Source organism: Armatimonadota bacterium (assembly GCA_031081585.1).
GTDB classification, from domain to species: domain Bacteria; phylum Sysuimicrobiota; class Sysuimicrobiia; order Sysuimicrobiales; family Humicultoraceae; genus Geohabitans; species Geohabitans tengchongensis.
In genome coordinates, this window is the sequence record JAVHLY010000024.1 from 1 (window position 1) to 47,447 (window position 47,447).

46 protein-coding genes are annotated in these 47,447 nt (G+C 73.3%); 32 read left to right on the forward strand and 14 right to left on the reverse strand.

Going from position 1 to position 47,447, the window contains the following annotated elements:
• The coding region (locus RB146_10110; protein MDQ7829327.1) for an MFS transporter at nt 1–743 on the forward strand (743 nt) is incomplete at its 5' end.
• 78 nt (nt 744–821) lie between these two features.
• On the opposite strand, the gene RB146_10115 is transcribed toward RB146_10110, so the two are convergent.
• Entirely contained in the window at nt 822–1,721 is a 900-nt protein-coding gene (locus RB146_10115; GenBank protein MDQ7829328.1) for an SPFH domain-containing protein, read from the reverse strand.
• Nucleotides 1,722–1,836: 115 nt separating this feature from the next.
• On the opposite strand from RB146_10115, the gene RB146_10120 reads away from it, so the two are divergent.
• The 8 genes from RB146_10120 (at nt 1,837) to RB146_10155 (ending at nt 11,823) form a co-directional block, all read left to right on the forward strand.
• On the forward strand, nt 1,837–2,811 hold the full coding sequence (locus RB146_10120; protein MDQ7829329.1) for an ROK family protein: 975 nt from the start codon (nt 1,837–1,839) through the stop codon (nt 2,809–2,811).
• A gap of 154 nt (nt 2,812–2,965) precedes the next feature.
• Nucleotides 2,966–3,733: a hypothetical protein gene (locus RB146_10125; GenBank protein ID MDQ7829330.1), complete on the forward strand. Its 768-nt coding sequence runs from the start codon at nt 2,966–2,968 to the stop codon at nt 3,731–3,733.
• A 114-nt stretch (nt 3,734–3,847) separates the two neighbouring features.
• A complete protein-coding gene (locus RB146_10130) occupies nt 3,848–4,987 on the forward strand; it encodes a Xaa-Pro peptidase family protein (GenBank protein MDQ7829331.1) in 1,140 nt (379 codons plus the stop codon).
• Nucleotides 4,988–5,012: 25 nt separating this feature from the next.
• Nucleotides 5,013–5,906 carry an ABC transporter permease gene (locus tag RB146_10135; GenBank protein ID MDQ7829332.1) on the forward strand — a complete coding sequence of 298 codons (894 nt, stop codon included), beginning with the start codon at nt 5,013–5,015 and terminating at the stop codon, nt 5,904–5,906.
• A gap of 31 nt (nt 5,907–5,937) precedes the next feature.
• Nucleotides 5,938–7,566 carry an ABC transporter substrate-binding protein gene (locus RB146_10140; protein MDQ7829333.1) on the forward strand — a complete coding sequence of 543 codons (1,629 nt, stop codon included), beginning with the start codon at nt 5,938–5,940 and terminating at the stop codon, nt 7,564–7,566.
• Between the two features lie 30 nt (nt 7,567–7,596).
• Complete coding sequence (locus RB146_10145; GenBank protein MDQ7829334.1) at nt 7,597–8,523, forward strand: ABC transporter permease; 927 nt, start codon at nt 7,597–7,599, stop codon at nt 8,521–8,523.
• Complete coding sequence (locus RB146_10150; protein ID MDQ7829335.1) at nt 8,523–9,842, forward strand: hypothetical protein; 1,320 nt, start codon at nt 8,523–8,525, stop codon at nt 9,840–9,842. Before RB146_10145 ends, RB146_10150 begins: the two co-directional genes overlap by 1 nt.
• A 46-nt stretch (nt 9,843–9,888) precedes the next feature.
• Nucleotides 9,889–11,823, forward strand: a complete 1,935-nt coding sequence (locus RB146_10155; protein ID MDQ7829336.1) for a S9 family peptidase — start codon at nt 9,889–9,891, stop codon at nt 11,821–11,823.
• On the opposite strand, the gene accC is transcribed toward RB146_10155, so the two are convergent.
• From accC to accD, 4 genes are read right to left on the reverse strand one after another with little or no spacing between them, the layout of a single operon-like run.
• Nucleotides 11,820–13,172, reverse strand: coding sequence for an acetyl-CoA carboxylase biotin carboxylase subunit (accC, locus tag RB146_10160; GenBank protein ID MDQ7829337.1), 1,353 nt, complete (start codon nt 13,170–13,172; stop codon nt 11,820–11,822). The two genes, RB146_10155 and accC, sit on opposite strands and share 4 nt — an antisense overlap.
• Nucleotides 13,173–13,175: 3 nt before the next feature.
• On the reverse strand, nt 13,176–13,757 hold the full coding sequence (gene accB / locus RB146_10165) for an acetyl-CoA carboxylase biotin carboxyl carrier protein (protein ID MDQ7829338.1): 582 nt from the start codon (nt 13,755–13,757) through the stop codon (nt 13,176–13,178).
• Nucleotides 13,750–14,634, reverse strand: a complete 885-nt coding sequence (locus RB146_10170) for an acetyl-CoA carboxylase carboxyltransferase subunit alpha (protein ID MDQ7829339.1) — start codon at nt 14,632–14,634, stop codon at nt 13,750–13,752. Before RB146_10170 ends, accB begins: the two co-directional genes overlap by 8 nt.
• Nucleotides 14,631–15,482: an acetyl-CoA carboxylase, carboxyltransferase subunit beta gene (gene accD / locus RB146_10175; protein ID MDQ7829340.1), complete on the reverse strand. Its 852-nt coding sequence runs from the start codon at nt 15,480–15,482 to the stop codon at nt 14,631–14,633. Before accD ends, RB146_10170 begins: the two co-directional genes overlap by 4 nt.
• Nucleotides 15,483–15,581: 99 nt before the next feature.
• On the opposite strand from accD, the gene RB146_10180 reads away from it, so the two are divergent.
• From RB146_10180 to RB146_10250, 15 genes are all read left to right on the forward strand, one after another.
• Nucleotides 15,582–16,820 (forward strand): trypsin-like peptidase domain-containing protein, encoded by a 1,239-nt coding sequence (locus RB146_10180; protein ID MDQ7829341.1) that lies wholly within the window; start codon nt 15,582–15,584, stop codon nt 16,818–16,820.
• A gap of 42 nt (nt 16,821–16,862) precedes the next feature.
• On the forward strand, nt 16,863–18,506 hold the full coding sequence (locus tag RB146_10185) for a glycoside hydrolase family 3 N-terminal domain-containing protein (GenBank protein ID MDQ7829342.1): 1,644 nt from the start codon (nt 16,863–16,865) through the stop codon (nt 18,504–18,506).
• On the forward strand, nt 18,506–20,203 hold the full coding sequence (argS, locus tag RB146_10190) for an arginine--tRNA ligase (GenBank protein MDQ7829343.1): 1,698 nt from the start codon (nt 18,506–18,508) through the stop codon (nt 20,201–20,203). The genes RB146_10185 and argS overlap by 1 nt, the downstream gene beginning before the upstream one ends.
• 383 nt (nt 20,204–20,586) lie before the next feature.
• Complete coding sequence (locus tag RB146_10195) at nt 20,587–21,822, forward strand: S-layer homology domain-containing protein (GenBank protein MDQ7829344.1); 1,236 nt, start codon at nt 20,587–20,589, stop codon at nt 21,820–21,822.
• Nucleotides 21,823–21,833: 11 nt separating this feature from the next.
• Entirely contained in the window at nt 21,834–22,505 is a 672-nt protein-coding gene (gene fsa, locus RB146_10200; protein MDQ7829345.1) for a fructose-6-phosphate aldolase, read from the forward strand.
• A 6-nt stretch (nt 22,506–22,511) separates the two neighbouring features.
• On the forward strand, nt 22,512–23,789 hold the full coding sequence (gene rho / locus RB146_10205) for a transcription termination factor Rho (GenBank protein MDQ7829346.1): 1,278 nt from the start codon (nt 22,512–22,514) through the stop codon (nt 23,787–23,789).
• A 477-nt stretch (nt 23,790–24,266) separates the two neighbouring features.
• Entirely contained in the window at nt 24,267–25,106 is an 840-nt protein-coding gene (locus RB146_10210; protein ID MDQ7829347.1) for a LysM peptidoglycan-binding domain-containing M23 family metallopeptidase, read from the forward strand.
• Nucleotides 25,107–25,218: 112 nt separating this feature from the next.
• On the forward strand, nt 25,219–25,425 hold the full coding sequence (gene rpmE, locus RB146_10215) for a 50S ribosomal protein L31 (protein MDQ7829348.1): 207 nt from the start codon (nt 25,219–25,221) through the stop codon (nt 25,423–25,425).
• Nucleotides 25,426–25,634: 209 nt separating this feature from the next.
• On the forward strand, nt 25,635–26,216 hold the full coding sequence (locus tag RB146_10220) for a hypothetical protein (GenBank protein MDQ7829349.1): 582 nt from the start codon (nt 25,635–25,637) through the stop codon (nt 26,214–26,216).
• A gap of 8 nt (nt 26,217–26,224) precedes the next feature.
• A complete protein-coding gene (gene prfA / locus RB146_10225) occupies nt 26,225–27,301 on the forward strand; it encodes a peptide chain release factor 1 (GenBank protein ID MDQ7829350.1) in 1,077 nt (358 codons plus the stop codon).
• A gap of 43 nt (nt 27,302–27,344) precedes the next feature.
• On the forward strand, nt 27,345–28,187 hold the full coding sequence (gene prmC, locus RB146_10230) for a peptide chain release factor N(5)-glutamine methyltransferase (protein MDQ7829351.1): 843 nt from the start codon (nt 27,345–27,347) through the stop codon (nt 28,185–28,187).
• On the forward strand, nt 28,184–28,876 hold the full coding sequence (locus RB146_10235) for an L-threonylcarbamoyladenylate synthase (GenBank protein MDQ7829352.1): 693 nt from the start codon (nt 28,184–28,186) through the stop codon (nt 28,874–28,876). Before prmC ends, RB146_10235 begins: the two co-directional genes overlap by 4 nt.
• A complete protein-coding gene (rpiB, locus tag RB146_10240; GenBank protein MDQ7829353.1) occupies nt 28,873–29,319 on the forward strand; it encodes a ribose 5-phosphate isomerase B in 447 nt (148 codons plus the stop codon). The genes RB146_10235 and rpiB overlap by 4 nt, the downstream gene beginning before the upstream one ends.
• Nucleotides 29,320–29,322: 3 nt before the next feature.
• Nucleotides 29,323–29,952 (forward strand): uracil phosphoribosyltransferase, encoded by a 630-nt coding sequence (gene upp, locus RB146_10245; protein ID MDQ7829354.1) that lies wholly within the window; start codon nt 29,323–29,325, stop codon nt 29,950–29,952.
• 6 nt (nt 29,953–29,958) lie between these two features.
• Nucleotides 29,959–30,441, forward strand: a complete 483-nt coding sequence (locus RB146_10250) for a dCMP deaminase family protein (GenBank protein MDQ7829355.1) — start codon at nt 29,959–29,961, stop codon at nt 30,439–30,441.
• 51 nt (nt 30,442–30,492) lie between these two features.
• On the opposite strand, the gene RB146_10255 is transcribed toward RB146_10250, so the two are convergent.
• Both RB146_10255 and RB146_10260 read right to left on the reverse strand, forming a co-directional pair.
• A complete protein-coding gene (locus tag RB146_10255; protein MDQ7829356.1) occupies nt 30,493–31,488 on the reverse strand; it encodes an inorganic phosphate transporter in 996 nt (331 codons plus the stop codon).
• A gap of 16 nt (nt 31,489–31,504) precedes the next feature.
• Nucleotides 31,505–32,119: a DUF47 family protein gene (locus tag RB146_10260; protein ID MDQ7829357.1), complete on the reverse strand. Its 615-nt coding sequence runs from the start codon at nt 32,117–32,119 to the stop codon at nt 31,505–31,507.
• 100 nt (nt 32,120–32,219) lie between these two features.
• On the opposite strand from RB146_10260, the gene RB146_10265 reads away from it, so the two are divergent.
• The 6 genes from RB146_10265 to RB146_10290 are packed head-to-tail and all read left to right on the forward strand — an operon-like array spanning nt 32,220 to nt 36,206.
• Nucleotides 32,220–32,594, forward strand: coding sequence for an arsenate reductase ArsC (locus RB146_10265; GenBank protein ID MDQ7829358.1), 375 nt, complete (start codon nt 32,220–32,222; stop codon nt 32,592–32,594).
• A 60-nt stretch (nt 32,595–32,654) separates the two neighbouring features.
• Entirely contained in the window at nt 32,655–33,308 is a 654-nt protein-coding gene (locus tag RB146_10270; GenBank protein ID MDQ7829359.1) for a 50S ribosomal protein L25, read from the forward strand.
• Between the two features lie 12 nt (nt 33,309–33,320).
• Complete coding sequence (gene pth, locus RB146_10275; GenBank protein ID MDQ7829360.1) at nt 33,321–33,893, forward strand: aminoacyl-tRNA hydrolase; 573 nt, start codon at nt 33,321–33,323, stop codon at nt 33,891–33,893.
• Nucleotides 33,890–34,483: a sulfite oxidase-like oxidoreductase gene (locus RB146_10280; GenBank protein MDQ7829361.1), complete on the forward strand. Its 594-nt coding sequence runs from the start codon at nt 33,890–33,892 to the stop codon at nt 34,481–34,483. The genes pth and RB146_10280 overlap by 4 nt, the downstream gene beginning before the upstream one ends.
• A 29-nt stretch (nt 34,484–34,512) precedes the next feature.
• Nucleotides 34,513–35,775 (forward strand): MFS transporter, encoded by a 1,263-nt coding sequence (locus tag RB146_10285; protein ID MDQ7829362.1) that lies wholly within the window; start codon nt 34,513–34,515, stop codon nt 35,773–35,775.
• Nucleotides 35,776–35,789: 14 nt separating this feature from the next.
• Nucleotides 35,790–36,206, forward strand: coding sequence for an HIT family protein (locus RB146_10290; protein MDQ7829363.1), 417 nt, complete (start codon nt 35,790–35,792; stop codon nt 36,204–36,206).
• On the opposite strand, the gene fabF is transcribed toward RB146_10290, so the two are convergent.
• The 6 genes from fabF to RB146_10320 form a co-directional block, all read right to left on the reverse strand.
• The gene (gene fabF / locus RB146_10295; protein MDQ7829364.1) at nt 36,203–37,447 is read right to left on the reverse strand and encodes a beta-ketoacyl-ACP synthase II; all 1,245 of its coding nucleotides are present in this window, start codon (nt 37,445–37,447) and stop codon (nt 36,203–36,205) included. The genes RB146_10290 and fabF overlap by 4 nt on opposite strands.
• Complete coding sequence (locus RB146_10300) at nt 37,444–37,914, reverse strand: SRPBCC family protein (GenBank protein MDQ7829365.1); 471 nt, start codon at nt 37,912–37,914, stop codon at nt 37,444–37,446. The genes fabF and RB146_10300 overlap by 4 nt, the downstream gene beginning before the upstream one ends.
• Nucleotides 37,896–39,122 (reverse strand): NAD(P)/FAD-dependent oxidoreductase, encoded by a 1,227-nt coding sequence (locus RB146_10305; protein ID MDQ7829366.1) that lies wholly within the window; start codon nt 39,120–39,122, stop codon nt 37,896–37,898. Before RB146_10305 ends, RB146_10300 begins: the two co-directional genes overlap by 19 nt.
• Nucleotides 39,123–39,126: 4 nt before the next feature.
• Nucleotides 39,127–39,930 (reverse strand): methyltransferase domain-containing protein, encoded by an 804-nt coding sequence (locus RB146_10310; protein MDQ7829367.1) that lies wholly within the window; start codon nt 39,928–39,930, stop codon nt 39,127–39,129.
• 213 nt (nt 39,931–40,143) lie between these two features.
• The gene (locus RB146_10315) at nt 40,144–41,538 is read right to left on the reverse strand and encodes a phosphodiester glycosidase family protein (GenBank protein ID MDQ7829368.1); all 1,395 of its coding nucleotides are present in this window, start codon (nt 41,536–41,538) and stop codon (nt 40,144–40,146) included.
• Nucleotides 41,539–41,928: 390 nt separating this feature from the next.
• A complete protein-coding gene (locus RB146_10320; protein MDQ7829369.1) occupies nt 41,929–42,435 on the reverse strand; it encodes a hypothetical protein in 507 nt (168 codons plus the stop codon).
• 95 nt (nt 42,436–42,530) lie between these two features.
• Between RB146_10320 and RB146_10325 the strand changes: the two genes are divergently transcribed.
• Nucleotides 42,531–44,297: an alkaline phosphatase family protein gene (locus tag RB146_10325; GenBank protein ID MDQ7829370.1), complete on the forward strand. Its 1,767-nt coding sequence runs from the start codon at nt 42,531–42,533 to the stop codon at nt 44,295–44,297.
• Here RB146_10325 and RB146_10330 read toward each other — a convergent pair.
• Entirely contained in the window at nt 44,248–44,568 is a 321-nt protein-coding gene (locus RB146_10330; GenBank protein ID MDQ7829371.1) for an iron-sulfur cluster assembly protein, read from the reverse strand. The two genes, RB146_10325 and RB146_10330, sit on opposite strands and share 50 nt — an antisense overlap.
• Before the next feature lie 81 nt (nt 44,569–44,649).
• On the opposite strand from RB146_10330, the gene RB146_10335 reads away from it, so the two are divergent.
• Nucleotides 44,650–47,397 (forward strand): UPF0182 family protein, encoded by a 2,748-nt coding sequence (locus RB146_10335; GenBank protein ID MDQ7829372.1) that lies wholly within the window; start codon nt 44,650–44,652, stop codon nt 47,395–47,397.
• Nucleotides 47,398–47,447: the final 50 nt, after the last annotated feature.

The following is a 47,447-nucleotide window of genomic DNA, read 5'->3' on the forward strand; positions in this document are numbered from 1 at the left end:
CGCCCTTCGCCCTCGTCCTCGACGCCCTCTCCTACCTCGTGTCCGGAGGGCTCCTGGCGCGCATCCGTCGGCCTGAGGACCCTCCGGATCCGGCGAACCGGCGCCCGGTGCTGACGGAGATCCGCGAGGGGCTGGCGGTGGTGGTCGGCCACCGCTTGCTGCGGGCCATCGCGGCCACCACCGGGACCTCGAACTTCTTCTCCTCGGCGGTGGGAGCGCTCTTCATCCTCTACGCCACGGGTGTGCTGGGGCTCTCTCCCGCCACGCTCGGCCTGATCTTCGGTGTGGGGAATACCGGCGGCCTCGTGGGGGCGACGCTGGCGGGACGGCTGGCGCGGCGCTTCGGCGTCGGCCCGACGATCGTGGGGAGCGCCGCGCTGTTCGGCGCGTACTTCCTGCCGCTCCTGGTGGCGACCCCGGCCACCGCCGCGCCGTTGCTGGTGGCGGGAGGCTTCGTGGGCAGCGCCGGCGGCCTGATCTACAACGTCAACCAGGTCTCGCTGCGCCAGGCCATCGTCCCGCAGCGCCTGCAGGGACGGCTGAACGCCACGATGCGCTTCCTGGTCTGGGGGACCATTCCGCTCGGCAGCCTGGTCGGGGGCGCGCTCGGCGAGGGGTTGGGGCTGCGCGCCGCGGTGCTCGTGGGAGTGCTGGGCTCGCTGACGCCTTTCCTCTGGGTCCTCGGCTCACCGGTGCGCACCCTCCGGCAGGTCCCCGAACCCGACGCGGGCGCGGAGGGCTGAGCGCAGCCCCGCGTCGCCGCCTGCCGACGGGGGCTCCGCCGTCAGGTCAGGCCGACCGTCGGCCGCGTCGCCGGGCCGCTACGACGACCGCTCCTCGCCGGGCGGGCGCCCGAAGGCCTGCCCCGCCATGTCCCCGAGCGGCCCCAGCAGCCGGGAGAATTCCAGGGGGAAGATGAACTTCGTGGCCGGGCTGGCGCCGAGCGCCTTGAGGGCCTCCAGGTACTGCAGGGCCATCGTCTTGCTGTCGACGTTCTGGGCCACGGCGAAGATCTTGTCCAGCGCCAGCGCAAACCCCTCGGCGCGCAGGATGGCCGCCTGGCGGTCGCCCTCCGCCTTGAGGATCGCCGCCTGCTTCTCCCCTTCCGCTACCTTGATGGCCGCCTCGCGCTTGCCGTCCGCCTCCGTGACCAGCGCGCGCCGGCTGCGCTCCGCCGACATCTGCCGGGTCATCGCCTCCTGGACCTCGCGCGGCGGCAGGATCTCGCGGATCTCCACCGTGGTGACCTTCACGCCCCAGCGCTCGGTGACCTCGTCCAGCTTGGCCCGCAGCACCTGGTTGATCTGCTCGCGCCGGGCCAGCACGTCGTCGAGCATGATGTCGCCGATGACGGCGCGCAGGGTGGTGGTGGCGATCCCCCGCGCCGCCCCCGCAAAGTCCTGCACCTGGATCACCGACATCTCGGGGTTCAGCACCTTGAAGTAGATCAGGAAGTCGATGTTGATGGGGGCGTTGTCCTTGGTGATGGTCGTCTGGCTGGGGATCTCCAGGAAGAACTCGCGCAGGTCCACCCAGACGGCGCGGTCCACCAGGGGGATGAGGAAGACGATGCCCGGGCCCTTGCTGCCGATGGAGCGGCCCAGGCGGAAGACCACCAGGCGCTGGTACTCGCGGACGATCTTGATGGCGTTGTACAGGATCAGGAAGCCGACGAGGACGACGGCGATGAGCAGGATGGCGCTCGTCCCCACGAACGGCATGGCCCACCTCCCGGGAACTCTGCCGGTACAATTGCACAGGACGCCGCGAGCCTCCTGTCGGCGCGTCCGCGACGGGCGTCCGGCAGGGTGGGGCGCGACAGGGTGAGGAGCGGCCATGGCAGCCCGGGCGGCGCTGGCGGTGGACATCGGGGGCACCCGGACCCGGGTCGGGGTGGTCGGTGGCGACGGGCGCGTCCTGGCCCACCGCACACTCCCCACCCCCACCGGCGGACCGGACGCGGTGGTGGCCGCGGTGGCCGGGGCGGCCGCCCACGTCCTGGCGGAGGCGGCCGTCACCCGGGAGGCGCTGGTGGGTGTCGCCGCCGGGGCGCCCGGCCCCCTCGACCCGCGCAGCGGGGTCGTCTTCGAGCCGCCCAACCTGGTGGGGTGGCGCGACGTGCCGCTGCGGGCGCTGCTCGAGGAGCGCCTGGGCCTGCCCGCGGCCGTGGAGAACGACGCCAACGCCGCGGCCCTGGGAGAGGCCTGGGTGGGGGCGGGCCGGGGTGTGACGGACCTGGTCTACATCACCGTGAGCACCGGGGTGGGCGGCGGACTGATCCTGGGCGGGGAGCTCTACAGCGGGGTGAGCGGGACGGCCGGCGAGGTCGGGCACATGACCGTGGCCCTCGATGGTCCCCCGTGCTTCTGCGGGCAGCCGGGTCACCTGGAGGGGCTGGCCTCGGGACGGGCAATCGCCCGCGCGGCACGGGAAGCCCTGGCCCGGGGCGAGGCCACCTCGCTACGAGAGCTCCCTCCCGAGGAGCTCTCCGCCCGCACGGTGGCCGAGGCCGCCCGCGCCGGCGACCCCGTGGCCCGGGCGATCTACGAGCGGGCCGGGACCGCGCTCGGTGCCGCCGTGGCCTCGCTGGTGAACCTGCTCAACCCGCCGCTCATCATCCTGGGGGGCGGGGTGATGCAGGCCGGGGACCTGATCATGGCCCCGCTCTGGCGGGCCGCTCGGGAGCGGGCGTTCGCCCGGCCGCTGGAGGCGGTGCGCCTGGTGCCGGCAGCGCTGGGCGAGGAGGCCGGGCTGGTGGGTGCGGCGGCCGTCGCCTTCCGACGGTTGCCGCCACCCTTGCCGGGAGGGTAGTCGGCACCGTCCCTGCTTCACCCCACAGCGTTGCGAGGAACCTGTCCCTGGCGGACGCCTCCCGGGCCTCCCCTCGCCAGATGACGTACACCCGTCGGTACAGGGGGGGCAGGTCCGCCACCTCGATGCGCGCCAGCTGACCGGTCCGGAGCTCGTGGCAGGCCATGCTCTCCCCGAGAAACGTCAGCCCGACGCCCTGGAGGACCATGCGTTTGGCCGCCTCGGCGGGGTCCACCTGGACCGCGGGCGAGAACTCCTCGCCCAGCCGCGCCCGCAACGCCTCCTGGAGATGCTCGAACCCTTCGCCCCACCGCGCCAGGAGCACGAGTTCGCAACGCAGTGCGGCCAGCGGGATCCGCTGACCAGCCAGGTGGTGTGTCGGCGGGCCGACCAGGATGACCGGATCCTCCAGGATCAACCGGCTGGAGAGGTTCTGGTGGTCCGGTCGAGCGACCACGAACCCTACATGAACGGATCCGTCGAGCACCATCCGGGCGACATCGCGGGAATGGCCGGTGCGCATCGTCACGCGCACCTCAGGGTGGCGTGCGTGGAACCGGTCGAGGAGGGCCGGGAGCATGTCGAGGCTGACCGAGACCACCGTGCCCACGGCCAGGGTCTCAGTCGTCGGCCGTCCCCGCACCGCGGCGAGACCGCGCTCAATGGCAGCCAGGCCCCGCTCGACGTGTGTGATCAGTTCTCGACCGGCGGGTGTCAGTTCCACTCCTCGTCCGCCGCGTCGGAACAGGCGATGCCCGACCTCCCGTTCCAGGGCCTTGATCTGGGCCGACACGGCCGGCTGGGAGAGGAACAGGGCGGCGGCCGCTCGCGTCATGCTCCCCTCCTGCGCCACCCGGCGAAACGTCCAGAGGCGCTGCAGGTTGAACGGCCCACCGGCGGTAACGGCCATCAGGTAAAGTGATACCGGCTATCAGGAGATAGTATTAGTCATTATACGACGCGGCCCAGTAGACTCCTGGTCGTATGCTCAAGGCGCCGCACCGCGGCGCACGGTCAGCCGACGGGGAGCGGGAGAGTGGAGATCCGGCCACGCCTTCAGGCAGTCCGGCAGGCCATGGCAGGCGAGCCCGTCGACGCCCTGTACTTGCGCCCCGGGGCGAATCTCGCCTACCTCACTGGCGTCCGGCGGCAGCAGCCCCACGCCACCGACACCAACGCCTACGCCGACTGGATCGAGGGCGCCTACGTCGGACTCGAACGCCTCGTGCTGGTGGTGCCGCGCATGGGTTCCGAGTTCTTCCTGCACCAGGCCCGGGGCAAACCCTGGATTTCCGACGTCCGGGTCGTCCTCGAGGGGGAGGATCCCGCCTCCGTCATGGGGGATGTCCTCCACCGGGTCGCTCCCGGGGCGCGGCGCGTCGCCGTCGACGACCGGGCCTGGGTGCCGACGGTCGAGGCCCTGCGCGCCGCTGGCCTTCAGCTGGTGCCGGCGAGTCGGCTCATCGCCCCCCTCCGGATGATCAAGACGGCCGACGAGCTGGAGGTGATGCGGCGGGCGGCGGCGGTGGCCGATGCCGTGTACATGGCGATCCTGAAGGTCCTCCGCGAAGGCGTGCGCGAGCTCGACGTGGCCCACGAGATCGACTACCAGTTCGCCCAGCACGGCGCCGACTACCCGGCCTTCGTCACCGGCGTGCGGTTCACCCGGCCCAACAGTGACCGCCTCCCCACGACCCGGCACGGCCAGCGCCGCCTCGCCCCCGGGGACGCCATCACGTTCGACTTCGGCTGCGTGTACGAGGAGTACTGCTCGGACTTCGGCCGGACGGCCTTCCTGGGGAGTCCGCCCCAGGAGGTCGCCGCCATGTTCGACGCGGTCCTGGAGGCCCAGCGCGCGGCGATGGCCGCCATGCGGGCCGGGGACATCACGGCCGAGGATGCCGACCGCACCGCGCGGGACGTGCTCCGCGAAGCCGGGTACGGCGACTACTTCACGCACCGGCTGGGCCACGGCATCGGCGTGACCGTGCACGAGCCGCCCTACCTGGAGACCGGGGACCGCACGGTGCTGCGGGAGGCTATGACGTTCACGGTGGAGCCGTCGAGCCGCGTGCCCAACGGCTACGCCTGCCGGGTGGAAGACGTTGTGGTGGTCACACCCGACAGCGCCGTGCCCCTGACGCAGGCGCCGCGCGCCCTGGCGGTGATCGAGTGAACGAGCGCCTGGACGAGGCCGTCGTATGAGCACCCGAGTGACCGCGTTGCCCCAGCTGCCGGCAGCCGAACGGTCTCGCACCTATGGCTCCATCGTTCGGGCACAGCTGGCCCGCAACCGCGGGGCGATGGCCGGGCTGACGCTGCTGGCCGTTGCCGGGGGTGTGGCGCTGGGGGCTCCATGGCTCGCCCCCTACGACCCGACGTTCCAGGACCTCCTCCAGCCCCTCCAGCCGCCCTCCCGGGAGCATCCCTTCGGGACCGATGAGGTGGGACGGGACGTCCTCAGCCGGGTGATCTACGGTTCCCGCCTCTCGCTCAGCGTCGGTCTCATCTCCGTCGGTATTGGCGGGACGGCGGGGGTGACCCTCGGCCTGGTCAGCGGCTTCTACGGGGGATGGCTGGACGACGTCATCCTCCGGATCATGGACCTCATGCTGGCGTTTCCGGGCATCCTGCTCGCGCTGGCCATCGTGGCCGTGCTGGGGCCCGGGCTGTACAACGTCATGCTGGCGGTAGGCATTGCCGCGACGCCGTCCTTCACCCGCGTGACACGGGGCCAGACCCTGGCGATCCGCGCCATGGACTATGTGACGGGCGCCCGGGCGATCGGCTGCACGCCCGGCCGGATCATCTGGCGGTACATACTGCCCAACGTCCTGCCGTCCGTCATCGTCCTGGCCACCCTGGGCCTGGCCTCCGCGATCCTGGCCGCGTCGGGCCTGTCCTTTCTCGGGCTGGGCGCTCAGCCCCCGACGCCGGAGTGGGGCGCGATGCTGTCGTTCGGGCGGGCCTACCTGCGCCAGGCCTGGTGGATCACCACCTTTCCCGGACTGGCCATCATGGTCACGGTGCTCGGGATGAACCTGCTCGGGGACGGGTTGCGGGACGCGCTCGACCCAAAGGTGCCGCGGAGCTGAACGCCGGAGCGGACGGAGGAGGTGGAAGGTGATGGCAGATCACAGGCGCCTGGGGCGCCGGTGGGCGCTGGCCGGGGTGGTGGCGGTCCTCCTGGTGGGGGGGCTGCGGGTGGCGGGCCGGGCCCAGGATGCCCGCGGGACCCTGATCCACGCGCAGGCCACCGTCTGTGCCGACACCCTGAACCAGCACCTGTCCAACAACACGCCCTGCCGCATGGTGGCTCGCCACGTGCTGGACAACCTCGTCGCGGTGAACCCCGCCGACGGGACGATCCATCCCTGGCTGGCGGAGTCGTGGGAGATCACCGCCGGCGGGCGGATCTACACCTTCCGCCTTCGCCGCGGGGTCCGGTTCCACGACGGGACGCCGTTCAACGCGGAGGCGGTCCGGTTCAACTTCGAGTGGACCATGTCGCCCGACCGACCGCGGCGCGGGTTCCGCTACCTGGCCATGGGCGGGCCCCGGTACATTCGCACCGAGGTGGTGGATGAGTTCACGGTGCGCGTCATCTTCCGGGAGCCCCACGGGGGGTTCCTCACGTACCTCAGCGACGGGGGGTTGGGGATTGACTCCCCGGCGGCCCTGCGCCGGCTGGGCGACGACTACGGGGCACGGGAGCTGGTCGGCACCGGGCCGTTCCGGCTCGTGAGCTGGGCGCGCGGGGGTGACGCCGTGCTGGAGCGGAACCCGGACTACCGCTGGGGGGCGCGGGTGTTCGGCCACACCGGCCCGGCATTCGTGGAACGGGTCATCTACCGCCAGGTCCCCGAGGCCGGTACCCGGGCGGCGGCCGTGGAGACCGGCCAGGCGACCAGCGCGCAGGTCACCCCGCCGGACATCGCCGTGCTGCGGGGCAAACCGGGCGTGCGCATCGTGCTGGTGCCGAAGGCGGGGACGGCGCGCATGCTGCTGCTGAACACCCGACGGGGCCCGACTGCGGACCTGCGGGTGCGACGGGCCATCAACCACGCGATCAACCGACCCCTGCTCATGCGGCTGCCCACGTGGGGAGGCACCGGGCGTCCGGGGCTCGGGCCGCTCCCCATCAACATGGTCCCCCAGGCCTTCCGGAACCTGTACCGGAGCCAGCTCCAGCCGGTGGACTATGAGTACAATCTTGACCGCGCCAAGCAGCTGCTCGAGGAGGCCGGGTGGCGGCCCGGCCCCGACGGGATCCGGGTGCGGGGGACGGAGCGTCTGGTGCTGGAACACGTCATCCCCGAAGGCGTCACGGTGCGCGAGTCGGAGCCGCTGCAGGCGATGCTGCGCCAGGCCGGGATCGAGCTGCGCTTCCGCATCGGCGACTTCAACTTCTGGATCGGCAGCGTCAGCAAGGGGGACTTCGACGCCACCATCATCAGCGACTCCGGCTACGAGAGCGCCGGCATCCTGGCGTCGTTCTTCCGGAGCGGTTCCGTCTACAACTGGTACGGCTTCACCTCCCCCGAGCTCGACCGCCTGCTCGACACGGCCCTGGCCTCGGCCGATCCCGAGACCCGGTGGCGCAACCTCATCGGGGCCATGCGCATCATCCTGGTGAATGCCGTCGGCGTGATGGGGTGGGAGGAGGACTACGTCTTCGGCGTGCGGACCACCGTGGAGAACTTGACGTTCAACGAGGTGGCATTTCCGTACTTCTACCCCACGCGGCTGCGGTAGGCGCCGGCTGCCCCCGCGCCTGAGGCGCGCATGGCCACGTACGTCCTCCGGCGTGCGCTGACGGCCGTCCCGGTCCTGCTGGGGGTCACCCTGTTCACCTTCTCGATGCTGCACTTCGTCCCGGGGGACCCCGTGCTGGCGATGTTCGTGGAGAGCGGCGGGGCGACGGCGGAGCAGGTGGAGGCGGTTCGGGAGCGGTTGGGCCTCAAGGAGCCCCTGCCGGTGCAGTATGGCCGGTTTCTCCTCCGCCTGCTGCGAGGCGACCTCGGCCGGTCGATCTGGGGCAACCACCCGGTGACCGATCTCATCCTGGAACGGTTCCCGCTGACCCTCCAGCTCGCCGTCGCGGCGATGGGGTGCGCCATCCTGCTCGGAACGACCCTGGGGGTCCTGGCCGCCCTCCACCGCGGCCGGCTGCTGGACAACCTCACGATGGTCGTGGCGCTGCTGGGGGTGTCGATGCCGTCCTTCTGGCTGGGCTTCCTGCTCATCTACGTCTTCGCCATCTGGTTGGGCGTGCTGCCCGTCACGAGCCTGCCCGGCCTTGCGGGCCTGGTCCTCCCGGCGGGGACGCTGGGGTTTGGCGCGGCCGCGATCATTGCCCGCATGGTCCGCAGCAGCCTGGTGGAGGTGTTCCAGGAGGATTACGTGCGCACCGCCCGGGCGAAGGGGTTGAGGCCGTGGAGCGTGATTACGCACCACGCGCTGCGGAATGCCCTCATCCCCGTGGTGACCATCGTCGGGCTCCAGTTCGGCGGGCTCCTGGCCGGGACGGTGATCGTCGAGTCGGTGTTCGCTCGCCGGGGCCTGGGGCTGCTGCTGCTCCAGGGCATCCAGAGCCGGGACTTCCCCGTCGTCCAGGGCGGGGTGCTCTTCATCGCCACGGTCTACGTCGTGGTCAACCTGGCCGTCGACCTGCTCTACGGCTACCTCGACCCACGCATCCGCTACGACTGATGGCAGACGCGGCACCCTCGTGGCCGACGGCGCGCCTGGTGGCGTACTGGCTCCCCCTGGCGCTGTCCTGGCTCATGATGGCTGTCGCGCAGCCGGTGGTGGCGGCCGGCATCAGCCGGCTGGGCCACCCGGACGTGCACCTGGCGGCTTTCGGCGTCACCCTCGACCTGGCTGTCCTGATCGAGAGCCCGATCATCATGCTCTTCTCGGCCTCGGTGGCCCTGACGCGGACGCAGGCCGCCTACCGCCTCTTGCGCCGGTTCATGCTCATCTGGGCCGGCGCGCTCACGGCGCTGTTCACTGTCGTGGCGTTCACCCGGCTGTCCGACGTCGTCCTCGCCGGCCTCATCGGGGTCCCGCCCGCGGTGCTGGCGGAGGCCAAGCCGGCCCTGCGGTGGTTGCTCCCCTGGGTGCCGGCAATCGCCTGGCGCCGGTTCTACCAGGGCCCGCTGCTGCTGGCCAACGCGCCCCGTCTGATCGGCTACGGCACGCTGAGCCGGCTGGCCGCCCTCACCGGGACCGTCCTCCTGGGCGTGGCGGCGAGGCTGCCCGGGGCGACGATGGGTGCCATCGCCCTGTCGGCGAGCGTAGTGGTCGAGGCGGTGATCATCACCCTGTGGGCTCTGCCCCGGGTGCGTCAGCTGCCCCCGGGGCCCTCCGGTGGGCTGACCAGTGCAGCGATCGTGCGCTTTTGCCTGCCGCTGGCGGCCACCGACCTCATGCGCGTGATCGCCCGCCCCATGGTCACCGCGGGGATCGCCCGTGCCGCGCTGCCGGGTGTCTCCCTGGCGGCCTGGCCCGTGGCCAACGGGTTCATGCACCTCGTCGCGGCGGGCGTGATGGCGTTTCAGGAGATGGTGGTCGCCGTCCAGGAGCGCGCCGGAGGCCCCGCGGTGGTCACCCGCTTCGTGCTGTGGACCGGGCTCGGGTGTACCGCCGTCCTGGCGCTGGTGGCCTTCACCCCCCTGGTGGACCTCTACGTGGGCCGGATCATCAGCCTGTCCCCTCCGCTGCGCGACGCCACCGTAGCGGGTCTGCGCACGATGGTGGCGCTGCCGTGGCTGCTCGGGCTGCGCAACCTCTACCGGGGTGCCCTGATCGCCGCCCATCGCACCGGTCGGGTCCAGCAGGCCATGGCCGCCCACCTGGTCGTCCTGGGGATCGTGCTCACCCTGGGAGCGCTGGCAGGGGGGCCGGGCATCCTGGTGGCGGCATGGGCGATGGTCCTCGCCCAGGGGGTGGAGGTACTCCTCCTGCTGGGCTTCGTGCGTGGGACGGTGGGGGCTCCGGTAGGCCTGCCGGAGGCGGCCGGGCGGTGACGGCGGCTCCGAGCCTGCCCGGGCCGGAGGAGGGGAGGAGGTTGCGATGCATCAGAGGACTGGTGTTCCCCGCGTGACGGATGTCCTGCCGACGTTGAGCCTCGATCAGCTCCTGGCCATCCGCCCGGCCGCGTTGCCCGAACCTCCGCAGTGGGCGCCGGACGGGTCGGCCATCCTCTTCGTCTCGGCGATGGCGGGCGAACCCGAACTGTGGAGCGTCTCACCGTCCGGCGGCGCCCCGGTACGGTTGACAACCGGGATGGGCGAGATCCCGTTCCTGGGTGCGCGGATGCCGCAGTGGTCGCCGACGGGCGAGTACGTCGCCTACATCTCGGCCAAGAGCGGCACGCCGGAAATCTGGCTCTGGAGTCTCCGCGGGCCGGATCAGCGATTGACGCGCCTGGGCGGCGCCATCGAGGCGTTCCGGTGGGCCCCCGACGGCCGCAGCCTCGTGCTCTCGGGGAACCGGTACGGCCAGTACGACATCTACCGGGTGGCCGTCCCCTCGGGCGAGGCCGTCCGACTCACCTCCGATCCCCGGTACGAGGTGTACCCGGCCTTCCTGCCCGACGGCCAGCACATCGTGTTCGTCCGCCTCAACGAGGCCTGGACCGACCACGACGTCATCCTCATCGACCTCGACGGCGGCAACGCGCGGGTGGTGGTGCGCGACACCGACATGTTCGACTACCACTACGGTCGGACGTTCGGCACGCCGCTGCCCTCGCCGGACGGGAGGCACCTGCTGATCCGGTCGCAGCGGTCAGGCTGGTTCAACTTCTACATCGTCCCGATCGACGGCGGCGACCTGCGGGCGGTGGCGCCGGCGGCGGCGGACCAGGGGGAGGCCGCCTGGTCGCCGGATGGGCGGTTCGTCGCCTACGTCGAGAACCACGACGGGACGCTCCAGCTGCGGGTCGCGCCGGTCTCCGGCGGCGAGCCGCGGGTGCTCGTGGACCCCGAGGACGGGGTCTGTGCCTTCCCGCAGTGGTCCCCCGACGGGCGCCAGATCTGCTACCTGTTCCAGACGACCACCGCGCCTCAGGACCTCTGGGTGGTCGACGTGGAAACCGGCCGGACGCGCGCCCTGACGGCGTCCCTGCCCCCGTGGGCCGCTTCCGCCCTGGTGCGCCCGGAGAAGGTTCACTACGCCGCCGACGACGGCCTGACGATTACGGCGTATCTGTACCGGGGCCGCGGCCTGATGCCGGGGGAGCGCAGCCCGGGCCTGCTCTGGCTCCACGGCGGGCCCACGTCCCAGTTCCTGGACACCTTCCAGCCGTCGGTCCAGTTCTTTGCCATGCACGGGTACACGGTGCTCCTCCCCAACGTCCGGGGCAGCTCCGGGTACGGGCGCGCCTTCGAAGACCTGAACAACAGAGACTGGGGCGGCGGCGATCTCCGTGATGCCATTGCCGGCAAGCGCTTCCTGGCCACGCTGCCGGAGGTGGATCCCCACCACACGGGGATCACCGGAACCAGCTACGGCGGCTGCCTGACGATGTCGGCGGTCTGCTTCGCGCCGGAGGAGTTCCAGGCGGCCGTGGTCTGTTCCGGCTATGCCAACTGGGTCCGCCATTATCACGACCTCGAGCTGCGCCACGTCAAGCTGCTGGAGTACGAGTTTGGCGGCCCGCTGGAAGGCAACGAGGAGGTCTACTACCGCTGCTCGCCGATCTACCAGGTGGCGCGGGCCACGACCCCGTGCTTCGTCCTCCATGGCGAGGGCAAGTGGCCGTGGAGCGACGCGGGCCTGGAGTTCGCCCGGGCGCTGGAACGCGCGTACAAGACGTTCCAGTACAAGGTCTACCCGAATGAGACCTACTACGTGCTCTCTCCGGCCAACGTGCGGCACATGCTGCTGGACATGCTCGAGTGGTTCGACCTGTACTTGCGGGATCGGGCACCGGCCCATCCGCCGTCCGGGGGATCGCGCGGCCCTGGCTGGACCGGGCCAGCCAGGCGCGCCACCCGCGGCTAGAGCTGCGTCAGGTCGATGCGGCGCTGGACGAAGTTGGTGTAGACCTCGCCCCGGCGAAACCAGGCGTTGTCCAGCACCCGCAGGTGGAAGGGGATGGTGGTGGGCACCCCGCGGATCTCGAACTCCGCCAGCGCCCGGCGCATCCGGCTGATTGCCTCCTCGCGCGTCTGCCCCCAGGCGATGAGCTTGGCGATGAGCGAGTCGTAGTAGGGCGGGACGGCGTAGCCGGGGTAGACGTGGGTGTCGAGGCGGATGCCCGGCCCGCCCGGCGGCAGGAAGGCGGTGATCACCCCGGGGCTGGGCCGGAAGTCGTGGCGCGGGTCCTCGGCGTTGATGCGGCACTCGATGGCGTGCCCGCGCAGCTCGACGTCCTTCTGCGAGACGCTCAGCCGCTCCCCGGCGGCGATGCGGATCTGCTCCTTCACCAGGTCGATCCCGGTGACCATCTCCGTGACCGGGTGCTCCACCTGGATGCGCGTGTTCATCTCCATGAAGTAGAAGTGGCCGTCCCGATCCACCAGGAACTCCACGGTGCCGGTGTTGGTGTAGTGGATGGCCTGGGCGGCGCGCACCGCCGCCCGCCCCAGCGCGTGGAGCACCCGCTCCGGCAGGCGCGGCGGCGGGGATTCCTCCAGCAGCTTCTGGTGGCGGCGCTGGATGGAGCAGTCGCGGGCGCCCAGGTGGACGACGGTGCCGTAGCGGTCAGCCAGCACCTGGACCTCGATGTGGCGCGGCTCCTCGACGTACTTCTCCACGTAGAGGGCCCCGTCGCCGAAGGCGGCTTCCGCCTCGCGCCGGGCCAGCGCCACGGCGCTGCGCAGGTCCTCCGCCGTGTGCACCACCCGCATCCCCCGCCCGCCCCCGCCCGCCGCCGCCTTGAGCATGAGCGGCAGCCCCACCTGGCGCAGCAGCTCCTGGACCTGCCGCTCGTCCCGCAGGGGTCCGTCGCTGCCGGGGATCACCGGGAGGCCGGCGCGCTGCATCGTCTGGCGCGCTTCGGCCTTGTTGCCCATTTTGCGGATCGCCTCGGGGGAGGGGCCGATGAAGGTGATCTTCACGTCCTGGCAGATCTCAGCGAAGTGGGCGTTCTCGGCCAGGAAGCCGTAGCCGGGGTGGATGGCGTCCACGCCCAGCAGCTCGGCGGTGGCCATGATGTTGGGGATGTTCAGGTAGGACTCGCTGGCCGGCGGCGGGCCGATGCAGAAGGCCTCGTCGGCCAGCTTCACGTGCAGGCTGTGGCGGTCCGCCTCCGAGTAGACCGCCACCGTGCGGATGCCCAGCTCGTGGCAGGCACGGATCACCCGCACGGCGATCTCGCCCCGGTTGGCCACCAGGACCTTCTGGAACACGGTTCAGCCGGAGGCGGGTTCGATGAGGATGAGCGGCTGGCCGTACTCCACCGGGCTGCCGTTCTCCACCAGGATGCGGGCCACCCGGCCGGCCACCTCGCTCTGGATTTCGTTAAAGAGCTTCATCGCCTCGATGATGCAGACCGTCTGGCCCGGCTGCACCACGTCGCCCTCGTTCACGAAGGGCGGGGCGTCCGGTGCCGGCGCGCGGTAGAAGGTGCCGACCATGGGCGCGGTGATGGGGCGCAGGTGGTCGGTCTCGGCCAGGCGGTCCTCGCCCTCGCCCGCAGGACCCGCCGGTGCGAACGGCTCCTCCAGCCCCTCACCGAAGGCGGCGTACGGGGCCGGGACCTCCTCCGGGGCCGCCGCGGACCGGGCCGCCGCGGACCTGACCGCCGCGGGCCCGGCCGCCCCCCTGGCCGCCGCGGGCCCGGCCGCCGCTCCCGGCCGCCGGGCCGCGACACCCCGCCGGATGCGCACGCGCACGCCGCCCGCCTCCACGACCAGCTCGCGCAGGTCGGCTTCCTCGGCCAGGCGGATGAGCGCCCGCACCACCTCGAGGTCGGGACCGGGCGTCTCAGCCATCGCCCTCGACCAGCACCTGCCCCATGCGGCGGTACTTCTCGTAGCGGCGGGCCAGCAAGGCCGCCGGGTCGATGCCGCGCAGCGCGCGCAGGTGGCGCGCCACGGCCGCGCGTACCGACGCGATGGCAGCATCGGGATCGAGGTGCGCGCCGCCGGGGGGTTCGGGGACGATCTCGTCGATCACCCCCAGGCGGAGCAGGTCGGGGGCGGTGAGGTGCAGCGCCTCCGCCGCCTCCCGGGCGCGGGCGGCGTCGCGCCAGAGGATGGCCGCGCACCCTTCGGGCGGGATGACGGTGTAGGTCGCGTACTCCAGCATGAGCACCACGTCGCCCACGGCGATGGCCAGCGCCCCGCCGCTGCCGCCTTCCCCGGTGATCACCACCACGATGGGGACGCGCAGGCGGGTCATCGTCTGGATGGCCCGGGCGATCGCCTCGGCCTGGCCGCGCATCTCCGCCTCGTCGCCGGGGAAGGCGGCCGGGGTGTCGACGACGCTCAGCAGGGGGAGGCCGAACTTCTCCGCGAGCCGCATCACCCGGATGGCCTTGCGGTACCCCTCCGGGTTGGGCATCCCGAAGTTGAACGCCAGGTTCTCGCGGGTGTCGCGGCCCTTGCGCGGGGCCACCACGGCCACCGGCTGCCCGTCGAACCAGCCGAACCCCGCCAGCATGGCCGGGTCGTCGCGGTACGCGCGGTCGCCGTGCACCTCCACCAGGTCGGTGAGGAGGGCGCGCACGACGTCGGGGGCCTTGGGACGCTGGGCGTGGCGTGCCAGCTGCACGACCTCCCAGGCGGAGGGGCGCACGACCGCCGGGGCGCCCGGCGGGTGCGCCGCGTCCCCGGGCGCGGGGCTGGTGGCGTCGAGCGGCAGGGTCATACCGGGACCGGGACGGGACGCGAGGCGCCGAAGGTGCGCAGCAGCAGGCCCAGCCGCCCGCGCAGCTCGGCGCGCGGGACGATCATGTCGATCATCCCGTGCTCCAGGCAGAACTCGGCGGTCTGGAAGGTCTCGGGCAGCTTGCGGCGGATGGTCTGCTCGATGACGCGGCGGCCGGCGAAGCCGATGAGCGCTCCGGGCTCGGCCAGGATGACGTCGCCCTGAAAGGCAAAGGAGGCGGCCACGCCGCCGGTGGTGGGGTCGCACAGCACGGAGAGGTAGGGGAGCCCGGCCTCGTGCAGCCGGGCGATGGCCGCGCTCGTCTTGGCCAGCTGCATCAGCGAGAGCGCCCCCTCCTGCATGCGGGCCCCGCCCGAGGCGCAGAAGGCGACGAGGGGCAGCCGCTCGGCCAGGGCGCGCTCGGCGGCGCGGGCCACCTTCTCGCCCACCGCCGACCCCATGGAGCCGCCCATGAAGAAGAAGTCCAGGGCCACGACCACGGTGCGCTGCCCGTCGACCGCCCCCACCCCCGCCACGGCCGCTTCGGCCAGCCCCGTCCGCCGCCGGGCCTCCGCCAGCTTCGCCGCGTAGTCGGGGAACTGGAGCGGATCCCTGGAGGTCAGCTCCGCGTCGAACTCGGTGAAGCTCCCGGCATCGAGGGTGAGGGCGATGCGCTCCCGCGCGCCCAGCCGGTGGTGATAGCCGCAGCGCGGACACACCTGCAGGTGGCGGTCGAGCTCCTTCTGGTAGACCAGCTGGCGGCAGCGCGCGCACTTCGCCCACAGGCCGGCGGGCATGTCCCTGCGCTGGAGGGAAGCGTACTTTGGCCGACGCAGCCAGGGAGCCATAGCGCGTGGCGATTATACCATCGCCGACCGCGCGGGTGTGGCTGGCGACGCCCTGGGGTGGGGATAGAGGGATATAATGGGGGAACGGAGGTCGAGCGCATGAGCCTCACCACGCGTCCCCGGCGCCCTGCGCCGGGCTTCACGTTCATCGTCCTGGTGCTGCTCGTGGCCGTCGCCGCCGGAGCAGCGCTCGGCGCCACGTACCTGCCGCGCTACTTCCCTGGGCTGGTGGAGGCGCGCGGGCGCGCCTCCGCGCCCGGGCAGGCCGCACCCGGCGGTACCGCACCTGGCGGCTCTGCACCTGGCGGTGTCGCACCTGGCGGCGTCGCGCCCGGTGGCAGCGCACCCGGCGTGGCACCGCCTGTCCCGCCGATGGCCGCTCCGGCGCCCGCGCCGCCCGGCGGCGCCAACATGGAGGCCACCATCGTGCGCGTGGTGGAGATGGTGCGGCCGGCCGTGGTGAACATCAACACCCGCGCCCAGGTCCCCACCTTCTTCGGGGTCTACCCGCAGGAAGGGGCAGGCTCCGGGGTGATCGTGCGGTCCGACGGGCTCATCCTCACCAACCACCACGTCATCCAGGGGGCCCAGGAGATCACCGTCACGCTGGTGAGCGGGCAGGAGCTGCGCGGTCGCGTCGTGGGTGCCGACCCCTTCACCGACCTGGCCGTGATCAAGGTGGACGGCCAGCGTCAGCTCCCCGTGGTCCAGATGGGCACCAGCCGCACGATCAAGGTGGGGCAGCTGGCCATCGCCATCGGCAACCCCTTCGGGCTGGGCAGTAGCGTGACGGTGGGGGTGGTCAGCGCCCTCAACCGGTCGATCCAGATCAGCCCGAACTTCGTCGTGGAGAGCCTGATCCAGACAGACGCGGCCATCAACCCCGGCAACAGCGGCGGGGCGCTCGTGGACAGCAGCGGGCGGCTCATCGGCATCAACACCGCCATCGTCCGCGAGGCCCAGGGGATCGGCTTCGCCATCCCGGTGGACATCGCCCAGGCGATCATGCGCCAGTTGATCACCCAGGGACGGGTGGTCCGTCCGGCCCTGGGCATCATCCTGGGCGGGGAGATCGACCCGCAGATCGCCCGGGCCTACAACCTCCCGGTGGACTACGGGGTGCTCGTGGCGGACGTCCCGCCGGGCGGCCCGGCCGCCGCCGCCGGCATCCGGCCCGGCGACATCATCGTGGCCATCAACGGCCGGCGCATCGAGAACATCAACGAGCTGCGCCGCACCCTCTTCGACTACAAGCCGGGCGACCGCGTGCGCGTGGAGGTCGTGCGGGATGGCCGCCGCCTGACGGTGACGGTCACCCTCACCGAACTGCGCACCTGATCCCCGCCGTCGGCCCGACGCGTCCGCCCCACGGCTGACCCCTTGCGCGTCCTCCCCACCGGCCCGCTGATGGGCCAGCTCCTCATGGCCGACTTCGACGGCCCCGAGCCCACCCCGTGGCTGCGTCAGCTCGTGGCCGCCCACGGGCTCGGCGGGGTCATCCTCTTCCGCAAGAACGTGCAGCACCCCGCTCAGGTGGCCCGGCTGTGCGCCGCCCTGCAGGCGCTGGCCGCCCGGGCGGGGTTGCCGCCGCTGCTCATCGCCGCCGACCAGGAAGGGGGCCCGGTGGAGCGCCTGCCGGTGGGGCTGCCGAGCGCCATGGCCCTGGGGGCTACCGGGGACCCCGACCTGGCCCTGGCGGCCGGGCGGCTCACCGGTCGCGTCCTGCGCGCCGCCGGGGTGAACGTGGACTTTGCCCCGGTGCTGGACGTGAACACCAACCTGCGCAACCCGGTGATCGGCATCCGCGCCTACGGCGACGACCCGGCCCTGGTCGCGCGCCTGGCGGGGGCCTTCGCCCGCGGCCTCCTGGCCGAAGGAGTGGTGCCGACGGGCAAGCACTTCCCGGGGCACGGCGACACCGACGTGGACTCCCACGAGGCGCTGCCGGTGATCCCCCACCCGCAGGACCGCCTCGAGGCGGTGGAGTTCGTCCCCTTCCGCGCGCTGGTCGCCGAGGGCCTCCCGGCCCTCATGACGGCCCACGTGGCCTTCGCCGCCGACGCGGGGCGGCTCCCCGCCACGCTCTCCCCCGCGGTGCTGGACGGACTGCTGCGCCGCCGGTGGGGATTCGACGGGGTGATCGTCACCGACTCCCTGGCCATGGCCCCCATCGCCGAGGGGATGGGGGTCGGTCCGGCCGCCGTGCAGGCGCTTGGGGCCGGTGCCGACCTGCTGCTCGCCTGCGGCGGGCCGGCGGTCCAGGAGGCGGTGCTGCGCGCGGTGGCCGACGCGGTGGAGGCGGGCGTGCTCACGCGCGAGCGGCTAGAGGCCTCGCATGCGCGGCTCAGGCGGCTGCGCCGCCTGGTCGCGCCGACGCGGCGCGGGATCGCCGCGGACGGGTCTGAGGCCGGCGCGGCCGGATCGGGAGCCGGGGCGGTCGGATCGGGCGGGGACGTGGAGGCCGTGCTCGCCGACCCCGCGCGGCAGCAGACCGTGGCCGCCATCGCCGACCGGGCGGTGACGGTGGTGCGCGACGACGCCGGGCTCGTCCCCCTGCCGCCAGCACCGCTGCGGGTGCTCACGCTCCTCCCGCCACCGCCGCGCAGCGATCCCGGCGACCTGGCCCAGCGCGTCCCCTCCCCGTCGCTGGGCGCCGCCCTGCAGGCGTGCGGGCGCACCGTCACCGAGGTCGTGCTCCCCGCGGGGGCGCCCTGGGACGGCGAGGTGGCGGCGGGGGAGGTGGTGGTGGTCGTCACCACCAGCCGCGGCCGCCCCGATCCCTGGCAGACGGCCGTGGCGCACCGCGCCCTGGCGGCGGGCAGACCCGCCCTGGTGGTGGCCGCGGGGACGCCCTACGACCTCCTCGCCCTCCCCGAGGCGCCGACCTACCTGGCCACCTACGGGTGGCAGGCGACGCTGGAGGCCGCCGCGCGCGTGCTCACCGGCCGCGTGGCGCCGCGGGGACGCCTGCCGGTGACGATCCCCGGCCACTATCCCGCCGGGCATGGTATCGTGCGGGCATAGTGTTCAAGGACGCCCTCCGCCGCCACCTCGAGGCCGCCGTCCGGCGGGCGATCGCCGCCGGCCGCCTGCCGCCGGTCGAGGTGCCGCCGGTCGAGGTGGAGCAGCCGCGGGGACGGCGCCACGCCGACTTCGCCACCAACCTGCCGCTCGTGCTGGCGCGCCGCGTGGGGCGGCCGCCTCGGGAGGTGGCCCGGGCCATCGTCGAGGCGCTCGACTGCTCCCCAGACCAGGTCGAACGCGTCGAAGTGGCCGGCCCGGGCTTCATCAACTTCTTCATCGCCTCGGCCTGGCTGCAGGCGCTGGTCCGCCACGTCCACGCCCAGGGGGACCGCTACGGGTCGCACGACGTGGGCGCGGGCCGGCGGGTGAACGTGGAGTACGTCAGCGCCAACCCCACCGGCCCCCTGCACATCGGCAGCGGGCGCAACGGGGTGATCGGCGACGTGCTGGCCAACCTCCTGGCGGCGCTGGGCTACGCGGTGACCCGCGAGTACTACGTGAACGACGCCGGCCTGCTGGTCCACACGCTGGGGCAGTCGGTGGAGCACCACTACCTGGCGCACTTCGGCATCGCCACCCCCTTCCCCGAGGACGGCTACCGGGGGGAGTACGTGCGCGAGATCGCCCGAGCGCTGGTCGAGCGCGACGGAGAGGCCTGGGTGCACCGCGACCCGGAGACCCGCGTGGCCGCCCTCCGCGACTTCGCCGTGGCCTGGTGCCTGGCCGACATCCGCCGCACCCTCGAGCAGTTCGGCATCTTCTTCGACGTCTGGTTCAGCGAGCGGTCCCTCTACGAGCAGGGGGCGGTGGACCGCGTCCTGGCGGCGCTGCGGGAGCGGGGCTTCCTCTACGAGCAGGACGGGGCGGTGTGGTTCCGCTCGACGCTGTTCGGGGACGACAAGGACCGGGTGATCATCCGCAGCACCGGGTGGCCGATGTACTACGCCGCCGACATCCCCTACCACCTGAACAAGCTCGAGCGGGGCTTCGACCTGCTCATCGACGTCTGGGGGGTGGACCACGCCGGCGACGTGGCCCGGGTGCGCGGCGGCCTGCAGGCCCTGGGCGTGGACCCCTCGCGGGTGGAGTTCCTCCTCTACCAGCACGTCCGGCTGCGTAACGAGGGGGAGCTGCTGCGCATGTCCCGGCGGCGGGGCGAGTACGTGACGCTGCAGGACCTCCTCGACGCCGTGGGGCGCGACGCCGCCCGCTACTTCTTCTGCATGGTCAGCCCCTCGGTGCCGATGGACTTCGACTGGCAGCTGGCCCGCCAGCAGAGCCAGGACAACCCCGTCTACTACGTCCAGTACGCCTACGCCCGCATCTGCAGCATCCTGCGGGAGGCGGAGGGGCACCCGCACGGACGGCGGTGGGTGCAGGCGGGCACGCTGGACGCGGCGGCCGTGCACGACGCCGACCTCGGGCAGCTCGTCGACCCCAGCGAGGCGGCGCTCATCCACGCGCTGGCCGAGCTGCCGGAGGTGGTCTACCAGGCCGGGATGCGCCGGGAGCCGCAGCGCCTGCCGGCCTACGCCCGGGACCTGGCCGCCGCCTTCCACGGCTTCTACACCCAGTGCCGGGTCCTCTCCGACGACCCCGCGCTGACGGCGGCGCGGCTGGTCCTGGTGGAGGCGGTGCGCATCGCCCTGCGTCGCACGCTGGCGCTCATCGGGGTGGCCGCCCCGGAGCGCATGTAGCGCCGCGGACGTCGCGGCGCGGGCATCACCCTCTTGGCCGGCTGTGTGCCGGTTGGGTATACTGAGCAGGAAAGACCCGATGCCGGGGCGAATGCCCCGGGCAACCGCAGGATGCGCCGCCTTGCGAGGTGGCCAGAGCCGGGAGGCCGCTGATGCGGTCGTCCCACCGATCGTCGCCCCGACGGTGTCGGGGACGTTCAGACGGACGGCCGACCCGACTCCCCCCGACGTGACAGCCCGATCTCGAGGATGCGCCGGCCGTTCTCCATGACCGCAACGACGGTGTGACCTGAGCCGCACAGCGTGGACTGCGCTCGCCCCGGCCGGCCGGGCAGAGCGGAGCGGGCAGCGGGCGTCAGGCCGGACCGGACAGGGAGGACTGCATGCGAAGCCTGGTCGTCGTCCTGATCGTGCTGGGCCTGGCCAGCCAGGCGGCCGCGGCCATCTTCAGCGACCTGGCCGGCCACCCGGCCCAGCGGGCCATCGAGCGCCTGGCCGCCAAGGGGGTGGTGGCGGGCGTGGGCGACCGCTTCCTCCCCGGGGAGCCGCTGACCCGACTGGACGTGGTGCGCTTCCTGGTGCGCCTGCTGGGGATCCCGGGGGAGAGCGCCCGGCTCCCCGCCTTCAAGGACCTCGACCAGATCCCCCCGGACGCCCGGCCGGCCGTGGCCGCCTCCGTGGGCGTGGGGACGGTCTCGGCGACGAAGGTCGAGGTGAAGAAGGGGGCGATCGTCTACACGCTGACCACGGACAAGGCGGCGTACGGCCCCGAGGAGCCGGTGCTGCTGACCTTCATCGTGCACAACACCGGGAAGACGGACGTCACCTTCGAGTACGCCAACTCGCAGTTCCACGACTTCATCGTGAAGGCGGCGGACGGCAGCGAGGTGGCGCGCTGGTCGCTGGGGCGGGCCTTCCTCCCGGTGGACAAGCCGGTGCCGCTCGCGGCGGGCAAGTCGCTGACCTTCCAGACCCGCTGGCGGCAGCTCGACCAGAACGACCGGCCGGTCCCGGTGGGGCGGTACGAGATCGTGGCCGTGCACACGACGAAGCAGGAGCCCACCCAGCTGGCGCTCTCCTTCCAGAAGGGCCTGGTGGTGGGCTACCCGGACAACACCTTCCGCCCGCGCCAGCCCGTCACCCGGGCCGAGCTGGCGGCCCTCGCCGTGCGGGCGGGCGGCCTGGATGCCGAGGCCTTCGCCCGGGCGCGCGCCCAGGTGGCGGCGGCGGACGGCGCTGCGGTGCCCGACTGGGCCCGGGGCAGCGTGGCCGTGGTCCTGGAGCGGAAGATGCTGCCGCTCCTGGACGGGGCCTTCCGCCCGGGCCAGCCGGCCACCCGCGCCGACGCGGCCGTGGCCCTGGACGCCCTGATGGTGCTACTCAACAAGTACGACTGGACCAAGGGCACCCTGCGGGCGGTGCAGCCCGGCCGGCCGGCCACGCTGGCCGTGGAGGACGACAAGAAGGCTGTGCGCACCTTCCGCGTGGCCCCGGCCCATGCCGTCTACCGGAACGACCGCCCGGCCACACTGGCGGAGCTGCGCCCCGGTGATGCGGTCCAGTTCCTCAAGCCGGCGGAGGTGGGCGACGTCGTCTACATCGAGGCGACAGGGAGGTAGGGACGGAGCCGATGCGGTTCTTCCTCGACACCGCGAACCTGGACGAGATCCGCCAGGCCACCGCCTGGGGCCTGTGCGACGGGGTGACCACCAACCCCACCCTGGTGGCCAAGGAGGGGCGCGACCACCGCACGCAAATCCAGGAGATCGCCAGGGTGGTCAGCGGGCCCATCAGCGTGGAGACCAGCAGCAACGACGTGGAGGAGATGGTGCGCCAGGGACGGGAGTTCGCCACCTGGGCGCCCAACGTCGTCGTCAAGGTGCCGATGACGCCCAACGGGCTGGTGGCCTGCCGGCGGCTGCGCAGCGAGGGCATCCCAGTGAACGTCACCCTGGTCTTCTCCGCCAACCAGGCGCTGCTGGCCTGCAAGGCCGGCGCCACCTACGTCAGCCCCTTCGTCGGCCGCCTGGACGACATCGGGCACGACGGGATGGAGGTGGTGCGCCAGGCCGTGGCCATCGTGGACCACTACGGCTTCGAGACCGAGGTCCTGGCCAGCAGCCTGCGCCACCCCCTGCACGTCACCGAGGCGGCGCTGGCGGGGGCGCCCATCGCCACGATGCCGTTCAAGGTGCTGGAACAGCTCTTCAAGCACGTCCTCACCGACGTGGGGCAGGAGCGCTTCCTGGCGGACGCCGCCCGGCTCCGTGCCGCCGTCGAACCACGACAGGCCAAGGTGTGATGATGCATGCTCGCGATCGCTGACCTCGAGAGCAAGACCCTCCCCGAGCTCCAGGAGCTCGCCAAGGAACTGAACATCCCCAACCTCCGCCGCTACCGGAAGCAGGAGCTGATCATGCGCATCCTGCAGGCCCAGACCGAGCGGGAAGGGCTGATGTTCCGCTCGGGGATCCTGGAGATCATGACCGAGGGCTACGGCTTCCTGCGCACCAGCGGGTACCTGCCCGGGCCCGAGGACATCTACGTCTCCCCCTCCCAGATCAAGCGCTTCGGCCTGCGGGTGGGGGACGAGGTCCTGGGCCAGGTGCGCCCGCCCAAGGACAACGAGAAGTACTTCGCCCTGCTGCGGGTGGAGGCGGTGAACGGCCTCGACCCCGAGCAGGCGCGCACCCGCCCGTCCTTCGAGAGCCTGACGCCGGTCTTCCCCCACGAGCGCATCAAGCTGGAGACGCCGGACGGCGACCTGACCACGCGGGTGGTGGACCTCTTCGCCCCCATCGGCAAGGGGCAGCGCGCCATGATCGTCTCCCCGCCCAAGGCCGGGAAGACCACGCTGCTGAAGAAGATCGGGCAGGCCACCGTCACCAACCACCCGGAGATCTACCTGATGGTGCTGCTCCTGGACGAGCGCCCGGAGGAGGTCACCGACATGCGCCGCTCCGTGGAGGCGGAGGTGATCGCCTCCACCTTCGACCGCCCGCCCGAGGAGCACATCCAGGTGGCCGACCTGGTGCTGGAGCGGGCCAAGCGGCTGGTGGAGGGGCGGCGCGACGTCGTCATCCTGCTGGACAGCCTGACCCGCTTCAGCCGGGCCAACAACCTGGTCATCCCCCCGTCGGGCCGCACCCTCTCCGGCGGCCTCGACCCCGCGGCGCTGCACCGTCCGAAGCGCTTCTTCGGGGCCGCTCGGAAGATCGAGGAGGGCGGGAGCCTGACCATCGTGGCCACCGCGCTCATCGACACCGGCAGCCGCATGGACGACGTCATCTACGAGGAGTTCAAGGGCACCGGCAACATGGAGCTGCACCTCAACCGGAAGCTCCAGGAGCGGCGCACCTTCCCGGCCATCGACATCAAGGCCTCCGGCACGCGGCGGGAGGAGCTGCTGCTCACCGACGAGGAGCTGCGCAAGGTCTGGGTCCTGCGCAAGAGCCTGGAGCAGCTCGATACGGTGGCCATGACCGAGCTCATTCTCGACCGCCTGCGCCGCACGCCCAACAACGCGGCCTTCCTGCGCTCCATCATCAAGAGCGCGGAGGAGGACGCGGTGGGCTCCGCGAGCTGATCCACACGCCCTGCCTGACCTGCTGAGCGCCCGCGCGGACGAGCGCGGGCGAGCGCGAGGCAGCGCGGCCGGCGAACAGAGGTTCGTCGGCCGCGCACGTCTAAAAATCCCTCAATGGAGGAGGAATCCATTCGGGAGCGTCGAATGACGCCATCCCAGAGGCGCAGGTCAGTCCGGCCCGCACTGCCCACATCGGGGGTTTCCACGTGCGCACGACCTTCCGCGGCCGGGCTTTGCCTGTTTCAGGCACGTTGATCGTTCGTTTACCGCCGTCCACCGTCGATGCGGCACCGCGTCCTCTGGATCGCCCTTGGCGCACTGCTGGCGGCTGCACCGCCCGTGCCGCGGGCCTCCTCCGCTCCGTTCGTCGACCCGGACACCGATGGCGTCCAGCGCACCGCCCGGACACCTCCGTCGTCGGCGGGGCCATCCCTCCCGGTCTCCTCAGGCACCGCCGCGGCACAGGGATCGCGGAGCGTGGTGATCGTCAGACAGGAGGGGGACATCGCCACGCTCGTCACCGTGCCCATCCCGGCAGGGGTCCTCTGGGGGCTGGTCCCCGCCGCTCCCTCCGCCTCCTCCGGGCCGTCGACCCGGCGCCGGTCGACCCGCTCCTCCGTCGCCTCGCCCGGGCCGACGTCGGGGCGCCGCGCGGCCGCCCGGCCCCCGCGCGCGCCGAACCGCACGGCTGCCAATGCCGCGGGGCAGGGCACCGTGCTTCCTCCGGGTTCAGCAACTGCAGCGCGTCCGGCGGGCGACGCCGTCACCTACCGGGTGCGCCGCGGGGACACGCTCTTCGCCATCGCCCGACGTCACGGCACGACCGTCCAGGCCCTCGTCGCAGCCAACCGGCTGGCCTCGGCGCACCGCCTCCGGCCCGGGCAGGTGCTGGCCATCCCCGGCCGCACTGCCGCGGCCGCAGCCGCCGCCCCGCGGTTCGTGCGGGCGCGCCTGGTGATGGCCTGGCCCACGCGCGGTGTGCTCACCTCCCGGTTCGGCTGGCGCTACCGCCGTCACCACGACGGCATCGACCTGGCGGCCCCCCACGGCACGCCGATCTACGCCGCCCGCGCCGGCCGTGTGGTCTTCGCGGGATGGTACTACGGGTACGGCCGCGCCGTGATCCTCGACCACGGCAACGGGCTGCAGACACTGTACGGGCACGCCTCGTCGCTGCTCGTGCGCGAGGGACAGCAGGTTGAGCGCGGCCAGCTGATCGCGCGCGTGGGCTGCACGGGCTCCTGCACCGGCAGCCACCTCCACTTCGAGGTCAGGCTGCGCGGGCGGGCGGTGAACCCGCTGGGCTACCTGCGCTGAGGCGCCCGTGGGCGCCTCGGGCCGGTGCGCCTCGAGCTGTGCTATACTGCACGGGTCGTCCGCGGCGACGCCCCTCAGGGTTGAGGCATTCCGGACACGCGAGGGTCGGACCATGAAGAAGGGCATCCATCCCCAGTACTATCAGGCCACGGTGACCTGCGCCTGCGGTGAGACGTTCGTCACAGGGTCGACGAAGGCGGTGATCCGGGTCGACGTCTGCTCGCGCTGCCACCCCCTCTACACCGGACAGCGCAAGCTGGTGGACGCGGAAGGCCGCGTGCAGAAGTTCGCCAGGAAGTACGGGTTGAAGGTCTCGTAAGGGGCTCCGCGGGCCCGGGCCTCGGGAGTGGGGCGGCGTCCTGGCCGCCTCACCGGGTGTACTGGCGTGCCTCCGCCACGACGGGTTCGTCTCCGCCCTGCCGCCCAGGAGAGCCGGTTGGGCATCGGTGCAGGCAGGTCCGGGGCGGGAGGCGATTTCCCCCCACCGGCCGGTCGCGCCAGCAAGCGCGGGCGTGTAGGATCTCCTCGGTGCTCACGGGCCTGCACACCGCCCTCGTCCGCCGGGCTCTGCTGCCACTGCGGGAACGGCACCGGGGAAATTCCACCTTCCACCGCCTTTGCTCCCTGCTGGCCTCCCAGTGGTGGCCGCCGGAACGCATCAGGGACGCGCAGCTGCTCCGCCTGCGGGCGCTCGTGGCGCGGGCAGCGGAGGCCCCGTACTACCGGGACCGCCTGCGCCAGGCCAGCGTGCGACCGGAGGACCTCAGGCAGGTGGAGGACCTGGCGGCGCTCCCCCTGTTGGAGAAAGCGGTCCTGCGGGAGCGACCGGATACCCTCAGCCCCCGGGGGCCGGATGGCGGCACCCGCCGCCGTCGCACAAGCGGCTCGACCGGTGTGCCCGTGGAGGTGTGGGTGCCCGCGGACGGCTGGGTGGCTGCCGCGCGCCTCATGCGCCTCGACTGGCGAGGGCAGGCCCGGGGCCCCGTGGCCCTCCTGCTCGACTGGGACCCCCATGACCCCCTCGCCGGCTGGTGCGCTCCCGGCCGCCTGCGCGTCGAGGGAACCCGGCTGGTGCGGCTGCGCACGCGGAGGGCGGGTCGCGGCGTATAATCGAAAAGATGCTCGACCAGACCGTCATCAACAGGCTGGAGGCGCTGCAGGCGCGCTACGAGGAGCTCACCGCGCTGCTGGCCGACCCGGCGATCCTGGCGGCACCGGAGCGGTACCAGCAGGTGGCCCGGGAGCATGCGTCCCTCGAGGCCACCGTGGCCCTCTACCGGCGGTGGCGCCGCCTCCAGGAGGAGGCCCGCGAGGCGCGGAGCCTGGCCCGCGAGGAGGCCGACCCGGAGCTGCGGGCCCTGGCGATCGGCGAGGCGGAGCGGCTCGAGGCCGAGGCCCGCGGGCTGGAAGACGCCCTGCGCCAGGCCCTCCTGCCCCCCGACCCGCACGCGCACCGGGACATCATCGTGGAGATCCGCGCCGGGGCCGGCGGAGAGGAGGCGGCCCTCTTCGCCGGCGACCTCTTCCGCATGTACAGCCGCTACGCCGAGCGGCGCGGCTGGCAGGTGGAGGTCCTGGAGGCCAGCCCCACGGGACTCGGCGGCTTCAAGGAGGTCGTCTTCGCGGTGAAGGGGCGCGGGGCCTACAGCCGACTGCGCTTCGAGAGCGGCGTTCACCGGGTCCAGCGGGTGCCGGTGACCGAGGCGGCGGGGCGCATCCACACCTCCACCGCCACGGTGGCGGTGCTGCCGGAGGCCGAGGAGGTGGACGTCCGGCTCCGACCCGAGGACCTAGAGGTCGAGACCTTCCGCGCCGGGGGGGCCGGCGGGCAGAACGTGAACAAGGTGGAGACCGCCGTGCGCGTCCGCCACCGCCCCACCGGCATCGTCGTGGCCTGCCAGGACGAGCGCTCCCAGTTCCAGAATCGGGAGAAGGCGCTGCGCATCCTGCGCGCCCACCTCCTGGAGCGCGCCCGGCGGGAGCAGCACGAGGCCATCGCCCGCCAGCGCCGGCTGCAGGTGGGCACCGGGGAGCGCAGCGAGAAGATCCGCACCTACAACTTCCCCCAGAACCGGGTCACCGACCACCGCATCGGCCTCTCCCTGCACCGCCTGGAGAGCGTCCTCGACGGCGACCTGGACGAGCTGATCGACGCCCTGGCCGCCGCCGACCGCGCCGCCGCCCTGGCCTCCTGACCGGGCAGTGCCACCGCCCCGCTCCGTCCGGGAGGCCTGGGCGATGGGCCGCGAGCACCTCCTGGCCGTCGGGGTGGAGGCGGCCGGGCTGGAGGCCGAGGTCCTGCTACGCCACGCCCTGCAGGTTTCCCGCACCGACCTGTACCGCGCCTGGGAGGCGCCGGTGGAGGCGGCGCAGTGGGAGCGCTACCGGGCGCTGCTGGAGGCGCGCGCCCAGGGCCGTCCCGTCCCCTACCTGACCGGCCGGCGGGAGTTCATGGGGCTGGAGCTCGCGGTCGACGAGCGCGTCCTCATCCCCCGTCCGGAGACCGAGGTGCTGGTGGAGGCGCTGCTGCACGTGCTGGCCGACCACCCCGCTCCCCGTGTGCTGGATGTGGGCACCGGCAGCGGCGCCATCGCGCTGGCCCTGGCCCACTTCCTGCCGCGCGCCCGGGTGCTGGCCACGGACGTCTCCGCGGCGGCGCTGGAGGTGGCGGCGGCCAACGCGCGGCGCCTGGGCCTGGCCGACCGGGTCGCCTTCGCCCGGGTCGACCTGCTCGGGGCGATCGGCCCGGCCGAGCGCGCCCGGTTCGACGCCGTGGCCAGCAACCCCCCTTACGTCGATCCAGACCTGGCGCGGCATCTGCCCCGGGAAATCGCCGACTACGAGCCCCGTCTGGCCGTCGTCGACCCCGGGGGCGGAACCACCTTCCACCGTCGGCTGGCCGAGGAGGCGCCGCACGTGCTGCGGCCCGGTGGGTGGCTCGCCGTGGAGGTGGCGGCAGGCCAGGCCCCCGCCGTCATCGAACTCTTCGCCCAGACCGGCGGCTACCAGGAGATCCGCACGGTGCGCGATCTGCTCGGCATCGAACGGGTGGTGATCGCCCGCCGCGCCAACAACCCATGAGCACCGCGGAGTCGTTATACGCGCTGTCCTTCCGCCCGGCGGTCCGGCACGTCCCCCGCCCCCTCGTGATCATCAACGTGCGGGGCACGCCGGACCCGCCGCGCCGGGCCGTGCGCCTCATCCAGGAGGGCGGGCTGCTGGCCTACCCCACCGATACCGCCTACGGGCTGGGGTGCGACATCTCCAACGCGGCGGCGGTGCGGCGCGTCTTCGAGGTGAAGCGCCGGCCGCTGGACGAGCCGCTGCCGGTGCTGGTGGCGGAGGTGGCGCAGGCGTGGACGCTGGCGGCCAGCCGGCCGCCCCTCGCCGAGCGGCTGGCGGCCCGCTTCTGGCCCGGGGCGCTCACGCTGGTGCTGCCGCGCGGCCGCCGCGTCCCGGCCCTCGTGGCCGGTGGCGGGGAGACGGTGGCCCTGCGCGTCCCGGACCACCCCATCCCGCGCAACCTGGTCCGCCTGGCGGGCGTCCCCATCGTGGGGACCAGTGCCAACCTCCACGGCGACCCCACCCCGACGCGCGCCGAGCACGTCGTCTTCAGCCTGGGGGACCGCATCGACATGCTGCTGGACGGCGGCCCCACCCCGCGGGGCCGAGAGTCGACCATCGTCGACCTCACCGAAGACCCGCCCCGGGTGCTGCGGGAGGGGGCGATCCCGCGCCGGGCGGTGGAGGAGGCGCTGGGGTGGCCATGAGGATCGCCCTGGCCAGCGACCACGCCGGACTCGCCCTCAAGACCCAGGTGCGGCGCCTGGTCGAGGCCTGGGGGCACGAGGTCATCGACTTCGGCACCTTCGACGACGAGCCGGTGGACTACCCCGACGTGGTCCTGCCGGCGGCGCGCGCGGTGGCCAGCGGGGAGGCGGACCGGGCCATCGTCGTGGGCGGCTCTGGGAACGGCGAGGCCATGGCGGCGAACAAGGTGCGGGGGATCCGGGCGGCGCTGTGCCACGACGTCACCACGGCGCGGCTGAGCCGCCAGCACAACGACGCCAACGTGCTGGCGCTGGGGGCGCGCATCGTCGGCCCGGAGGTGGCCACCGACGTGGTGCGCACCTGGCTGGAGACGCCCTACGAGGGCGGCCGCCACGTCCGCCGCCTGGAGAAGCTGCACGCGGCCGAGCGGGAGGGGGGCTGACTCGTGCGCAAGGTCCACGTCTTCGACCACCCGCTGATCCTGCACAAGGTGACGATCCTGCGGGACCGGCGGACGGGCCACAAGGAGTTCCGCGAGCTGGTGGAGGAGCTGGCCATGCTCATGGCCTACGAGGCCACGCGCACCCACCCGGTCCGCCAGCTCGAGGTGGAGACGCCGCTGGCCGTGGCCAAGGGCTACACCATCGCCGGCCAGGAGCTGGCGCTGGTGCCGATCCTGCGGGCGGGCCTGGCCATGGAGGCGGGGATCAGCCGGCTCATCCCCACGGCGCACGTCGGGCACGTCGGCATCTTCCGCGACCCGGCCACCCTCCAGCCGCACCGCTACTACGCCAAGCTGCCCCAGGACATCGCCGAGCGCACCGCGCTCGTCCTCGACCCGATGCTGGCCACCGGCGGCTCCACGGTGGCCTGCGTGGACATCCTCAAGGCGGCGGGGTGCCGGTCCATCCAGGTCATGGCCATCATCTCGGCGCCCGAGGGGATCCGGCGGGTCCACGACGCCCACCCCGACGTGGAGATCTTCACCGCCGCCGTGGACGACTACCTGAACGACCACGGCTACATCGTGCCGGGGCTCGGCGACGCCGGCGACCGGCTCTACGGGACGAGGTAGCGTCCCGTGGCGGCGCCGCCGTCGCCCCGGCCCAGCTGGGACGCCTACTTCATGCGCATGGCGCACCTGGCCGCCACGCGCTCCACCTGCCTGCGGCGCCGCGTGGGCGCGGTCATCGTGAAGGACAACATGGTCCTCTCCACGGGCTACAACGATACCCCGCGGGGGCTGCCCAACTGCGGCGAGGGCGGGTGTGCGCGGTGCGCCGGGGACGCGCCGTCCGGCAGCGCCCACGACACCTGCCTCTGCCTACACGCCGAGATGAACAGCGTGATCCAGGCCGCCTACCACGGCATCGCCATCGCCGGGGCGACGGTCTACTCCACCACCCTGCCCTGCCTCACCTGCGCCAAGATCCTGCTCAACGCGGGGATCGCGCGGATCGTCTTCGAGGGGCACTACCCGGACCCGCTGGCCCTGGAGGTCCTCACCCGCGCCCGCGTCGACCTGGTGCGCTACGCCGGGGAGGAGGTCACGCCGCTGGGCTGACGCGCCCCATGGGCACGCCCGGGGCGGGGGTGCACGTCCGCCCGGGCCTCCCTACAGGATCCAGCGCAGCAGGTAGGTCACCAGCGCGCCGATGAGCGCGCAGGCCGGGAAGGTCAGGACCCAGGCGGTGACGATCTCCGCCCCCACCCCCCACCGCACCGCCGAGAGCCGGCGGGTGGCCCCCACGCCCATGATCGCCGTGTTGATGGTGTGGGTGGTGCTGACGGGGATCCCCACGTGGGCGGCCAGGGTGATCAGCGTCGCCGCGGCGGTCTCGGCCGCGAACCCCTGGTAGGGCTCCAGCTTCGTCAGCCGCAGCCCCATGGTGTGGACGATCCGCCACCCGCCCACCGCGGTGCCCAGCCCCATGGTGACGGCGATGACGGCGATCACCCATAGCGGGATGTGGAACTCCGGCAGCACCCCGCCCAGCACCAGGGCCAGGGTGAAGACCCCCATGAACTTCTGCCCGTCGCCGGTGCCGTGGCTGAAGGCCATGAAGGCGGCGGAGAGGATCTGGAGACGGCCGAAGAGGCGGCGCACCGTGCCGAGCGGCACCCGCCGGAACCCCCAGGCGATGGCCAGCATGAGGAGGAAGCCGCCGGCGAAGCCCAGGAAGGTGGAGATGCCCAGGCCCTGCACCGTCTTCACCCACCCGCTGGCCTCCAGCGCCGCCGTGCCGCCGGTGGCGAACCCGGCCCCGGTGAGCGCCGCCACCAGCGCGTGGCTCTCGCTGGTGGGCAGGCCGCGCAGCCAGGCCAGCGTGCTCCACAGCACGATGGCCACCATGGCCGCGGCCACGGTGACCGTGTCCACGACGCGGGCGTCCACGAACCCCCGGCCGATGGTGATGGCCACGGCGGTCCCGCTGAGCGCCCCGACGAAGTTGAGCACGGCGGCCATGATCACCGCGACCCCGGGGGAGAGGACGCGGGTGGAGACCACGGTGGCGATGGCGTTGGGCGCATCGGTCCACCCGTTCACGAACTCCGCGGCCAGCACCAGCAGCAGGACGGGGATGAGGCCGAGCGGCAGGTGGAGCTCCACGGGCGGACGGCCCGCGCTACGTCCGCTTGGCCCGGATACCCGCCAGCACGTCGGCCACGTCCTCGGCCTGGTCGGTGGCGCGCTCGAGGGTCTCGTAGATGTCCTTCCACTTGATGACCTCGAGGGGCTGGCCGTTCTCGGCGAAGAGGCGGGCGATGGCCTCGCGGTAGACGTGGTCGGCCAGGTTCTCCAGGCGGTGGATCTCCTCGAGCTGCCCCTCGACGCGGTCGAGCCGGCGCAGGTTCCGCACGGCCTCGACCATGGCCTCGGCCATGTGCACGATGATGTGCGCCAGCTCCACCGCCGCCGGTGTGGGCTGGGTCACGCGGTAGTCCACCAGGCGGGCGGCCACCGCCTCGATCCAGTCGATGACGTTGTCCAGCTGGCGGGCCAGCGCGTGGATGTCCTCGCGGTCCAGCGGGGTGATGAAGGTGCGGTTGAGGCGATCCGTGATCTGGTGGATGATCTCGTCGCCCCGCTCCTCCGTCGCCTTGATGGCCGCCGCCTGTTCGGGGACCCGCTCGTAGCGCTCCAGCATGGCCTTGAGCAGGCGCGCCGCCTGCAGGATGTTCTCAGCGGCCTGCGCGAACAGGGCGAAGAAGACCTCCTCGCGCGGCAAGAGTCCGACCATGGCGCCCTCCTTCCGGACCTCTCCCCAAGGTTCCACAGGGTTGAGAGCCTTCCTCTCGCCCACTATGCTCAACGCCATGAAGACCGTCCTGTTCGTCTGAGTGGGCAACACGGCCCGCTCCCAGATGGCGGAGGCGCTCTTCAACGCCGATCCGCCGCCGGGGTGGCGGGCGCGCTCCGCGGGCACGGAGCCGAAACCTGCCCTGCGGCCCGAGGCCGTCGCCGTCATGCGGGAGGTGGGGGTGGACATCTCCGCGCAGCGTCCCAAGGCGCTGAGCGAGGCGCTGGGTCCCGACGTGGCGCTGGTCGTGGGCCTCTGTGTGGAAGAGGCCTGCCCGGTGGTTCCGGGGGCGCGGTCCCTGCACTGGCCCCTGCCCGACCCGCGGCCGGGGGACCTGGACCACATGCGCGAGCTGCGGGACGAGTTGCGTCGGCGCATCGCCGCCCTGCGCGCGGCCCTGGAGGATCGGGTATAATGACGCGCGGCCGGCCCACGGGCCGGCGTCATCGTCCGGCGGCGAGGTGGAGGGACGGTCATGGAACGCGTCGGCCTGCAGGCGCAGGTGCGGGACGGGGTCGGCAAGACGGCGGCGCGCCGCGTGCGGCGGCGGGGGTGGGTGCCGGGCGTGCTCTACGGGCGCGGGGTGGAGGCCACGCCCGTGGCCGTGGAGGCGCGGGCGCTGCGCGACGCGCTGCACGGGCATGGGATGAACGTCCTGATCGACCTGGCCCTGCGCCGCAACGGCAGCGAGGAGACGCGGGTCGTGGTCGTCAAGGACCTGCAGCGCGACACCTTCACCCACGCGATCATCCATGTGGACTTCCAGGCCATCTCCCTGGAGGAGACGCTGGAGGCCCACGTGCCGCTGGTCCTGGTGGGCACGCCGCGCGGCGTGGTGGAGGGCGGCGTGCTGGAGCAGCACCTGCGCGAGGTCCTGGTGGAGGCGCTGCCCACCGCGGTCCCCGAGCAGCTCACCGTGGACGTCAGCGAGCTGGCGGTCGGGCAGGTGCTGCACGCCGGGGACCTGACGATGCCGGAGGGGGTCACCCTCCGCACCCCCGCGGACGAGGTCGTGGCCACCGTGCTGCCGCCGCGGGTGGAGGAGGCGCCTCCCGCTGCGGCGCCGGCCGAGGCCCCGGCGGCTCCGGCCGCCCCGGGCCCGGCCAGGGAGGAGGGCCAGGGGAGCTGACCGGCCCGGGCCGTGAAGCTCGTGCTCGGGCTGGGGAACCCGGGGCGGCGCTACCAGGGCACGCGGCACAACGTGGGGGCGGCCGTGGTGGAGCGCCTGGCCCGGCGCCACGGGGTCGCCCTGCGCGAAGAGGGGTGGGCGCACACCGCGGCGATCCGCGTGCAGGGGCAGCGGGCGCTGCTGGCCCGGCCCGACACCTTTGTGAACCTGAGCGGGACCGTTGCCGCCGACCTGTGCCGCCGCCACCACGTGGCGCCGGCCGACCTGCTGGTGGTGGTGGACGACCTCGACCTGCCGCTGGGGCAGCTGCGGCTGCGGCCGCACGGCGGGCACGGCGGGCACAACGGATTGCGCTCGATCATCGAGGCGCTCGCCAGCGAGGGCTTCCCCCGGCTGCGCATCGGCATCGGGCGGCCGCCCGCCGGAGTCGATCCCGCTGACTACGTCCTGGAGCGGTTCAGCGCGGAGGAGCGACCGGTGGTGGAGGAGACGCTGGAGCGGGCGGCCGACGCCGCCGAGCGGTTCGTCGCGGCGGGCATCGAGGCGGCCATGAACGCCTTCAACGTGAGGAGGACGGTGCCGTGACCACGCGGTCCACCGAGGCGGCGCGCCGGCGCGTCCCGCCCGGGCAGTACGTGACGGAGAAGTGGCCGGTCCTGCACTACGGCAGCGTCCCCCGCTTCGATGCGGCCACCTGGCGCTTCCGCGTCTACGGCCTGGTCGCCGAGCCGCTGGAGTTCACCTACGAGGCCTTCCGCGCCCTCCCCCGCACCACGCTCACCTGCGACGTCCACTGTGTGACGGCCTGGAGCAAGCTCGACATGGTCTTCGAGGGGGTCCCGGCCCGCGTGGTGCTGGAGCGGGCCCGGCCGCTGGCGGAGGCCCGCTTCGTCATGGTGCACGCCGAGCAGGGCTACGAGACCAACCTGCCGCTGGAGGTCCTGCTGGGTGACGACGCCCTCTTCGCCTGGCGCGCCAACGGGGCCGACCTGACGCCGGAGCACGGGTGGCCGCTGCGGCTGGTCGTCCCCCGCCTCTACTTCTGGAAGAGCGCGAAGTGGGTGCGCGCCCTCGAGGTCCTGGCCACCGACCGCAGGGGCTTCTGGGAGCGTAACGGCTACCACAACCGCGCCGACCCCTGGCGGGAGGAGCGGTACGCCTCGCCCTGGGAGTGAGGGCCGGGCGTTCCTCCACGACCGGCGTCGTGGCCGACGACGGCGTCCTCGTCCCGGCCGAGGCCGCCCCCCGCACCGTCGACCGGCTGCCGGGCCGCACGCTCGCCCCGCTGCGCCACCGCAACTACCGGCTGCTCTGGACCGGGCTGGTCGTCTCCAACACCGGGACGTGGATGCAGTTCACCGCCATCGGCTACCTGGTGGACCAGCTCACCCTCTCGCCGATCTACCTGGGCTACCTGGGGCTGGCCCAGGGGATCCCCCGCGTCCTCTTCGCCTTCGTGGGCGGCGTCGTGGCCGACCGGGGCGACCGGCGGCGGGTGCTGCTCCTGACCAACCTGGTGGCGATGGCCTCGGCGACGCTGCTGGCGGTCCTCACCTACCTCGACCTCATCCGCGTCTGGCACCTGCTGGTCATCGGGGCGTTCAACTCCTTCGTCCACGCCTTCGACATGCCGGCGCGCCAGTCCATGACCCCGGCGCTCGTCGGCGAGGCGGACCTCCTCCAGGCGGTCAGCCTGAACTCCGTGGCCTTCAACGGCGCCGGCATCTTCGGGCCCGCGCTGGGCGGGCTGGTCATCAGCCTGGTGGGCACCCACGGCGCCTTCGCCCTCAACGCCGCCTCCTACCTGGCCGTGCTGTGGGCGCTGCTGGCCATGCGGGTGCCGCCCGCCGCGGACGCCACGCGCGTCCCCATCGGGGAGGACATCCGGGAGGGGCTGGCGCTGCTGTGGCGGCAGCGGACGGTGCTCACCGTGCTGGCGCTCGTCGCCGTGGTGAGCTTCTTTGGCCGCCCCTATATCCGGCTCATGCCCACGGTGGCGCGCGAGGTGCAGCAGGTGGGGCCGCGCGGGCTGGGGATCCTGCAGGCCGCGCCGGGGCTGGGCACGGTGCTGGCCGCCGTCCTCATCGGGTGGAGCGTGGGCCGCCTGCCGGCGGGGAGCCTGATGCTGGGCGCGGCCGGGGCGATGGGCCTGCTGGTGGCGCTCTTCGGCCTCTCCCACTCGTTCCCCCTCTCCGTCGCCCTGCTGGTGGGGGTGGGGGTGAGCCAGTCGGCGGCGCTGGCCACGGCCAACACGCTGATCCAGCGCACGGTGCCGCCCGGCGCGCGCGGGCGGGCCATGGGGATCTTCAGCATGGTGGCCTTCGGCATGATGGCTTTCGGGACGCTGCCGGCCGGGGCGGTAGCGGAGGCGATTACGCTGCCCTGGACCTTTGCGCTGTGGGGGCTGGTCATCGTCGTCGTGGTGCTGCTCATGGCCCTGCTGGCCCCCGCGGTGCGCGCCCTGTAGCGCGGAGGTGGAGCATGGCGGCTGAGTGCATCTTCTGCCGGATCATCCGCGGGGAGCTGCCGGCGGCGCTGGTCTACCAGGACGACGCCGTCGTGGCCTTCATGGACATCGCCCCGGTGAACCCCGGCCACCTGCTGGTCGTCCCCCGCACCCACGCGGCCGGGCTGGGAGACCTGCCGGAGGCCAGCGGCGGGGCCATGTTCGCGGCGGCCCAGCGGCTGGCCGGCGCGCTGCGCCGCTCCCGGCTGCGCTGCGAGGGGATCAACCTCTTCCTGGCGGACGGGGCGGTGGCCGGGCAGGAGGTCTTCCACGTCCACCTCCACGTCCTGCCCCGCTTCGCCGGCGATGCGGTGCGCTTCACCTGGCCGCGGACCCGCCCCACCCGCCAGGAGCTGGAGGAGGCCGCCGCGGCGGTCCGCGAGCGGCTCTAACCGTCCAGGCGCCCGAAGGCCAGCGTGGCGTTGATCCCCCCGAACCCGAAGGAGTTGCTCAGCACGTAGTCCACGCGCGCCGGGCGGCCGACGTGCGGGATGTAGTCGAGGTCGCAGGCGGGGTCGGGGACGTCCAGGTTGAGGGTGGGCGGCAGGTAGGCCTCCCGGATGGCCAGCGCGCACAGCGCCGCCTCGATGGCGCCAGTGGCGCCCAGCGCGTGGCCGTGCATCGGCTTGGTCCCGCTCACCGGCACCCGGTAGGCCCACGGACCCAGCGCCTGCTTGATCGCCGCCGTCTCCACCGGGTCGTTGAGCGGCGTGCCGGAGGCGTGCGCGTTCACGTAGCCCACCTGCTCGGGGACGATCCCGGCGTCGGCCATGGCCAGCCGCATCGCCCGCGCCGCCTGCGCCCCCGAGGGCAGCGGGGCGGTCATGTGGTAGGCGTCGTTGGTGGTCCCGTACCCCAGCACCTCGGCGTAGAGCGGGGCGTCGCGGCGCACGGCGTGGCCGTACTCCTCCAGCACCAGCAGCGCTGCACCCTCCGCCATGACGAACCCGTCCCGCCCGGCGTCGAAGGGGCGGCAGGCCGCGGCGGGCGCATCGTTGCGCGTGGACATGGCGCGCAGCAGGTCGAACGAACCGAAGATGAGCGGTGTGAGCGGGCACTCCACCCCGCCGGCCAGGATGAGGTCCGCCTCGCCGGCCCGGATGGCCCGGAAGGCCTCGCCGATGGCGATGGCCGCCGAGGTGCAGGAGTCGGAGTTGGCGCTGGTGGGGCCGGTCAGCCCGAACTCGATGGCCACGTTGCAGGAGGCCGACCCGCTGAAGACGGCCAGGGCCAGGGTGGGCCTGACCCGCCGGATCCCCTCGCGCAGGAAGGCGACGTGCTGCTCCTCCGCGAAGGCCGCCCCGCCCAGCGCCGCGCCGATGAAGACGCCGGCGCGGTCGCGGTCCACCGCCTCCCACCGCAGGTTGGCGTCCTCCACGGCCTGGCGGGCCGCGGCGACGGCGAACTGGGCGAAGCGGTCCAGTCGCCGGGCGCGGCGGGCGTCCATCCAGGCCAGCGGGTCGAAGTCGCGCACCTCGCCGGCGATACGCGAGGCGAAGCCGCTGGCGTCGAAACGGGTGATGGGGCCGATCCCCGACCGCCCCTCGCGCATGGCCGCCAGCAGCCCCTCCCGTCCGTGGCCCACCGGGGTCACCGCCCCGATGCCGGTGATGACGACGCGTCGACGGGTCACCCCTCGCCCTCCCCCGCGGGCTGCCCCGGGGCTTCGGTCAGCTCCGCCAGGGCCTTGACGCGCCGCAGCGTCCGGCCGGCCACGTGGGTGATGAAGACGCGGCCGACCACCCACCGCGCCACCCAGTGCAGCGGCGGGGGCCAGCGCAGGTCGTGGCGCACGCGTACGCGCACCCCGCCGGCCGTGGGCGTGAAGGACCACTCCACCCGCATGCCGCGGGTCGGCCCGGCGGTGTGGGTGAAGAGGATCCGCCGCTCCGCCGGCCGTACCTCCTGGACCGCCCGCCAGCGCACGGGGATGCGCCCGCGCCGCGCCGCCATCTCCACGGCCGTGCGCGGGCCATCGCGCCCCAGGACCCGGACCCACCGGTAGTGCGGGAGGCGCTCCGGCCACCGCTCCACGTCGGCGGCCAGGGCGAACACCCGCTCCCAGGGCGCGGCGATGTCGATCACGCTCTCCGTCTGCATGCGGCCAGCCAGCCGATCCCGGTATCGTGCACCGTCGCAGGCCCCGCCGCCCTCCCGCCGATCAGCCCCAGGAAGGCCGACGCCAGCGCCGGCCAGCGCGCCCAGGCCGCCACGACCGGCTCGATGAGCGCAGGGCGAAGCGCCACGGCGTCGACGGCGCCCAGGAAGACGGAGAGGAGGGCGTAGCGCCGCCGGTGCCAGCGGACGTACGGGGCGAAGGCCTGAGGGTGGCCCTCGAGGCCGTCGGCCAGGGCGGCATCGATGACCCGGGCGGCGCGCACTGCGCCGGCGAGGGCGAGCGTGACCCCCTGCCCGGTCAAGGGGTCGACGAAGGCGGCGGCATCGCCGACCAGCACGACGCCCGGCCCGGCCGGCCGGCGGCGCCAGAACCCCAGCGGTCCCACCGCACGCCACCCCGGAGCCACCTCCACGCCCGGCTGGCGCAGGCGTGCGTGGAGGCGGGGGAATCGCGCCAGCACGGCGTCGAGGGCCGCAGGGTCGTGGCGCACCCTGCGATCAAGGCCGCGGGGCGCGAGCACGGGGGTGACGTTGGCCCACCCGTCGGGGAACGCGGAGACGCCACAGTAGGCATCGTGCGCCAGGTGCATCTCCGCGTAGCCGGGCCGGGTGCGCAGGCCCCGCACGCGCAGGGCCAGGGCGAAGCGGCCCCGCCGCGGTCCGGGTCCCCCCAGGCCGGCGGCCGCCGCCACGCGGGACCGGCACCCGTCGGCGCCGACGAGCACGCGCGCCTCCACGCGTCCGCGCGGGGTCTCGACCCACCACGTCCCTCGCCGGGGGACACCGGCCCGCGCCCCGCCGTGTCCATCGATGCCGATCACCGGCACGCCGGTGCGCACCTCGACGCCGGCGCGGGAGGCGGCCTGGAGGAGCGCGGCATCGAGGGCGTCCCGCGGCACGGAGAGGCCCTGCCCGGCCTGGAAGGGCGCTGCGACCTCCCGCCCTCCCGGGGAGACGATCACCATCCCGCGCAGCGGCCGGGACACGTCGGCGAGGGCACCGTCCAGCCCCAGGTGCGCCAGGGCCTGAGCGCCCACCGGGTTCAGGTAGTCGCCGCACGGCTTGGGCCGCGGGAAGGGGCGGGCGTCGAGGAGCAGGACGTCGCGGCCTGCGCGCGCCAGGAGGAGGGCGGTGGCGCTCCCCGCCGGTCCGCCGCCCACCACCACGACCTCGACCCGGCGGCCGGCCACGCCATCAGGGCGCTGGACGGGGCTCATCGGCGGTGTAGCGGCAGCGGTCACGGGGTGTGGCCGCCCGGACGCGGCCGTGCCGCGGATGCCGGCCGTCAGGGTCGGGGCGACGGCACACGAGCGAGAGGCGGAAGAGCGGGTGGCGTCTGAGGGTGACCTCCCGCAGACCGGCACGGGCACAGAGGGCCTCCACCTCGGGCACCGTGTAGGCGCGCCGCACCGAGAGCGGGCCGTCCGCCCGGGTGATGGGACTCCGCTGAACCGTGGCGGCCAGGACCCGGGCCCCGGCATACGCGCCCCACGCGCGGACCAGGTCGGTGACGATGAAGCCGCGCCGCCCCACCCGGTCGAGTTCCCGCAGGACCGCCACCGCCGCATCCGGGGAGAAGTGGTGGAGGGTACTCGTGCAGATGGCCACGTCCACCGCGCCGTCGGGCAGCGGGAGCGCCCGTGCGTCCCCGACGACCACGGCGATCTCGGGGAAGGAGGCTGTGGCCTCCTGCGCCAGGGTAGCGATCAGAGGGTGCCGGTCGAGGGCAAGGACGCGCACGGCGACCCCGCGCGCCCGTCCCCAGGCGACGAAGGCGCGGGGGAGGTCGGCGCCCCCGGTGGCCACGTCGGCCAGGGTGAGCGTCGTCACACCGGGGGCCAGGAACGGCCCGAGGAGGCGCACCACCAGGCGGCGCATCCCCAGCAGCCGGTTGAGGCGGGCCAGGTCGGCGAGGCAGGCGGCCATTGCCGCCAGCGGCTGGGGCCGCTCCATCGCCTCGACGGCCTCCACGCGCGTCAGGGGAGGCAGCAGGGGCATCGCTCCGGTCCCTCCAGCATCGTCATGCGGCTGTGTAACGGTCTTACCACAGGCGAGGTCGCGGGCGCAGGGTGCCCTCCGGGGGATGCTACGGGCGGAGGCCGGTGGGGGGGACGCGGGGTCCGGAGGCGTCGGGCAGGGTCGGCGCGGGAGGGGCGGGCCCGCGCGGGGGTTCAGCCGCCGGGGCGGGGGGTCAGCCGCCAGGGCGGGGGGTCAGTCGCCGGGGCGGCGCACGACCACCAGCATCGAGGCGACGCCGCGCTGCTCCCGCTCCGCCCGGTTCACGACCTGGCCGCCGACGACGAGCGTCGACGAGCCACCCCCGTCGAGGTTCATGGCCTGCACGGCGCCGAGCGCCCGCATGAACCGGGCCAGCTCGTAGAGGTTCATGCCGCTGTTCTCGCGGTTGCGCCCTTCCACCGTGACCAGGACCACCTTTCCCGCCGCCGTGATGCCGACCGCCGACCGGGAGGTGCGGCGCATGACGAGGCTGCGGGGGAACCACTCCCACTCGTAGGGCACGAAGACCTCCCCGTCCTTCACCAGGCGCGGCCCCCCGCCGAGGGCGTGGACGATGCTCCCGGGCGTCACCGCCAGGTCGAGGCGGAGGCGCTGCTGGCGCTGCAGGGTCTCGGTGAGGTAGTGCGTCTCCCAGGCGGCGGTGGAGAGGACGTAGCCGTCGGCGGGGATGGGGACGCGGCCGGAGGCGAAGCCCACGACGTAACCGTCGCGCACGACGGCGCTCAGCCGGTGCGCCGGCGTGAGCGGCCCGTACTCGGGGGTGTAGACGGCCACCCCGCCGGAGCGCGGCGGCCGGTTCACCGCCGAGATGGGCGCGCGCCGCCCCGTGTCGGTCTCCAGGCGCCCGCGGAACTCGAAGGGCTGGATCACCGGGCGCCCCTGGGTGGTGATGGCGAAGACCGAGCGGCGCGGCAGCGGCGTGGAGAGGAGCTTGCCGTCGATGACGACCATCCCGAGCGGCTGGCCGGTGGGGACGGTGAAGAACCCGCCGTTGATGGCGGCGATGGCGTCGTGGCGGGTGGCGGCGGCGCCGGTCGGCTCGTGCCCGGGGATGACCCCGGAGGCGAGGACGGGACGGAGCTCGATGCGCGGGTCGCCCAGGTCGACCGTGACCGCGTGGACGGCCGTCGAGCCGCGCCCCGTCTCCACCCGCAGTTTCCGGTAGGCCACGCTGGCCGGGAGTGGCGTGGTGGCCTGCCAGACGGGGACCAGGATGACGGCCAGCTTGTAGGGCTCGGCCCGGGTGAAGAACTTGTAGCGGGCGGCCCGCCGCAGCCCGATGCTCATCCGCACGATGCGGCTGTCCAGCGTCTCCTGCCAGACGTCCCCCACCACCCCCGTGCGCACCGGGACGACCCGGGGGCGGTCCGCCTCCACCGGCCAGAGGTCGACCAGAAGCCGGTCAGCGGCATTCACCGTGCGGAAGCGGACCGGCCGGTCCAGGTGGACCACGATCTTCACTGCGCTCTCCTGAAGAGTCCAGCCGATGTCCAGCAGGCGGGCGGGGTCGTCTCCACGGGGCTGCCCGCCGGCCGGGCCCGCCGGGAGGAGGAAGAGGATGGCCAGGAACGCCAGGATGAGCGCCACGACGGTTGCTCGGGTCGAACGCGGCGACGGCTCGACGACGAACGCCGCTTTCTCTACGACCTGACCTGCCCTGTTTCCTCTTCGTTAAGACGGGTTCGTCCAGACGGGCCGCGCGAACCACCGCCCAACAGAAAAGCGCCCCGGCCCACGAGCCAGGACGCTGGGCGTGCACACCCCGAGGGGGACCTACCCCGCTGTCCTCCTCAGGTGGGCCGGGGTCACGGGATCCATCCGCGGCCTCACCTCCTTTCCCCTGAGCCATCTGGCAACCCAGGGCGACTGCCACAGCCTAGCTAGCGAAGCCGCTCTGCGCCCGTCAACGCGCTGTATGACCTCAGTGGATGAGGCAGTACACGCGCAGTGAGGCAGGCTCCCCGCGGCGCGGGGCCCTCACGGCCCATAGACGACGCGGACCTGGTCGCGGTCCTGCGGCACGTAGGCGAGGGGGTCGCGGACCTCCCGGCCGTTCACCAGGACGCGCAGGTGCGCCTGCCGCCCGTCGGGGCAGCGCTCCCCGTCCCGCAAGGTCCGCCCGTCGGGCAAGGAGAGCGTGGAAGGGGTGAGGCGCATGCCGACGCTGCGGAAGAACGCGCCAAGCGACGCCGCCCGACCGCTGGTCTCGCGCGTGCTCGGGTGAATGTGGATCACCCCGTCGCCGTGCGTGTGGACGTCGCCCGGAGAGGGCGGGAACGGCGGTTGCACCGTCCCGCACACTTCCAGGGTGAAGCGGGCGTGCCAGTGATCCCCCACGCGAGGCAGGCGCGGCTGGCGGGCCAGGGCCGCCACCATGAGGATGAAGGCGGCCGCCACCACCGCGGCGACAAGCCAGGGGAGGTAGCCCCGCCGCCGGCCGGCCGGCTGGCGGGGACGGGCGCGGGCGCGGTGTTTGCGGGTCACGCCGTCATTCTATCCGCCGGCGAGGTTGCCGCTCCCTGCCGCTCGGACCGACCGCCGGCAAGGGGAACGACCCGACGGCCCGAATGGTTCCGGGGATGAGCCCGATGCGCCTGCGGGTGGGCCGCCCGCTCGCCGTCCTCCTCCTTGCGCTCATGCTGGTGCTGGCCGGGCTCGGCGCGCGGGCCCTGGCCGTGCGGACCTGGAATGCGGTCGTCGAGTACCGCACGCCGTTCGCTGCTCCGCTCCCGCCCGCGCCGGGCGGCCCCGGCCCGGCGCGGCGGGCGCTCCTCATCGTCGCGGACGGCCTGCGTGTCGACACCTTCGCCGGCATGGCCGTGCGCGAGCGGTTCCAGACCCGCGCCGCGCTGGGGAGGGCCTGGGCCACGCCGCCGACGCTCTCGTACCCCGGGTGGACGGCCATCGCCACCGGTGCCCCACCGGAGATCAGCGGGGTGACGACGAACTGGCACCGCGGCCCCGTGCGCGTGGATTCGCTCTTCGCCGCCGCCCGGCGCGCCGGGCACCGCACGGCCGCCGCCGGGCACCCCGGGTGGCGCCAGCTCTTCGGCGGTGACCTGGACGAGGTCGTGGCGGTCCCCGACCCACCCCTGACCGACCTGGCCGCCATCCACCAGACCACCATCGCGGTGGCCCGCGCCGGCGAGCGCTTCCTGCGCGAGGGCACGGCCGCCCTCATCCTCCTCCACTTCCCGGCCCCGGACCTGATGGCGCATGGCTACGGCGTGCGCAGCCAGCCCTACGCCGACACGGTGCGCGTGCTGGACGAGGAGCTGGGGCGGCTGCTCGCTCGAGTGGACCTCGCCACCACGGCCGTGCTGCTGACCGCGGACCACGGCCACCTGGACCGCGGGGGGCACGGCGGCGCCGAGGAGGTCGTCCGGGCGGTGCCGCTCCTGCTGGCCGGCCCCGGGGTGGCGGCGGGGGAAGGGTTCGAGGCGCGCCACGCAGACCTCGCCCCCACGCTGGCCGCCCTGCTGGGCCTGCCCATCCCCAGCCACAGCGTGGGCCGCCCGCTCATCGAGGCCTTCACGGCGATGCCGGAGGGGCTGGACCGGCGGTGGGGGCAGCAGCAGGCGGCCATCTTCGGGGTCTACGCGCAGGTGGCGCTGCGCCGGCACGCGCCCGTCTTCACCACGCCGCTGGGGACGGCCACCCCCGAGGAGGCGCTCATGGCCGCCGCCGACGACCTGGCCCGGCAGATGTCGGAGTGGCGCGAGCGGGGGCTTGGGCGCGAGCGCCGGTCACGCCTGCCGGGAGCCCTCGTCCTGGGGCTCGTGCCGCTGGCGGGGCTGCTGGCCTACCGCCCGCGACGAGACCTGCTGCCGGCGGCGGCCGGAGCCGCCGTCTTCTTCGTCGTGGCGCTGGGGCTGTACGTCGGCCGCGGGTACACCTTCTCGCTGAGCGTCATCAACCGGGAGGACCTGTTGCGGCCGTTCTTCGACGAGCGTGCCCGCGAGGCGGCCCTGGCGCTGGCCGCCGCCGCCTTCGTGGCCGGGTGGGCCGCCCGGCGGCGCGGGGCGGCCACGGGAGCGGTGGCGGGGCTCACCGCCGCCTACCTCGTCGCCTGGGTCGTCCTGCTCCACGCCCTGCACTTCTGGGTGCTGTGGGGCTTCCGCTTCCCCTGGTACCTCCCGGACCTGGGGCACGGGTTCCGGTTCTACCTGAGCCTGGTGGCGATGGTGCCGGTCGGGGTGCTGGCGCCGGTGACGCCCGTGATCGGGCTCGTGGGGTACGCGGTGGGGAGGGGCATGGAGTGGGTCAGGCGAGGTCGCGCGCCGATGCGGCGCGCGACTACACCGGGTACCCCATCGCCTGGAGCATCTCCCGGCCCTCCTGGGTGAGCCGGTCGGGCGTCCAGGGCGGGGACCAGACGAAGTCCACCGTCACGGTCTGGGCGCCGAGGGCCTTGACCTTCTCCTCGATCTCGGCGGCGATGGCCGGGCCGATGGGGCAGCCCAGCGCGGTGAGGGTCATCTTGATGGCCACGGCCGCGTCGGTCACCGTCAGGTCGTAGACCAGTCCCAGGTCCCAGATGTTCACGGGGATCTCCGGGTCGTAGACGGTCTTGAGGACCTCCACGACCTGGTCGCGGTCGAGCGTCACCATGGCCATCACGCATATTGTAGCCTACGGGCGGTCCCGCATGGTCCCCACCCAGGGGGCGGGGAGCCGTGGCGCGAAGAGGAGTCCACCATGACCTGGCTGTGGCGGGTGCTGCTGGTCGCGCTGGTCGTCGTCCTCTTCATCCTCGCCCCCACCCTGGCGCGCTGGTACACCGACTGGCTGTGGTTCGGCGAGGTGGGCTACCGCCGCGTCTTCTGGGTGCCGCTCCTCTCCCGCATCGGTGTCACCCTCGTGGTGGGTGGCGTGCTCTTCCTGCTGCTCTCCCTGAACGCCCTGCCGCTGCTACGGCGCCCGCCGGCCGGCGAGGTCGTCGATATGGTGCGGACGCCCCGCGGCTTCCGCCGCCGCCGCGCGCCCACCCTGTTGCCGCGCTGGGTCACGCTGGGGCTGGCGGCACTGGCCTTCGTGGCAGGGCTGGGGGCCTCGGAGCGGTGGCCGATGTTCCAGCAGTTCGTGCACGCCCGGCCCTTCGGCGTGCCCGACCCGCTCTTCGGCATCGACGCCGGGTTCTTCGTCTTCCGCCTCCCCGTCTACCAGTGGGTCGCCCAGTTCCTCTTCGCCTGGCTCGTGGTGACACTCATCGCGGTGGGGGCGGGCTACCTGCTGCAGCTCGCGCCGGCGGCGGTGCGAGGCGCCTGGCCGCCCCCGCCGCGCGTCCGCGTCCACCTCTCGCTGCTACTCGGCCTGCTCCTGCTGGTCCGCGGCTGGGGCTTCTGGCTCGACAGCTTCGCCCTCGTCTACGCCCCGGGCGGGATCGTGGCGGGGGCGGGCTACACCGACGTCCACGTGGTCCTGCCGGCCCTGCGGGTGCTGGCGGTCCTCTTCCTGGTGGCCGGGCTCCTGCTGCTGGCCAACGTGCGCCTGCGCACCCTGCGCTTCGCCGCCGGGGTGCTGCTGCTCACCCTGGCGGCCTGGTTCGTGGGGCTGCGGGTGCTGCCCGGGTTCGTGCAGACCTTCCGGGTCAAGCCGAGCGAGCTGACCCTGGAGGCCCCCTACATCCGCCGCGGCATCCAGGGGACGCTGGCGGGCTTCGGCCTCACCCGCGTGCGCGAGGTGGACTTCCCCGGCGGGGCCGTCACCGCCGCGGACCTGCAGCGTCACCACGACACGGTGGAGAACGTGCGCCTGTGGGACTACCGGCCGCTGCTGCAGGCCTACCGGCAGCTCCAGTCACTGCGGCAGTACTACACCTTCCTCGACGTGGACATCGACCGCTACCGGGTGGAGGGAGCCCAACGGCAGGTGATGCTCTCCGCGCGGGAGCTGGACATCGAGCGCCTCACCGCCCCGGCCCGCTCCTGGGTGAACGAACACCTGGTCTTCACCCACGGCTTCGGCCTGGTGATGAGCCCGGTGAACCGCATCTCCGAGGAGGGGATGCCGGAGTTCTGGCTGCGGGACATCCCGCCGCGGGGCCTGCCGGAGCTGGCGGTGCGCGAGCCGCGCCTCTACTTCGGCGAGCGCACCGACCGCTACGTCATCGTGAACACCCGGGTGCAAGAGTTCGACTACCCGCGCGGGGACGAGAACGTCTACACCACCTACGGCGGGCGGGGCGGCATCCGTCTCTCCTGGCTGCGCCGGCTGGCCTTCGCCTACCGCTTCGCCGACCTGAAGCTGGCCCTCTCCGGCGACATCGGCCCCCAGAGCCGCATCCTCTTCGCCCGTACCGTCCGCACGCGGCTGGAGCGCATCGCCCCCTTCCTGCGCTACGACCGCGACCCGTACCTGGTGCTGGCCGACGGCCGCCTCTACTGGATCGTGGACGCCTACACCACCTCGAGCCGCTACCCTTACAGCACGCCGCTCGGGGGGATCAACTACATCCGCAACTCGGTGAAGGTGGTGGTGGACGCCTACCACGGCACGGTGGACTTCTACCTGGTCGACCCCACGGACCCGGTGGCGCAGGCCTTCGCCGGCGTCTTCCCCGAGCTCTTCAAGCCGGCCGGCGCCGTCCCGCCCGCCATCGCCGCCCACTTCCGCTACCCCGTCGACCTCTTCGAGGTCCAGGCGCGCGTCTACAGCACCTTCCACATGCGCGACCCGCGGGTCTTCTACAACCGGGAGGACATCTGGGCGATCCCCAACGAGGTCTTCGGCGACGAGACGGTCCCGGTGGAGCCGTACTACGTGACGATCCGCGTCGATCCCGACCCGCGGGCGCGGCCGGAGTTCGTCCTCATCCTGCCGTTCACGCCGGCCAACCGGGACAACCTGGTGGGGTGGATGGCGGCGCGCAACGACCCCCCGCACTACGGAGAGATCCTGGTCTACCGTTTCCCCAAGCAGTCGATCGTCTTCGGCCCCATGCAGGTGGAGTCGCGCATCAACCAGGACCCGCACATCTCCCAGCAGATCACGCTGTGGAACCAGGAGGGGTCGCGGGTCATCCGCGGCAACCTGCTGGTCATCCCCATCGAGCAGGGGCTGCTCTACGTCGAACCCCTCTTCCTGCAGGCGACGCGCAGCCAGCTCCCCGAGCTGAAGCGGGTGATCGTGGCCACGGGGCCGCGCATCCAGATGGCGGAGACCCTGGAGGCCGCCCTGGCCGCGGTCGTGGGCGGGCGCCCGGCGCCGCCGGGCGCCGCGACGGGCCCACCGGCTCCGGGCCCGCCCGTTCGGGGCCCGGCTGCCCCGGGGCCGCCAGGCTCCGCAGGGCCGGGGACGGCGGCGGAGCGGGAGCGGCTCGCCCGGGAGGCGCTGGAGGTCTACCGGCGCGCGCGTCAGCGGCTGGCCGCGGGGGACTTCCAGGGGTACGGCGAGGAGATCGAGCGGCTGGGGCGGATCCTCGAGCGACTGGCAGGAACCCGGTAGCGGCCGGAGGTCGGGCGTCCTGCCGCCCGCCCCGTGTCCCGTCGTCTAGC

Excerpts from the sequence above, each read along its gene's own strand:
- RB146_10235 (MDQ7829352.1), top strand. The coding sequence starts at position 28,184 with ATGAGCACCGCGGAGTCGTTATACGCGCTGTCCTTCCGCCCGGCGGTC.
- RB146_10310 (MDQ7829367.1), bottom strand. The coding sequence starts at position 39,930 with ATGCCCCTGCTGCCTCCCCTGACGCGCGTGGAGGCCGTCGAGGCGATG.
- RB146_10170 (MDQ7829339.1), bottom strand. The coding sequence starts at position 14,634 with ATGACCCTGCCGCTCGACGCCACCAGCCCCGCGCCCGGGGACGCGGCG.
- RB146_10300 (MDQ7829365.1), bottom strand. The coding sequence starts at position 37,914 with ATGCAGACGGAGAGCGTGATCGACATCGCCGCGCCCTGGGAGCGGGTG.
- rho (MDQ7829346.1), top strand. The coding sequence starts at position 22,512 with ATGCTCGCGATCGCTGACCTCGAGAGCAAGACCCTCCCCGAGCTCCAG.
- RB146_10120 (MDQ7829329.1), top strand. The coding sequence starts at position 1,837 with ATGGCAGCCCGGGCGGCGCTGGCGGTGGACATCGGGGGCACCCGGACC.
- RB146_10260 (MDQ7829357.1), bottom strand. The coding sequence starts at position 32,119 with ATGGTCGGACTCTTGCCGCGCGAGGAGGTCTTCTTCGCCCTGTTCGCG.
- rpmE (MDQ7829348.1), top strand. The coding sequence starts at position 25,219 with ATGAAGAAGGGCATCCATCCCCAGTACTATCAGGCCACGGTGACCTGC.
- RB146_10145 (MDQ7829334.1), top strand. The coding sequence starts at position 7,597 with ATGGCCACGTACGTCCTCCGGCGTGCGCTGACGGCCGTCCCGGTCCTG.
- RB146_10325 (MDQ7829370.1), top strand. The coding sequence starts at position 42,531 with ATGAGCCCGATGCGCCTGCGGGTGGGCCGCCCGCTCGCCGTCCTCCTC.
- accD (MDQ7829340.1), bottom strand. The coding sequence starts at position 15,482 with ATGGCTCCCTGGCTGCGTCGGCCAAAGTACGCTTCCCTCCAGCGCAGG.
- RB146_10115 (MDQ7829328.1), bottom strand. The coding sequence starts at position 1,721 with ATGCCGTTCGTGGGGACGAGCGCCATCCTGCTCATCGCCGTCGTCCTC.
- prfA (MDQ7829350.1), top strand. The coding sequence starts at position 26,225 with ATGCTCGACCAGACCGTCATCAACAGGCTGGAGGCGCTGCAGGCGCGC.
- fsa (MDQ7829345.1), top strand. The coding sequence starts at position 21,834 with ATGCGGTTCTTCCTCGACACCGCGAACCTGGACGAGATCCGCCAGGCC.
- RB146_10290 (MDQ7829363.1), top strand. The coding sequence starts at position 35,790 with ATGGCGGCTGAGTGCATCTTCTGCCGGATCATCCGCGGGGAGCTGCCG.
- RB146_10140 (MDQ7829333.1), top strand. The coding sequence starts at position 5,938 with ATGGCAGATCACAGGCGCCTGGGGCGCCGGTGGGCGCTGGCCGGGGTG.
- RB146_10180 (MDQ7829341.1), top strand. The coding sequence starts at position 15,582 with ATGAGCCTCACCACGCGTCCCCGGCGCCCTGCGCCGGGCTTCACGTTC.
- RB146_10135 (MDQ7829332.1), top strand. The coding sequence starts at position 5,013 with ATGAGCACCCGAGTGACCGCGTTGCCCCAGCTGCCGGCAGCCGAACGG.
- RB146_10155 (MDQ7829336.1), top strand. The coding sequence starts at position 9,889 with ATGCATCAGAGGACTGGTGTTCCCCGCGTGACGGATGTCCTGCCGACG.
- accB (MDQ7829338.1), bottom strand. The coding sequence starts at position 13,757 with ATGGCTGAGACGCCCGGTCCCGACCTCGAGGTGGTGCGGGCGCTCATC.
- RB146_10335 (MDQ7829372.1), top strand. The coding sequence starts at position 44,650 with ATGACCTGGCTGTGGCGGGTGCTGCTGGTCGCGCTGGTCGTCGTCCTC.
- RB146_10150 (MDQ7829335.1), top strand. The coding sequence starts at position 8,523 with ATGGCAGACGCGGCACCCTCGTGGCCGACGGCGCGCCTGGTGGCGTAC.
- rpiB (MDQ7829353.1), top strand. The coding sequence starts at position 28,873 with ATGAGGATCGCCCTGGCCAGCGACCACGCCGGACTCGCCCTCAAGACC.
- RB146_10195 (MDQ7829344.1), top strand. The coding sequence starts at position 20,587 with ATGCGAAGCCTGGTCGTCGTCCTGATCGTGCTGGGCCTGGCCAGCCAG.
- RB146_10270 (MDQ7829359.1), top strand. The coding sequence starts at position 32,655 with ATGGAACGCGTCGGCCTGCAGGCGCAGGTGCGGGACGGGGTCGGCAAG.
- prmC (MDQ7829351.1), top strand. The coding sequence starts at position 27,345 with ATGGGCCGCGAGCACCTCCTGGCCGTCGGGGTGGAGGCGGCCGGGCTG.
- RB146_10330 (MDQ7829371.1), bottom strand. The coding sequence starts at position 44,568 with ATGGCCATGGTGACGCTCGACCGCGACCAGGTCGTGGAGGTCCTCAAG.